The sequence below is a fragment of the Halosimplex rubrum genome, from assembly GCF_013415885.1.
GTDB lineage: Archaea > Halobacteriota > Halobacteria > Halobacteriales > Haloarculaceae > Halosimplex > Halosimplex rubrum.
The window spans coordinates 3231650-3288705 of the sequence record NZ_CP058910.1; the positions used below are offsets into that span (position 1 = coordinate 3231650).

Genomic DNA, 57056 nt, shown 5'->3' on the forward strand with positions numbered 1-57056 from the left:
TCGAGCGTGTGGCGCGGGTCCCCCGAGAGGTCGGTCTCGACGGCGTTGACGCTCGTGCCGACCTCGTATCGGCCGCCCGCGTCCTCGGCGCGGTCGCGGAGCCAGTCGTCGAATTTCGCGCGGTGGAAGGCGAACCCGAAGTGGTCGTAGGCGGCGTCGATCCCGGTGGATTCGAGCGTGACCGACTCCGAGGGGCCGATGAACTCGGCGCCGTCGAGGACGCTCAAGATCACGTCGTCGGGAAGTTCCTCGGCGGGGATGTCCATGATCTCCAGCCAGTAGTCGAGCATCCCGGCGGCGTCCGTCGAGTCGGGGCCGAGCCGCTCGCGGTCCGCCCGGGGCACGCCCTTCTCGACGACGACGGCGTCGGCCCCCTCGTCGGCGGCCGCCCACGCCGCCGCGGTGCCGGCCGGGCCGCCGCCCACGATCGCGACGTCTACGCGGTCCATACGCCTACCCCTGCCTCGCCGGAGTATAAATCCCCCTCCATTCGAGGCGGTTCGGACCGGCGAACCGGCCGCGGTTCGCCCGGCCGGTCGCGGTCGGCGAGCGCGAACTGCCCGAACGGTCAGCCATATGGGCTCGCCCGTCCAACCGCCGTCGATGCCAGACCTGATGGACACGTTTCTGGAGAACCGCTGGATGGTCCAGCCCAACCACGCCAACTCCCTGGGGACCACCCACGGCGGGAACGTGCTCAAGTGGATGGACGAGGTCGGCGCGATGGCGGCCATGCGCTTCGCCGGTCGCGACTGCGTCACCGCCCGCATGGACCAGGTCGACTTCAAACAGCCCATCCCCGTCGGCGAGACGGCCCTTGTCGAGGCCTACGTCTACGAGACCGGTCGCTCCAGCGTCCGCGTCCGCCTGCGCGTCTTCCGCGAGGACCCCCGCTCGGGCGAGCGCGAACTCACCACCGAATCGTACTCCGTCTACGTCGCCATCGACGACGACCGCGACCCCGTCGAAGTGCCCGCCCTCACTGTCGAGACCGAGGAGGGCGAGCGGCTCCGCGCGGAGGCGCTCGACGGCGACAACAAGGAGAGCACGTCCTGAATCGGCGTCGTCGCGGGTCCGGATCCGCTCGCGCTCCCTCGTCCCGCCCCACCCTCGACCGCCGTGGACGGTGTGCGTGGACTTATCCGCCGACCGCTCTTAGCCCGGACCATGCCTCTCGACGCCGACCCGCCGGACCCGCCGGAACTGGAGACCATCGACCCCAACGAGTACGAGGACGCACAGGTCGTCGACGACACCGACTACCGCCGCGAGGAGATCGAAGGGTACCTCCGCGAGGGCGCCTGGGACCGCGCGTTCGAGGAGTGGGCGGCCGACTCCGCGATGGGCGCCGAGGACTACGCGATCGTCGTCGACCTCGACCTGATGGAGCGCTTCGACTTCTTCTGGGATTCGTACGCCGAGCGCGTCGGCTACCACGCGCCCGGCCTGCCGGAGGACTGGAAGCGGATGGACATCCACCCGGATCTCGACTCCTGGGGCACCGTCTCGGCCATCAACGCCGGGCTGACGGAACTCGGCCAGAAGGTCTGCGACGTGCTCAAAGGCGAGTACATCGAGTGGGAGACTGAGTACGAAGCGCCCGACGACCTCCCCGACTTCGGCGAATAGGCCGCGGTCCCACTGGTGTCACTCCCGCACCTCACTCCCGCGGCACTGCCACGTTCTTGACGCGACCGCCGCACTCCGGACAGGCACCGACGGTCCCGTCGGTCGTCACCCTGTGCAGACACTCCACGCACTCGTACCGCGACTTCGTCGCTGTGTACGGATCTTCACTGTGCATGAGATTATGTGAACGTTCATCACGAAAAGCGTTGCTTCAAGGATCTTCTAGGGATATAATCTCCGAACGGCCGGTCGTTCGTCAACGTCGTCGGCCGGTCGAAACGCCCGGTCGGGAGCGATGGTCCGAGCCCGCGAGATTAATTACCCCCCGCGATAGACGGTGGTGTATGACAACTATCGTCCCTCCGAAGGAGCGAGAGTGCGAGCGCTGCGGCCGAACCGACACCTGGAACGACGATTCGGGCACCTGGTCCGTCGTCGAGCGGGACGGCGACCGGCTCTCCGGCGACCCGTTCTGTCTCCACGAGTGGGACATCAACGGCGCGTACAACCCGCTCGAAGGGGGCGCCTGAGTCGTCGAAAGCCGGGGATACACCTTAGTTCCCGGATGCAAATGCGGTGGTATGGACCGTCGACAGTTTCTCGCGGCCGGCTTCGCGGTGAGTTCGCTCGCTATCGCCGGCTGTGGGAGCGACGACGACTCCGGCGGCACAGATGCCGGCGGTGACGGGACGGCGACGCCCACGTCAGGGGGGCAGTCCGACAGCGGGTCCGGCGGAACGGACACGGGGACCCCCACTTCGGCCCCGGTCGACACCTCCACGACGGGCCACACCGAAACCGCGGCCGACACTCCCACGGCCAGCCCCACCGAGACGCCGACCGACAGCCCGACCCCGACGAACAGTCCGACACCGACGGCGACTCCCTCCCCGACGCCGACGGCGACACCGGTCCCGGCCCAGTCGTTCAGCGGGTCGGGCCAGGAGGTACGGGACGGCGTCTCGATCATCGGCGGGTTGACCGTCGTCGAGGCCAGTTACTCCGGGTCTGGTAACTTCGTCGTCACGCTGGTCCCCGAGGAGGGCGAGTTCGACACGATCGCGGTGAATTCGATCGGCAGCTACGACGGGGCGACTGCGCAGTTGGTCAGCGCCGGCTCTTACCAGTTGGACGTGGACGCCGAGAGCGATTGGGACGTCTCGATTCGCCAGCCCCGTCCGAACTCGGGCGAGTCGGTGCCGGTGTCGCTCGATGGCGACGGACCCGGCGTCTACGGCCCCTTCGAGTTCCCCGACGGCCCCTACACTGCGGCGGGGAGCCACGACGGGCAGAGCAACTACATCGTCGAGGTCGTCCCGCTGGAGGGGATCGCACCGACGGTCGTGTTCAACGAGATCGGGCGTTTCGAGGGGGAGACGACGTTTCGGCCGCCGGCACTGGGGTACGTGAGTGTGACCGCCGACGGGTCGTGGACGTTGGAGATGGAATGAGAAAAGTGCCTGAAGCCAGGGCAGGGATTTGAACCCCGGGAATCTCGATTACAAGTCGAGTGCTTGAACCGCCCAAGCTCCCCTGGCGCAGATGGGGATTACTCGCCCTCCTTTGAGTGGGTATCGGTTTCCAGCGGTTTCTCCAGCTGGACGCGGTGGGTGTCGTAGCCGTGGCGACGGTAGAACCGCCGGGCGGCGAGGTTGTCCGCCATCGCCTCCAGCGTGACCGTGTCGGCGCCCAGCTCGTCGAGTCGCGCCTCGGCGGTTTCCAGCAGCTCCGTGCCGACCCCCCCGTCGCGCCGCCCGGGGACGACGTAGAGGTTCTCGACGACGCCCTGGGTCACGTCCATCTCGTAGCTGCCGCGGTCGAGCGTGAACATGACGAACCCGACGATCTCGCCGTCGTCGGTGGCGACGACGAGGCGGTCGGTGACGGCGTGGCGGGCCAGCTCGTCGGCGACCGAACTCCTGTTGCGCTCGGCGAGGACGTGCGAGTCGTGCTGGGTCTGCTCGTCGGCCAGATCGACCCACAGGTCGGTGACGCGCTCGGCGTGGGCGACCGTGGCGAGTTCGATCTCCATTCGGTGGCCGGGTTGTGGAGGGCGACCGACTAAGCTTTTCGGCCGGCAGGCGTCGAAGCGGCTTCCCTCCTCGGCGTCTCCACTCCCTGAGATGTGTGTTCACCGAGCACGCGATTCGGTGCCGGGGGTCGGGTCGGAGCCGGGGAGTCGCGGGGTCGGGCTCGCCCCACGAGTGCGTCGGGGTCAGATGTCCCGGCAGTCCGGGCAGAGCAGCTGTCCGTTGAACGGCGAGAGCTCCCGCGAGAGCGACCCGCAGGCCTCGCACAGCGACTGGTCGTCGAACCGGGATCCGTCGCTCCGGCGCGTCTCCGGCGTCTCGGCGGCCGGTTCGCCCCGCCCTTCGGTGACGCCGGCGACCGCCCGGTCGGGCTCGGCCATCGCGGCCCCGTTCGCCGTCCGGGCGAACGGCGAGGCGGTCAACAGGTCCTGCTCGGTCAGCACGCCGAGGGGTTCGCTCCCGTCGGAGACGAGGACCCGCTCGGTCGACCCCGCCGAGAGCTCGTCGGCCGCCTCGCCGATCGTCGCCTCGGGCGAGATCGTGGGCAGCGCGTCGGTCATCGCCTCCGACACGCTGGTCGATGCGCCCCCGGCGTCGACGAACGCCGCGAGGGCGTCCCGTTCCGTGACGACCCCGACCGGGTCCGCTCCCCGCAGGACGACGGCGCTGTCGACCCCCTCCTCCAGCATCAACTCGGCCGTCTCACCGAGGTCGTCGCCCTCGCTGACGCCGACGAACTCGCGGTCCATCACCTCCCGAACGCTCGCGTCTCGTTCCATGTGCGGACGTTTACCACACTGCGTCTAAAAGCTACCTGCACCACGCTTAAGACGGCGCGCGGTGTACTTTTCGGGTCGCAACTATCCGCCGGGAGGGGCCGGACGGACCGGTCACGCCGAGCGATCGGCCTCGCCGGTCGCCCAGTCGACGCGCACGTCGTCGCCGGTCGCGCGGCACTCTTCGAGGGCGTGCTTGGCGGCCATGCCCGCGTCCTGAGCGACGCGGCCGCGGCCGACGCCGACCTTGAGTTCCACGTCGACCGCGTCGCGGACGTGGTCGACCGCGTCCTGATACTCGGCGGGACCCATGTCGGAGCAGACGGCGATGACGTTGTCGCCGCCGACGAAAAAGGAGAGCGAGTCGTAGGTGCGGCGCATGTAGCGCATCAGCTCGGCGTAGCCCTGTTCGATCCGAATGAACGTGTCGAACTCGTTGAGCCGGTCGGTGTACTTGCCGGTCGCGTCGTTCACGTCGAAGTGGGCGATCTGGAGGTCCTCCTCGGTCCGGAACTCCTCGTCGATGGTACGCCCGCGCAGGATCTCCCTGCGGGACTTGTCCTGTGCGCTCCCGGCCTCCTGCAGCGCCTCCGTGGCGGTGCCGAGCGCTTCCGCCGGGGTCGTCCCGGTGGCGACGCTGAGGCTCATCGTGACGGGGTAGCGGTTGCCGACCGATTCCTGGACGAGGGCGTGGTCGTCCTCGTCGAGCCCGTTGGTGACGGCGATCATGTTGTCGAACCGCGAGAAGAAGACGTAGCCGCCGCGGTTGCCGACCAGCTGCGAGAGGTCGGCGTACAGCCGCGACTGCAGCGTCTGGAGGTCGACCTCCCGCCGGGGTTCGGGCGTGACGGTCCAGGGACCGTAGTTGTCGATCTGGACGTGCGTTACCTGCGTGTTCGTCACAGTACCCGGCGGTTAGGAAGCTGCCTGTATTGTTCTTTCCGTTCGGTCACCCGCGTGCGGCGGTCGTCGACCAGTGGACTCCCCAGCCGGTCCGGCCCCCGGCCCGGTCCCGGTGGTCCACCACCGCCGCGGTGCGGTCACCGCGGCGCCGAGGGGTCGTCGACGCGGTCGCTCGCCTCGCCGGCGTCGTCGCCGAGCAGTCGCGGGTCGTCGGTCGCCAGCTCGACGGTCCCCACCAGCGAGTCGTACCGGACGACGCCGGTCGCGGTCAGCTTCGGGAGGTGGCGCTGGAACAGGTCCGACCGGGCCGCCTCGACGGCGTCGTCCGGTACCGCGTCGGCCGGCTCGTCGCGCTCCACGGCGACCACGCGCCGCGCCAGGTCCGTGACGGGCATCGCGTCGCCTCGCTCGGCGAGACGGTCCAGCGCCCGTCGGCACCGCCCGCTCGCGCGCAGGTCCGTGACCGCCGACGCGGGGAGGCGTACGTTCCCCGAATCCCTCCGCTCTCCCCCGTCCGTCGCCGGTGTTCGCCCCTCGGTGCCCCCGTCGGCGCCGTCGGATCGTGTCATGATCGCTCGGTCGTCAACGTACGCGCCGCCCGCTTTAGTATGTGTCGCGGTATCACACCACACTGTCGTGCGTCGATGGGGCGGGAACGGCGGGGCGGCGGGTGAGACGGTCCGGACACGTCGTTATGCGGCGCCTGAACCGGTGTGTCACCGCTGTACGTTGCGGTACCACTATGGGCCGTCCGGGCGAGCGATGGGGTACATGCAAGTCGTCCTGCTGACGGCCGGGGAGGGAACCCGGATGCGTCCCCTGACGGAGTCGCTGCCCAAGCCGATGCTGCCGGTCGCCGACCGGCCGCTGGTCGCCCACGCGGCCGACGCAGCCGTCGACGCCGGGGCCTCGGAGCTGATCCTCGTCGTCGGCTACGAGGCTCAGGCGGTCAGGGAGTACTTCGGCGACGAGTACCGCGGCGTCCCCGTCGAGTACGCCGTCCAGGCGGAGCAGCTCGGGACCGCCCACGCCGTCGACTGCGCGAGCGACCACCTCGACGGGCCGTTCGTCGTCCTCAACGGCGACGACCTCTACGACCGCGCGAGCGTCGACGCCCTGTTCTCGGCCGACGGCCCGGCGGTCGGTACCTACCGCGTCGACGACCCGACGAGCTACGGCGTCTTCGAGGTGGACGGCGGCGTCGTCACCGGCATCATCGAGAAGCCGAGCGACCCGCCGACCGACCTCGTGAACGTCGGCGCCTACCGCTTCCCCGCCGAGGCTCGTGAGTGGCTCGACGTCCCGATGAGCGAGCGCGGCGAGCACGAGATCACGGACGTGCTCTCGAGAGTGATCGACGAGCGCTCGGTCAGAACCGTCGAGGTCGACCGCTGGCTGGGCTGCGGTCGCCCCTGGGAACTGCTGGAGGCCAACGAGTGGAAACTCTCCGAGCTCGACCGCGACCTGCGGGGGGAGGTCCACGAGTCGGCCGACCTCCGCGGGGACGTGGTCGTCGAGGCGGGCGCGACCGTCGACGCCGGCGTCGTCGTCGAGGGGCCGGCGCTGATCGCCGAGGGAGCCGAACTCGGGCCCAACGCCTACGTCCGCGGCGCGACGCTGCTGGCGGCGGACACCCACGTCGGCAACGCGGTCGAGATCAAAAACAGCGTGATAATGGCGGGGACGCACGTCCCGCACCACTCCTACGTCGGCGACAGCGTGCTGGGCCGGGACGTGAACTTCGGGGCGGGGACGAAGGTGGCGAACCTTCGCCACGACGGCGGCGACGTATATTTCACCGTCAAGGGCGACCGCATCTCGACCGGCCGGCGGAAGTTCGGCGTCGTCGCCGGAGACGGCGCCAAGACCGGCATCAACACGAGCCTCAATCCCGGCGTGAAACTCTCCGCGGGCGCGACCACCGCGCCCGGCGAGTCGGTCACCCGCGACCGCTGAGCGGGGTAGTCGGGTCGGCGTCGATGTATGCGGTTAAGTGGGTCCGTACATACGACTCGGACACGATGGTGGATACCACGTCCGATCTCAACGAAGACGTATCCGAGGAGGAGGCGCCGACGTGCGCCGTCTGCGGCGCGGCGCTGGTACAGGACCCCGACCACAGGGTCGTCACGCGCGTCGACGACGGTCAGGTGGAGACGACACACTTCTGTAGCGACGCCCACCGCGAGGAGTGGACCGGCTGACGGCGGAAAGTGTCAGGTTCTATTATAAAACCCTAAATCGGGTACCCGCCAACTGCGATACATGGTCAGAGGGGGGGTAGCGACCGTGCTGGTCGTCGACGACGACGAGGCGGTCGCGGACGTGTACGCGAGTCAACTCAGCGAGTCCTACGACGTGTTGACCGCGTACGACGGGGAGTCGGCGCTCGAACAGGTGACCGAGGACGTGGACGTGGTCCTCCTGGACCGACGGATGCACGGCCTCTCGGGCCGGGAGGTCCTCGAACGCATCAGGGGGAGAGACATCGACTGCGGCGTCGTGATGGTCACCGCCGTCGACCCCGGCTTCGACATCGTCGACATGGGCTTCGACGACTACCTGCTCAAACCGGTCGAGGGCGCGGAGCTGCAGTCGGTGGTCGCGGAGACCGTCAACCGACTCGACAAACGCGCCGTCGTCCGGGAGTACCACGCCCTCTCGGCGAAGGTCGCCACGCTGCGCGTCGAGAAGAACCCCGCCGAACTCGAGGACAGCGACGAGTACCAGCGACTGCTCGACCGACTCGACGACCTCGAAGCCCGGATCGAGGCGGGCGGCGACGGCGCCCGGTCGGACGACTGACACGGGGACCGGTCGGTTTCTCGGAGGCGTGTCGGCGAAAAGACGTTCCGCAGGGGCGACTCGGCGCCCCAGCCGTTCCGGAGAGCCGAACACCTCGCCGGCGTTTCCTCCACACTTTAGTAGAGGCCGCAAGTAGCCGCCGATATGGGACGAGACTACAGAGACCTCCACGACCCGAACGCGGAGTACACGATGCGGGAACTGTCGGCGGAGACGATGGGCGCCAACGCGAAGCGCGGTGGCGGCCGGGACGTGGAGATAACGGACGTACAGACGACGATGGTCGACGGGAACTTCCCGTGGACGCTCGTCCGTATCTACACCGACGCGGGGCTCGTCGGTACCGGTGAGGCCTACTGGGGCGCGGGGATCCCCGAGCTGATCGAGCGGATGACGCCGTTCCTCATCGGCGAAAACCCGCTGGACATCGACCGCCTGTACGAACACCTGATCCAGAAGATGTCCGGCGAGGGCTCCGTCGAGGGCGTCACCGTCTCGGCCATCTCCGGCATCGAGGTCGCGCTGCACGACCTGGCCGGCAAGATCATCGAGGTGCCGGCCTACCAGTTGCTCGGCGGCAAGTACCGCGACCATATGCGGGTCTACTGCGACTGCCACACCGAGGAAGAGGCCGACCCCGACGCCTGCGCCGACGAGGCCGAACGCGTCGTCGAGGAACTGGGCTACGACGCCCTGAAGTTCGACCTCGACGTGCCCTCCGGCCACGAGAAGGACCGCGCCAACCGCCACCTCCGCCCGGGCGAGGTCCGGCACAAGGCCGAGATCGTCGAGAAGGTCACCGAGCGCGTCAAGGACCGCGCGGACGTGGCCTTCGACTGCCACTGGACGTTCTCGGGCAACTCCGCCGAGCGGCTGGCCGAGGCCATCGACGACTACGACGTGTGGTGGCTCGAGGACCCCGTCCCGCCGGAGAACCTCGAAGTCCAGGAGAAGGTGACCGACTCGACGACGACGCCGATCACCGTCGGCGAGAACCGCTATCGGGTCACCGAGCACCGCCGGCTCATCGAAGAGCAGGCCGTCGACATCGTCGCGCCGGACATGCCGAAGATCGGCGGCATGCGCGAGACCCGAAAGATCGCCGACGTGGCCAACCAGTACTACGTTCCCGTCGCGATGCACAACGTCTCCTCGCCCGTCGGGACGATCGCCAGCGCCCACGTCGGCGCGAGCGTGCCGAACTCCCTGGCCGTCGAGTACCACTCCTACGAACTCGACTGGTGGGAAGACCTCGTCGAAGAGGAGGGCCTCATCGAGGACGGCTACATGAAGGTCCCCGAAGAGAACGGGCTGGGCGTCACGCTCGATCTGGACACCGTCTCCGAGCACATGGTCGAGGGCGAGACGCTGTTTGACGAAGCGTAGCTGAAGTCAAACTCGAAAATCTCCGATTTTCGGTGTTCGATCCGGCTCCCTGAGCCGGATCGAACCGGCGGACCTTCGGTCCGACACGTTCGACGAGACGTAAGCCGAGTCTGGGTCGAGTGGCCGCTTCTCAGTCGAGGAAGTACTGGACGAGCGCGTGGTGGCCGGGGGCCACCTCGTCCGGGACCGCGCCGAACCAGTCCAGGTTCGGGTTCGACGCGATTGGTCCGGCGCCGGGGCCACCGGGTCCGGCACCGCCGGACGGCGGGCCGCCCGCGGGCGGTCCTTCTCCCTCCGATGAACCCTCGTCGTCGGGGCCGACGCCCGGCGGCGGCCCGCCACCGGGACCCATCCCCCCCGAACCGCCCATGGCGGGGATCAGCGAGGCGGCGAACGCGACCGTGTAGCCGACGACGCTCTCGTCGCCGTCTTCGGTCCGGGTCTCCGTGCGGATCACCAGCTTCGGCTCCTCGATCTGGACGGGGAAGTGCAGCTCGTCCTCGGCCCAGCGGTCGGCGGCGACCGCCCAGTCCTCGTCGGCGCCGACCGGGCCGTTCGGGAGCGTCCACCCGTCGACCCACTCGGAGTCGACCAGCAGGAGCCGGTCCTGCTCGTCGGTCACCGCGACGACGACGAGCCCGCTCTGGTTCTCGGCGCCCTCGACCGCCTGCTCGAACGCCTCGTCGTCGACGACCTGCTCCTGCTCGCGGAAGTCGACGCCCGGCTCCTCGCGGAGCGACTCGGGGTCCCTGAGGTTGACCATGCCGTTACTCCGGTGGCTCCGGTTGTAAAGACTGGCGCCATCCTCACACCTCGACGATCTCGAAGTCGTACCCCACCCGCTCGCGGACGGTTTCGAGCGCCCCGACGACCCGCCGGACGGTCGCCTCGTCGGCGAACGAAACCCGGCGCGGCGGCCCCTCGGACGACCCGAAACGGTCGACGGCCCACGTAAACGTCCGCAACGCCGCGCGGAGCGCGCGGCTCGGTTCGCGGCCGACGCGCTCGCCGAGGGGTTCCCAGTCGACGACGACCTCGCGTCGCTCGCGGTCGACCGCGACACGGCGGACGTGTGCCAGCGACGCGCCCGACCCGGTCTCGAAGCGGATCGCCCGATGGTTTACCTCGCCGGCGTCGGCCCAGGTGGCGACCGGTCCGGTCGGGACGACCGCGCACGGGCAGTCGGCGAGGCGCTCGCGCGCGCTGTCGACCAGTTCGGGGGCCGCGGTCGCGTCGAGTTCGAACCGTTCGTGGTGAGGGACCGACCGGTAGATCGAACGGCCGCCGCGGCGGATCTCGACCGAGGACACGTCCCAGACCCGCCACCGCGCCTCGCCGAGCGGGCCCTCGGCCTCGGGGTCCGCGACCGTCAGCGCGCGCACCAGCGCGTCGGTGCCCCCGGGAAGCGTCGCCCGCCAGGTAGGGTCCGCGCCGTCGGTCGCGTCGTCGGGGAGCCGGTCGAACTCGCCGTCGAGGATTCGCTGCGTGCGGGGACTCCGGTCGCTCACGTCGCCGGTCGACATCGTCAGGCGCGCCTCGTCGCCGAACTCGCAGGCGACGGCGGCGAGACGCGTGTCCGCCGCGACCGCGTCGGCGGCGTCGCCCCGACAGACCACCTCGTGGGTCGGCGACCAGTCGGCCTCCGCTTGCGCCCCTCCATCGGTCGTCATCGGAGGGCGCTACCGCCGGCCGACCCAAGGGCTTTCGGACGGTGTGAGAGCGAGTGACGCGCCCGGCGGTCGGTCCGGCCACCGAAACGTTCTCGTCGGCAGCGGCCGCGCCCTCGGGCATGCGAACCATCGATGAAGTCCACATCGTGCCGCTGGGGTACGAGCACGACCGGATCCTCCGCCCCCTCCGCAAACACGACGCGGACGTGGTCTACCTGCTCGCCGCCGACGGCGAGCACACTCCGCTGACCCCCTATCAGGAGGCGCTCGTCGAGGAACTCGAAGCCGACGGCCGGACCATCCGCTTCCGCGAGACGACCCTCTCGGACCTGTACGACGTGCTCGCCGTCGTCACGACGGTCGCCGCCGACCACGACGGCGACGTGGTGCGGGTCAACGTCTCCAGCGGCGGCAAACTCGCCGCCATCGGCAGCGCCATCGCCTGTATGGCCACCGACGCCACCGCCTACTACGTCCGCGCCGAGGAACACGTGCCCGACCTCGAGGAGCAGCCGCGCACCCGCGGCATGCGCGACGACGAGGTCCTCCCTTCCTATCCCATCGAAGCGGTCTCCCGCGACCAGGTCTCCGTGCTCGCCCACCTCGAAGAACGCAACACCGACAGCTACACCGCCAAGAAGTCCGATCTCATCGAACACGCCGAGTCGGAGGCGCTCTCCTTTATCGCCGACGCCGACCCCGCCAACGACAAGGCGAAGTTCGCGCTGCTCAACGCCAACATCGTCGACCCGCTCGTCGACGACGGCTACATCGAAGTCGAGCGCGTCGGCCGACAGAAACAGATCCTGCTGACCGAGACCGGCCAGAACGTCCTCCACGCGTTCCGCCACAAGCTCTGATTCGGCCGTTCGGTCTGCTGGGAGGTTCGTATCGGTACCCGATAGAGTACTATCGATACAACGAGTAACGATAGTATGAATTGTATCGATACGATAGATGGTACCGAGATAGAAACTACATACCCGTTCCGCCTACCAGTAGATGCGCGCAGTTCGGTGGGTGCGACGGCCTCCGCGTCGCCCTGTCAGGTCCCCACCCGCTGACGCTTCGGCTCTCACGCCGCCCCCGACTGCGCCGCTGTCGCATCGCCCGCTGACCGATCCACCTGTGCCTCTGACACGGGGGCGACCACCTCCGGTCGCCCCACTCCTGCTTCGACCGTCTTCGTCCGAGTGTTCAGTTCAAGTTGCGAGTGTATGTGTTGGTTCTGGCCGATTCGGTGTGAAAGGAAGTCGAACGACAGCGACCGGGCCCGACAGCAAGCGCCGAAAGCCCTCGACCCGCTCGCGGTCGCTGTCTCTGAAAATCGGATATTTTCAGGATGACGAGAGAGCTTCGCTCTCTCGAACCAAGACGGGATATCCGCGCTCTCGGCACCGTCCGCGCGGATAGTCGCCCGCTCAGGCGACCACGCGAACGCGAGCGCGCCTCGCCCTTTCAGTCCACCAGGCCAGCAACCGCCCAGCCCCGCACAGCACCGCGACAGGCCACGAACCTCCCCAACCGATTCGCTCCTACCGTCGCTCATCCCTCGCACGGCTATTTCGAGCGGCCCGCCACGAGGCGGGCACGCTCACGGGTCGCTCCGCTCCCCGCTCGCATCGAGGTCTCCCTTCGGTCGACCTCGCACCGCTCGACAGCGCGCGCCGACTGCAACCGCATCGCAACCGCAACTGCACCGCAACCGCTCACTACATTACCTGTACTGAGTATCGATACGGGCGGTTCGAAGCACCGCGGAAAGTCGGTCGGCGAAAACGGCAGTTACAGTTCGACGCGCTCGCCGGACTCGGCGGCCTCGTAGACGGCGTCGATGGCGCGCTGGTCGACGATGCCGTGCTCGCCGTCGCCGTGGATGTCCGTGTCGGTCAGGAGGTGGTCGGCGAAGTACTCCAGGGAGCGACGGGTCTCCTCGATGCCGTCGAACTCGGTGGTGATGGTGGTCTCGCCGCGGGTGATCGTCAGCTCGCGGTCGCCGCTGAGGAAGGCGTCTTCGAGGAGGAGTTCCCCCTCGGTGCCGATGATCCGGAGGTTGCTGGTCTCCTGGGCGTTCTGACTGGCCGTGCAGGCGGCGACGACGCCGTCGGGGAACTCGACGGTGAAGGCGGCCCGCTCGTCGGGCACCTCGTCGAAGGCCTCGTGGCCCGACCAGTCCGTCGCGGTGACGGCGACGGGGTCCTCGTCGATGACGAACCGGGTCGTGTTGATGGAGTAGACGCCCAGATCGGTGACGGAGGCGCCCGGGCCGGCCATGTCGGGGTCGAGCCGCCACTGGTCGTAGTTGTCGTTGATGTCCAGCAGGGGCTGGGACATGTTGCCGTGGACCATCGCCACGTCGCCGATGAAGCCGGCGTCGACGAGCTTGCGCATCATGCGGACGGCGGGCTGGACGTGCATCCGGTACTCGACGCCCAGCGTCACGTCCTCGGCGGCCTCGACGAGCTTCTCGGCGCGCTCGGTGCTGGCCTCCAGGGGCTTCTCGCAGAGGACGTCCTTGTCGAACTCCGCGGCGGCCTCCACGTAGGGGAGGTGCAGGGCGTTGGGCGTCGCGACGTAGACGGCGTCGTAGGCGTCGGTCGCCTCGCCCGCCTGGAACTCGTCGTAGGTGAGCCCGTGCTCGATGCTCTCGTGGTCCTCGGCGACGCCCTCGGCCTTCTCGGTCGTCGAGGAGACGACGACGGTCGTCTCCAGGTGGTCCAGCACCTCGGTCGCGGGGATGGCGAACTCCATGGTCCACCAGCCGAGGCCGACCATCGCGAACCGCACCGTCCCGTCCTCGGCCTGGGGCCAGTCGCGCGCCGTGAAGTCGTCGAGGTACGCCTGTAGATCCATGGACGAGTGCGCGCACGCGACCGGCATAAGTGATACGAAGGCGCCCGAGACCGGCCGTGTGAGCGGTTCGAGTTCGGTAATTTCGGACAGGTGATGGGGTCGTTCGGTCCCCTCCGTCCCGCCACCCGGAGCGGTCGCCGGTCTCCTCGGTGTCGGTTCCGGCAGCTGGTCGCTTACAGGTAGTCGACCCGGTCGGGGGCCGACCGCTCACTCGCCGAACTCGGCGGCGACGGCCTCGCGGTCGATCTTGTCGGGACCGCTCGTGGGGAGTTCGTCGACGAACGCGAGGTGGCGGGGGTGTTTGAACCGGGCCAGGCGGTCGTCGAGGAACGCGCGGAGGTCGTCGAGCGTCGGTTTCTCGGCACCGTCCCGGAGTTCGACGACGGCCCTCCCGACCTGGCCCCACTGCTCGTCGGGGACGGGGATCACGACGGCGTCGGCCACCGCCGGGTGGTCGACGACCGCGTCCTCGACCGCCGCGGGGTAGACGTTCTCGCCGCCGCTGACGAACATGTTCTTCTTGCGTCCCTCGATGGAGACGTAGCCCTCGTCGTCGACGCGGGCCAGGTCGCCCGTCGAGACCCACTCGCCGAACGTCTCGGCGCTCTCCTCGGGGGCGCCCCAGTAGCCGTCGGCCGCGTGGGGCGACCGGAGTTCGAGTTCGCCGATTTCGCCCGCGGGGAGGGTCTGGCCGTCGTCGTCGACGACGCGCGCGTCGACGTGCGGATCCGCCACGCCGACGGTGTGGGCCTTCTCGCGCGGCCAGTCGTCGGGCATGGCGAAGTTGTTGGGGCCGCACTCGGTCAGCCCGTACCCCTGCGAGAGGTCGACGCCGCGGTCCCACCACGCCTCCATGACCGACTCGCGGCAGGGGCCGCCGCCGGACTTGACGAACCGGAGCGACGACAGGTCCGTCCCGCCCCAGCGGTCGTGTTCGGTCATCATCCGCAACACGGCGGGGACGGCGACGAGGACGCTCGCCGACCGCTCCTCGACGATCCCGAGGATCTGGCCGGGGTCGAACTCGCGGTCGATGACGACCGTGCCGCCCATGTGGAAGACCGGGAGCGTGAGGACGTTCCAGCCGCCGGTGTGGAACATCGGGAACACCATCGGCGTCACGTCGTCGTCGCGGAGCCCCCACGCGGTGATCGTGTTGAGGGAGTTCCAGACGAGCGCCTCGTGGGAGAGCACCGTCTCCTTCGGCGTCCCCGTCGACCCGCCGGTGTGGAGAAAGAGGTGCGGGTCGCCGGCGTCGACGGCGGGGCCGTCGAACGCCGAGCCGTCGTCGGCGAGCACCGCGTCGTAGGGTTCCCAGGTGGTCGATCCGCCCGCACGTCCGTCCTCGTCCCCGCGGCTCCCGTCGACCGGCAGCGACAGGATCGGCGCGTCGGCGTCCCAGGCGTCCCGGTCGGTCGCGCCCCCGACCAGGTCGGCGAACGGTTCCTCGACGACGACGAGCTCCGGGTCGACCGTCGCCAGCAGTTCGGCGAGTTCCGGCGGGGCCAGCCGGTGGGACAGCGGGGCGAGGACGGCCCCGGTCTTGCCCGTCGCGAAGAACAGATCGACGTACTCCGGACGGTTGCGCGAGACGACGGCGACGCGGGGGCCGGCGTCGGTCCCGGTATCGGCGGCCGTTCCGGGCTTCGCTCCCGCGTCGCCGTCGTCGCGGACGACGCCGTAGTCGTCCAGCAGTCGCGCCCAGCGGTTCGCCCGCCGGTCGAGGTCGGCGTAGGTGTACTCGACTCCCGTCGCGGCGTCGACGAGCCCGACCCGCTCGGGCGAGAGCGCCGCGCGCTTCTCGCTCCAGGCGCCGACCCACTCCGCCTCAGACATCCTCGACGAACTCCCGGAGTTCGTCGGTGACCCGCTCGTCGCGCTCGACGAAAAAGAGGTGCGAGCCGCCCTCGACCGCGACGAGTTCCGCGCCGGGGATCCCCTCGGCCAGGAGGCGAGCGTTCTCCGGAGGGAGCACGCGGTCGTCAGTGCCGTGGAGGACGAGCGTCGGCAGGTCGATCCCGTCCAGTTCGTCGCCGGCGTCGAAGCCGACGGCCGCCGCGCTCTGCCACTCGTAGGCGTCCGCCGACGGGTCGGTCTCCAGGCGCCAGTCGACGATCCGGTCGACGACCTCCTGATTCGCCGCCCAGAACTCGTCCGAAAAGGCGGGTTCCATCTTGTGTCGGATCGTCTCACTCGGCCCGTACTCGTCGGGGACGGCGAGCATCCGCGCCTGCGTCTCCTCGGGGATGGGAACGGCGTCGTCGCCGCCGGGCGTCGTACAGAGCAGGGCGAGCGACTCGGCGCGGTCGTAGTCGAGGGCGTACCGCTGGGCGATCATCCCGCCGAGGCTCGCGCCGACCAGATGCGTCCGCTCGATCCCCGCGTCGTCGAGGACGGCTTCGAGGTCTGCGGCCATCTCCGCGACGGTGTAGGGCCCCTCCGGCGCGTCGGAGTCGCCGGTGCCGCGGTTGTCCATGACGACCGTGCGGTACTCCGAAAGCGCCTCGCGCTGCCAGTTCCACATCCAGGTCCCGTAGGCCAGCCCTTCGAGGAACGTCACCGTCTCGGCCTCGGCGGGCCCCGCCACGTCGTAGGCGATCCGGACCTCGTCGTTCGTCGCGTGCGCCATGGCGGAGGTATCGAACGCCCCACCCTTCAACCCGGACGTTCACGTGTGAACCCGGACCCGAAGCGACCGAACGCTCGATAGCCCGATCGACCCCGTCGAAATCGACTTTCGAACCGTCTCCACGGACACAATTGCCCAGGGAGGCCGATTCATCATTACAGAATAGGATCGAGACCGGTTCCGTCCGCGGGCCCGGTCGTCACTTCCCGAATGCGGGGTACTGATCGATTCCACATACACGTTCCTGAGAAATTTCGAATTCCGCTAGAGTTTTACGAATGGCCCTGAGACGGACTGTTATGGGATTACATGCCAGAGAGGTCAACCAGGACGTGCGGGAGCTGGGCGAGCTGCTCGGGGAGATAATCCGGACCCAGCGGTCCGACTCTGCGTTCGAGATAGTCGAACAGATCCGGACGGCCGCGATCGACTACCGGCGCGGCGACGCCGAGGACCGGGCGGCGATCGGCGAGGCGCTCGACGGGCTCGACCCCGAGGAGCAGGACGTCGTCGCGCGGGCGTTCACGACGTACTTCGAGCTGATCAACCTCGCCGAGGAGCGCCAGCGCGTCCGGGAGATCCGCGAGGGGAGCCACGAGGGAACGCTCGAGGACGGCGTGCGCGCGGCCGTGGAGGAACTCGCCGAGCGCGACCTCGACGCGGCGACCGTCGAGCGGGTGCTCGACGACGTGCTGATCCAGCCGACCTTTACCGCTCACCCGACAGAGGCGCGCCGGAAGACCGTCAAGGCGAAGCTCCGGTCGGTCTCGAACCACCTCGAACGGCTCGACGAGGTGCGGCTGACCCGCGACGAGCAGGCCGACGTGGAGCGCGACCTCGAAGCCGAGGTGACGAGCCTCTGGCAGACCGCGCAGGTCCGCGAGCGTCGGCCCGACGTGACCGACGAGGCGCTCAACGTCCAGTGGTATCTGGAGAACGTCCTCTTCGAGGTCATCAGCGAGGTGTACGACGCGCTCGAACGCGCCGTCGACGACGAGTTCGACGGCGAGGTCGACGTGCCGAAGCTCTACGAGTTCCGCTCGTGGGCCGGGAGCGACCGCGACGGCAACCCCTTCGTCACGCCCGAGGTCACGGAGGAGACGCTCGACCGCCAGCAGTCGGCCGCGGTGCCGCTGTACCGCGACCGCCTCAAGACGCTCTCGGGCGTCCTCAGCCAGGACGCGAGCGGGATCGACACCGGCGAGCGCTTCGACGAGCGACTGGCCGACCACCGCGACCGCCTCCCCGCGGTGGCCCAAGCGGCCCGCGAACGCTACCCGGACGAGCCCTACCGGCAGAAGCTCAAGCTGATGCGCGAGAGCGTCCTCCGGGTCGACGACGTCCGCCCTGGCGGCTACGCCGACGAGCGCGCGTTCCTCGACGACATCGAGGCCATCGCCGAGAGCCTGCGCGCCAACGGCGCGGACGTGATCGCCGAGTCCCACGTCGACCCCCTCTATCGCACCGTCGACACCTTCGGGTTCTCGCTGGCGAGCCTCGACCTGCGCGACCACCGCGCGAAACACACGAACGCCATCGCCGAGGCCGTCGACCGCGAGGGCGTCGACTACGAGTCCATGGACGAGGACGAGCGCGTCGAGTTCCTCACGGAGGCCGTCCTGCAGGACCCGACCGTGATCGACCTCGCCGACCGCGAGGACCTCTCCGACGAGGCCGCCCGCGTGCTCCGGCGGTTCGAGAAGACCGCCGAGTGGCAGGACGACTACGGCGTCGACGCCATCGACACCTACGCCATCAGCTGGTGCGAGGAACCCAGTCACGTCCTCGAAGTCCTGTTCCTCGCCGACCAGGCCGGCATCGTCGACCTGCCGGGCTACTGCGGGCTGGACGTGGTCCCGCTGCTCGAATCGAAGTACGCGCTGGACGGCGCGCGCCGCATCATGGGCACGCTGTTCGAGAACGAGGCCTACCAGCAGGCGCTGGACGCCCGCAACGGCGTCCAGGAGATCATGCTCGGCTACTCCGACTCCAACAAGGAGAACGGGTTCCTGGCGGCGAACTGGAGCCTCTTCCGCAACCAGCGCCGCCTGGCCGCCATCACCGACGACTACGACGTGGAGATGCGGCTGTTCCACGGCCGCGGCGGCTCCATCTCGCGGGGCGGCGGGCCGATGAACGACGCGATGCTCGCGCTGCCCAACGAGACGGTCTCGGGGCAGATCAAGTTCACCGAGCAGGGCGAGACCATCTCCGAGAAGTACGCCAACCGGCGGATCGCCGAGCGCAACCTCGAACAGATGCTCGACGCGCAGATCCGCGCCCGGCACAACGCGATGGAAGAGCCCGTCGAGGAGGTGCCCGACGAGTGGGCCGATGCGATGGAGACGGCCGCCGAGGCCGCCCGCGAGGAGTACGTCGACCTGCTCGAATCCGAGGGGTTCGTCGACTTCTTCGAGACCGCCACGCCGATCACCGTCATCGAGAACCTGAACCTCGGGTCCCGTCCCGCGTCGCGCTCCGAGGACCGGAGCGTCGACGACCTGCGCGCGATCCCCTGGGTGTTCTCGTGGACGCAGGCCCGCTGTATCCTCCCCGGCTGGTACTCGCTGGCGACCGGCCTTCAGGCGTATCTCGACGACGGTGGCGACGTCGAGACGCTGCGGGAGATGTACGACGAGTGGCTGTTCTTCCAGACGACGCTGGACAACGCTGCGCTGGCGCTGGCCCGCTCGGAGATGGAGATCGCCGAGCGCTACGCCGACCTCGCGCCCGACGACCTCCGCGAGACCTTCTTCCCGCGCATCCGCGAGGAGTACGAGGGCGCCGTCGAACTGGTGAAGACGATCACCGACCGCGACAGCCTGCTGCGCCGCGAGTGGCTCGCGGAGAACCTCGCCCGGCGCAACCCCTACGTCGACCCGCTCAACCTCCTGCAGGTGCGCCTGCTCGACCAGTCCCACCTCACCGAGGCCGAGGAGCGCACGCTGCGGCTGACGGTCCAGGGCGTCGCCGCCGGGATGAAGAACACCGGATAGGGTCGCCTTACTCCCCGTTCGGCGGGGTCGCCGGCGATGAACCGACGAAAGGTGCTTGCCGGACCCCCCAGTCCGATCCCGTATGGCACTCGACACAGTTCTCGTCGCCGTCGGCCCGGGTGACGAGGCGCGCACCGAACCCGTCGTGACCGCCGTGAGCAACGTGGCCGGCCCGGCCGGCGCGTCGGTGATCCTGGCCCACGTCTTCTCGCGCGAGCGCTTCGCCGAGGCGGGCGACCGCCTGGGATTCGGCGACGACGCCGTTCCCGACGCCGTGGCCGCCCGGCAGACCACCGTTCAGGCGTTCCGCGACCGTCTCGGCGAGGCCGGACTGGACGTGACCGTCCGTGGGAGCGTCGGCGAGACCGGCGAGGAGATCACCGGCCTCGCCGAGACGACCGACGCGGACCTCGTCTTCGTCGGCGGCCGGAAGCGCCGCCCCTCGGGGAAAGCCGTCTTCGGCTCGACCGCTCAGACCGTGCTGCTCGAGGCGCCCTGTCCGGTGACGTTCGTCAGGAGCGGGTGAGCGTCGCCCTGGCAGTCAGTCGCCGCGTTCGCCGAGGTGCGTCACCCAGGCGACCGCGGCCAGCGCCGGCAGACCGTAGAGGACCGCGTGGACGACCGGCTCGGCGCCGGCGAACCCGGCCGCGACGGTGACGGTGAGCAGGGCGATCAGCAGGTTCGTTCCGGCGGTGCTGGCGTAGAGGGGGACCGACCGGTCGGCGGCGCGTTCGGGCACGGCCCCGACTGGGACCCCGGCGGGCAAGAAAGTACCTCGACTCACTCCACCAGCGCCGCTTCGAGCACTTCCAGCGGGTGCCGTATCTCGTAGCCGGTGCCGTGTTCCATCTGCATGGCGCAGGTGGGACACTCGGTCATCCCGGTCTCGCCCTCGGCGCCCTCCATGTGGTCGAACATCTCCTCGCCGATCTCCATGGAGTAGTCGTACTTCTCCTCCTTCCAGCCGTAGGTGCCCGAGATACCCGAACAGGAGTCGCCCACGTCCTCGACGTCGACGCCGTCCAGCTCCCGAAAGAGTTCGACGGCCTGACGGTCCAGACCCTGATTGCGGGCGTGACACGGCGCGTGGTAGGCGAACTCCTCGGCCAGCTCGCCGGCCACGTCGGCCTCGGCGACGGCGCCCGACAGGTCCTCGTGGATGCGGAGGTACTCGACGGCCTCGTAGGTGTGGGCGGCCACGTCGGCGGTGCCCTCAAAGTCGAACAGTTCGGGGTACTCCTGGCGGAGGCTCATCGAGCAGGAGGTGCAGGAACAGACGGCGTCGTACCCCTCCTCGACCAGCGCCGACAGCGACGCGACGTTGGTCTCGGCATCGCGGCGGGCGTCGTCGAGCATGCCGTTGGCGAACATCGGCGTGCCCGAACAGCCCTGCTCGGGGACGGCGACCTGGTAGCCGAAGTGCTCGAACAGGCGGACGAGCGCCTTGGCCACCTCGGGGGTGTTGTACTCGGCGTAACAGCCGTGGAAGTACGCGACGCGCTTGTCCGTCGACTGGACCTGCGCGCCGCCCCGGGCCTGCCACCAGTCGGTGAACGTCTCGGTGGCGAACTCCGGGAAGTCCCGTTCGCTCGTGACGCCGAGGGTCTTCTCCATGACCCAGCGGGCCGGTCCGAAGTTCATCGCGGCGGTCGCGAGTCTGGGGACCTTGCTGGCGAAGAACGCCGAGGTCCGGTAGTTGGCGAGGATGCGGTTGCGCCAGTACTCGACGGAGAGCTTGCTCATCTGTTCGTCGACGTAGCGGCCCCGAGTCGTGTTGTGCATCTGGCTGAGCGGGACGCCGGAGGGACAGGCGTCGTCGCAGCGCATGCAGTTCGAGCAGGAGGTGACCGACTCGTCGACCTCGTAGTCCTCGTCGGTCTGGGTGAGCCGCCACTGCTCGGGCCCCTGGAACTTCGGCCCGGGGAAGTCGTCGTCGACCTCCGCGACCGGACAGCTGGTGTCGCAGGACGAGCACTTGTAACAGGAGTCGGCGCCCGAGCGCAGGTCGAACGCCTCTGCCTCGCCGAAGACCTGAGTCGGCTCGTGGTTCTCGTCGGGATTCGGTGCCGCCGGTTCGAACTCGCTGGTGTGGTCGGTATCGCTCATGGGATCGGTCGTGTCGCCGGCCGCGTCGCTCGTCGTGCCGCCGTCCGGGACGCGCGGCCGTCCCGGCTCCGTCTCGTCGTCCGCGCCGTCCGCCGCCCGCTCGTCGCTCATCGCACCGCCTCCGCGGCGGCCGCGCCGGCCGCGTGGCCCGTCGCGATCGAGACACCGCTGCCCGATTTCTCGGCCGCGAAGTCGTAGCCGCCCAACACCGACCCCGCCGCTCTGAGGTTCTCGAACTCGGGGTCGCCCTCGGCGTCGAGCGGCCGCAGGTCGCCGTCGGTCGGGAGGCCGAACCGGGCGAACTCGTGGTCGCCGAAGGCGCCGGTGTCGAACCACTCGTAGCGGTCGGTCGCGTGCGGGACGTGGCAGTCGAAGATCGGTTCCTCGACGCGCTCCCGGTCCGAGCCGATCCCCTTCCCGACCAGCCCGCCCGTCGCGAGGACGAACTGGTCGGCCGAGAAGGGGATCCTCGCGCCGTTGCGGTCGATCGAGACCGACTCGATGCGTCTCGGGCCGTCGCCCCCGCCGTCCGACTCGTAGTCGACGACGGGGTTACCCGTCTCCATGCTGACTCCCGCGGCGTCCAGCGCCGCGTAGAGGTCGTCCTCCAGTCTGAGCCCGGGCAGCGAGGGGGGACCCATCGGCACCTCGAAGACGGGGACGCCCAGCGCGGCCGCCAGCGACTCGCGGACAGCGGCGGGGTCGTCGTCACCCAGCACCGCGGGGAAGCCGACGCGCTCTGCGCCGTCGAGATGCGGTTCGACCGCGTTCGCGAGCGCGTCGCGGGCGCCGCGGGTGGTTCCGGTGGCGGTCTCGACCGGACTGTCCTCGTCCAGCAACTTCGCGTAGCGCGTCACCTTCGCGTCGGCGTTCGGATCGCCGGGGAAGGCGATGGTCGCGCCGTCGACCTCGAAGGGGACGTCGGCGTTCTCCAGATGCGCGGCCGCGTGGGGGGCGTCGAAGTCGACCAGCGTCTCGAACCCCACGAGCAGGGCGTCGCGGTCGTCGCTGGCGACGCCCGCCGCGGCGCTCGCGGGATACCGGGCGGTCGGTTTGACCGTCCCGCCGTGGGTCGGGACGAGCGCGTTGCGGTCGGTGTGGCCGCCGCGGTAGCGGTCGGCCACCTCGTCGAAGACCCCCATCGCCTCGCGGACGCCGTCGACGCCGACGGTCCGGTAGGGGTGTTCGTCGGGGAGACCCGGGATCGCCTCGTAGGGGTCGACGAGCGGGCCACCGTCGGTCGCGGCGGTGTCGGCGGCGGTTCCATCGGGGGCGTACCCGAGCACGTCGACGAGCCCCGAGGCCTGGGCGAGGGTGCTCTGTTTGTACGAGAGCAGTCGCACGTCCGCGCCCTCGCGGGCGGCCCCGAGCGCGGCGAACCCGCCCGCCAGGCCGCCACCGACCACGACGACCGCCGACTCAATCGCCATCGCGGCCTCCGTCGGTCGCGACGCCGGTGTCCCCGGGTCCGTCGATTCCCTCCCGGTCCGTCGCCTCCGTCGGGCCGTCGTCGAAGGCCGCGAAGTCGACGGACTCGGCGGCGTCGGCGGGGTCGCGGTCGCGGTTCTGGGTGGTCGCGTGCAGCGCGTAGTTGAGCATCGCCTGGGAGAGCTGCTGGCCCCACAGCGCGTGCCGTTGGCCCTTCCAGCGCTCCTGGAGGAGTTCGTCCCAGGCCTCGCGGACGGTGGGCTCGTCGTAGCTGTCCTCCAGCTCGCCGGCGAGCCGGTGGGCACAGAACCCGCCCTGGCAGTTGCCCATCGTGGCGCGCGTCCGGATGCGGACGGCGTTGAGGTCCGAACCCGAGCCCTCGATCGCGTCCTGAACCTCCGCGCGCGTGACGGCCTCGCAGTTGCAGACGACCGGGTTCGGCCCGTCGGTGTCGAGCACCTCGTCGGCCCGCGATCCCAGGCGTTCGACGCTGCGGCGGCCGATCGGCGACTGTAGGCCGAACTCGTCCATGTAGTCCCGGAGGACGCTGAAGTCCTCGCTGCCCGGGAGCGACACGTCGGCGGTCCGGCAGGCGGCGTCGACGCCGAAGCGGTCGCAGACGTGGTCGACGATCTTCTCGGCCATCATCCGGTAGGTGGTGAACTTCCCGCCGACGATGCTGGTCATGCCCGGCAGGTCGTCGCGGTCGTCGTGGTCGAGCAGGAAGAAATCGCGCGTGATGTCGGTGGGGTCGGTGCTGCCCACGTCCGGCGGCTCGTACAGCGGGCGGACGCCCCAAAAGGAGCGGATCGTCCGGGCGCCTTCGAGCATGGGGATCAGCTCCGAGAGCGTCTCGATCATCATGTCGACCTCCCACCGCTCCTCGGGGTAGTCCTCGGGGTCGTCGACCTCCTCGTCGGTCGTCCCGAGGATCGCCGTCGTCTCGTGGGGGACGACGATGTCGGCGTCGCCCTTGGGTCGACAGCGGTTGATCACGGTGTCGACCTGCCGGACGTTCATGATCGTCATCACGCCCTTGGAGGGGCGGACCTCGATGTCGACGCCGGCCATGTCGCCGATCTGGCCGGCCCACGCGCCGGTGGCGTTGACGACGTGGTCGGCGCGGATCGCCTCGCGGCCGCCTTCGGTGCCGTGGACGCGCAGGCCCGGTCCCGAGGCGTGTTCGACCTCGACGCCGACGACCTGGCCGCCCTCGACGAGCAGGTCGGTGACCTCGGAGTGGGTCTCGACGCGTGCGCCGTGTTCGACGGCGCTGGCGGCGTTGGCGACGACGAGCCGGAAGGGGTCGACCGCGCCGTCCGGGACGTGGATCGCCTTCTCGATGTCCTCGGCGAGGTGGGGTTCCATCGCGCGGGCCTCCGCGCCCGAGAGCACCTCGGCGGGGATCCCGCAGGCCTCGCAGCCCTCGAGCTTCTCCTGAAAGTACTCCTCGGAGTCCTCGGGGCGCTTGACGAAGAGACCGCCGGTCTCCTCGACGCAGTGGGCGGCGATGTCCCGGAGGACGCGGTTCTCCTCGATACACTCGCGGGCGCTGGACTGGTCGGAGACCGCGTAGCGGCCGCCGCTGTGGAGCAACCCGTGCATCCGCCCGGTCGTCCCGTGCGTGAGGTTGCCCTGCTCGACGAGCGTCACGTCGAACCCGCGCATCGCCAGGTCGCGCGCGACGCCGCTCCCCGTCGAACCGCCCCCGAGCACCGCGATGTGGGGTGTGGATGCCATCTGTTCGCAGGTTCGGCGCCCATCCACTTTACTTCACCGGCGAACTCCGCCTCTCGATAAATAAAATGGTTCTACCCCGCGAACGGAACGGTAACCCGGCGATCCGGTGGCGATTACTCGATGGAACGGACACCGTACTCCGTGAGACGAGCCGGCCCAACCACCGGTAAACGGTCGTGAACTGCCGTAGGTCCGGTACCGGATCACGTCGACGAGCTTTCCGCACCGTCCGCGAGCGTCCCGACGGGCGGTACCGGACACCTACTTTACCCGACGTACCCCAACCATCAGTAACATTTATAACGATTCCGTATGTTGTTTATCGATAGGGCGGCACTCGGAGTAAATATTCCGCCACACACGGTGACAGACAATGGCAGACACATACATCGGCGCGATCGACCAGGGGACGACCGGCACTCGCTTCATGGTGTTCGACCACGAGGGGCAGGTCGTCGCGAACGCATACGAACAACACGAGCAGATCTACCCCCAGCCGGGGTGGGTCGAACACGACCCCATCGAGATCTGGGAGAACACCCAGGAGGTCGTGACGCGAGGGCTCCGCGACGGCGGCCTGGACGCGACCCAGCTGGAGGCGCTGGGGATCACCAACCAGCGGGAGACGACGGTCGTCTGGGACGCCGAGACGGGGAAGCCGGTCCACAACGCCATCGTCTGGCAGGACCGCCGCACCACCGACCGCGTCGAACAGCTCGAGGCGGAGGACAAGGTCGAGTGGATCCGCGAGAAGACGGGGCTGGAAGCCGACGCCTACTTCGCCGCCACGAAGACCGAGTGGATCCTCGACAACGCCGAGCCCCTGAAGCTCCAGAGCTCTCGCGGCGAGAGCGTCCGCGACCGCGCCGAGGCCGGCGAGCTCCGGATGGGCACCATCGACACGTGGCTCATCTACAACCTCACCGGCGAGCACATCACCGACGTGACCAACGCCTCCCGGACGATGCTCTACGACATCGAGGGGCTCAGCTGGGACCCGGAACTCCTAGAGGAGTTCGGCGTCCCCGAGTCGATGCTCCCCGAGGTCCGACCGTCCTCCGACGAGGCCACCTACGGCTCGACCGACCCCGACGGCTTCCTCGGCGCGGAAGTTCCCGTCGCCGGAGCCCTGGGCGACCAGCAGGCCGCGCTGTTCGGCCAGACCTGCTTCGACGCCGGCGACGCCAAGAACACCTACGGCACCGGTTCCTTTTACCTCATGAACACCGGCGACGAGGCCGTCGCCTCCGAACACGGCCTGCTGACGACGATCGGCTTCCAGCTCTCGGGCGAACCCGTCCAGTACGCTCTGGAGGGGTCGATCTTCATCACCGGCGCCGCCATCGAGTGGCTCGAAGACGTCGACCTGATCAACAACGCCGCCCAGACGGCCGAGCTGGCCCGGTCCGTGGAGTCGACCGACGGCGTGTACATGGTCCCCGCGTTCACCGGTCTCGGCGCGCCCCACTGGGACGGCCGCGCCCGCGGCACCATCGTCGGGATGACCCGCGGCACCCGCAAGGAGCACATCGTCCGGGCGACGCTGGAATCGATCGCCTACCAGACCCGCGACATCGCCGAGGCCATGGAGGCCGATTCGGGCGTCGAGACGACGAGCCTCCGCGTCGACGGCGGCGCGGTCAAGAACAACTTCCTCTGTCAGCTCCAGTCGGACATCATCCAGACGGAGATCGTCCGCCCGGAGGTCGACGAGACGACCGCGCTCGGGTCGGCCTACGCCGCCGGTCTCGCGGTCGGCTACTGGGACTCCGTCGACGAACTGCGCGACAACTGGCAGGTCGACCGCGAGTTCTCGCCGGAGATGTCTGGCGAGGAGGCCGACCGGATGTACGGGCGCTGGGACGACGCCGTCGAGCGCTCGCTCGACTGGGCCCGGGAGGAGTGAGCGATGTTCGACACGCTCCTCCAGGTACCGCTCGTCGGCATGGAGTGGGAGCAGTTCGCGCTCCTCCTCATCACCGCGCTCGCCGGCGGCGCCTTCGGCGCGGCGCTCGGCGCGCTGCCGGCGTTCATCTTCACCGGCTTCGTCGTCTTCCTCGGCGAGGGGCTCGCGATCCTCGAACGGTCGATCGGCGGTGCGGTCCCGGCGGTCGGACCGGGCGAACTCGCGACCGGCGTGACCGGCGTCATCGGCTTCGGTGCCGTCACCGGCCCGCACATCGCCTTCGCGGGCGGCGTCGCCGCCTCCGCCTACGCGGGCAAGAAGTACCCCGAGATGGAGCCGGAGGGGTGGGACTACCACTTCGGGAAGAACATCCTCTATGCGTTCGGGACCAAGCCGGACATCCTCGCGGTCGGCGCCGTCTTCGGGCTCGTCGGCGCGGTCATCAACCAGTTCGCGGCGGCGCTGCTGGCCGTCGGGAACACGCCCGTGACCGACACCATCGCGCTGACCGTCGTCGCCAGCGCCTTCCTCGCCCGTATCGTCTTCGGCTACCCGATCGTCGGCCGCTCGGCCGGCGGGAGCCTGCTCGACATGTCCCCCTTCGAGCGCGAGGAACCCCGCGTCGCCACCGACGGCGGGGTCGCGAGCCAGGGGAGCGACCCCTCGCCGGACCCCCGGTCCGACGGCGGCGAGGTCCCCGAGGAACACGCCGGTCGGCTGGCCACCGAGCCGTGGCTGCCCCACCAGTACAAGTGGTCGGGCGTCACCGCCATCGGTCTCGTCGGCGGCATCCTCGGCGGCTACATCTGGATCCAGACGGGCAGCATCTTCATGGGCTACGCCATCTCGGCGATGAGCCTGCTGTTCCTGAACCTCGGCGTCGAGAAGATCCCGGTGACCCACCACATCACGCTCGTCGGCGCCGTCGGCGCGGTCGTCGTCGCCCCCGTCGCCGGCGGCGTCGTCGCCTTGCTCGCGGCCGGCGTCTTCGGCGCCGTCAGCGGCCTCCTGGGCGAGGTCACCCAGCGGATCTTCTACGCGCACTCGGGCACCCACGTCGACCCGCCCGCGATGGCGATCGCCCTCGCGATGCTCGCCGTCGGGGTCCTCGCGATCCTCGGCGTGTTACCGAACGCGGGGTACCTCTGAACCCGCCGCGCGACACGGCGGCGCCCGGCGCGGCGCCGCGCCGGTCCGACCCATCACGATTCATTTATATAGCGAGACGGAACTGATTCACAACCGACCCGCCCGGAGCTCACATGGACATCGACGCGCGCATCAAACGACGACAGCGCCGGACCGACGGCCGCCGCCTCGTCGAGGACTACGAGTCGCTCTCGCCGGTCGCCCACGTCGACGAGCCCTCGGACCGCGGGCCGACGCTCGAACGCCTGCTCGACCACCTCGACCCCGTCTTCGACGGGCAACTTCCGGGCAACGCCTACGTCTCCGGCCCGGCCGGCGCCGGGAAGTCGGCCGTCGTGACCGCCCTGTTCTCCCACCTCGACCGACTGTCGACCGAGACCCGCTCTATCATCCACACGAGCACGCGCGCGGCGACGCCGACCTCCCCCGCGTTCGCCTACCTCGACCTGCGCGAGACCACCAGCGAGTTCGCCTTCTACCACGCGGTCCTCGACGCGCTTGTCGAGGAGTCGGTCCCCGACCACGGCATCTCGACCGCAGAGCTACGCGAGCGGCTCCACGACCTGCTCGGCGGGTCGCGCACCGGCGTCGTCGTCGTCGTCGACCACGTCGGCGAGCCCGAGGGAACCGGCGACGAGGAGCTGGTGGAACTGTTCGCCGGCCTCCCGAGCAACGTGAGTTGGCTCGCCGTCGGCCGTCGCGACCCCGAGGACGTGCCGCTGACCGAGTACACCGCGACCGAGATCGCCGTCGACCGCTACCGCCGGGAGACGCTCGTCGACCTGCTGATGACCCGCGCCTCGCTCGGGCTGGCCCGCCAGGGCCTCGACCACGAACTCGCCCGCCGGATCGCCGAGTGGGCCGACGGCAACGCTCACGACGCGATGGCCGCGCTGTTCGTCGCCGCCGTTCGCGCCACCGAAGACGAGCGGGCCCGGCTCACCGAGGCGGACGTGACCGCCGCGGTCGAGGAGGTCCCCCGCGGGTCCGTCTCGCTCGGCCGCGTGCTCGCGCTCCCGGCGAACAAACAGCTCGTCCTCCGGGAACTGGTCGATCTGGATCCCGAGGACCGGGCCTCCGTCACCGCGACGACCGAGGCCATCGGCGCCACCCCTTCGGTCGACCTCTCGCCGGGGACCGTCAAGCGCTACCTCTACGAGATGGCCGAGGTCGGCGTCGTCGAGCGCGTCCAGTCGGAGGTCACCAACGAACAGGGCCGGCCGCCGAGCCGCGTCGAACTCCGCTTCCCGCCGACGGCGTTCCGCCGGCTGTACGACCTGCGGGAGTGACCGGCTCGAACGAGGAGCGCTACGCAACCGCTCGGACGCTCCTCGGCTATCGAATTACGCCCGGTACAGACCCAGGTACGAGTGTCAGGGGCGATGACTGTGTGCGCCCCCCGGCCGACGGGCCGCACGTATATGAACTACTTTTTATTCGCCGTTCTGAGTCCGAAGTATGGAACGGCGTGAATTCGTGACATCGGCCACTGCGGTCGGGGTCGGCGCCCTCTCTGGGTGTGGAGCGATAGGAATCGGGGGAGAGGACGAAGACCAAGCGGAGATCAAGCGCGTGAAAACCGAAGCGGAATCCCCGACCTGGGACGAATTGATGCGGCGTATCGACGAATGGGAGGGGAGATCGGTCCACTATCCGAACGTTCACGTTCAATCGATGAGAGAGGAGAACAACGGGTCGTACATACTTACCGTAGACCATCCCGACTACGGCACTCCCGGTACCGACTCACTGCATTGCGACTGGTTCGGAGACCGTGTCGACAGCGACTACATCGACATCTGGGGGACCGTGGAGGGGACACACACCTATTCCGTTGGAGACGAGAACACGGTCCCAGATGTCTCTCTGGTCGAGATACAACCGAGCTAGTGATATCTCCGAGCGCTGGCAGCTCTACGGTCCCGTTTCTCGTCGCCGACACCGGCCGAGAGAACCACTCGGCAGGCGACACGAACTGAACCGAGAGTTCCGCAGGACACGACTACGTCGAGCGGTCGCTGACGCGCTCGCCCGACGGAGATCAGTTCGAGCGAACGCGCGAGCGGTCGCCGGTGCCGCCGGTCATCGCGCTGGCGAGGGCGCCCTTGACGACCACGTCGTCGCCGAGCGTGGTGAGTTGCACGTCCGGGACGTTGCCGAAGACCACGTCGTCGAGTCGCTCGCGGAGCGGGTCGAGGACGCGGTCGGGGTTGTTGAGCGTGACGGCGCCGCCGACGTAGATGACCAGCGGCGCGTAGGCGTCGGTCATGTTCGCGACGGCGATGACGTTCCACTGGGTCACCTGGTCGAGGACGTACTCGGCGAACTCGTCGCCCTCCGCGGCGTGAGCGAACACGTCCGCGGAAGAGAAGTCGGCGCTCTCCATCGGCATCGACGTGTCGACGGGGTCCTCGTCGTGGAGCCGCTGGGCGTAGCGGAAGATGTTGTTGCCCGAGCAGTAGGCCTCCCAGTGACCGTCGACGCCGCAGCCGCAGGTCATGAAGCCGTTGGGGTCGACCGTCATGTGCCCGACCTCGCCGGCGTTGCCGTCCCAGCCGCCGATGACGCTGCCGTCGACGCAGACGCCGGCGCCGATGCCGCTGGAGATCGTGAGATAGATCATGTCGTCGGGGTTGCGGTCGGAGTAGAAGCGCTCGCCGATGACGCCGGCGGTGGTGTCGTTGTGCAGGTAGATGTCGTCGCTGTCGACGAGTTCGCCGACGGGGCCGGTGAGCGGGATCCGGTCGATCGTGTCGGGGAGGTTCGCGGGGTTGTCGATCGCCCCCTCCGCGAGGTCGAGCGGGCCGATAGAGCCGATGCCGACCGCGGCGATACGCGTCGGGTCGACGGCCGCCTCGTCGGCGGCGCCGCGGAGCGCGTCGAGGACCGCCTCCGTGACCGCGATGCCGTTCGGTCCCTGCGGCGTCCCCGTGCGTCGCGACGCGACGACCCGCCCCGTCTCGTCCCCCACGACGGCGCGGATGTTCGTCGCGCCGAGGTCGACCCCTGCGTAGGTGGCCATGGTACTCGATCGGTGTACCCTCCGCTACTTAACTGCACATATTCACCCGCCAGCGAGTACCTTCTTGGTCGGCGGACCGAAGCTCCCGCTACAGTGTTCCCCCGCTACAGGTCCCGTTCGGACGCGCGCTCGCGCGCGCGACTCTGGATCGCTTCGTCGTAGACGATGCCGCGCTCGGCGTCCAGCGTCACGACGGTCCCCGATTCGACCTCGCGGGGCAGCGACGCGTTGGAGATCATCGGCACTTCGAGCTCCCGGGCGACGATCGCCGCGTAACTGGTCATGCCGCCGTGGCGGTCGATCACCCCGCCGAGCTTCTCGACGTCGCCGGCGAACTCCCCGTCGAAGTCCTCCGGGACCGCGAGGATCGCGCCCTCCGGAACCCCGGTGAGGTCGCCGTCCGCCGTCCAGTGCAACTCGCCGGAGACCAGCCCCTCCACGACCGATCGACCGGACGCGATGGTCTCCGAGGCGACGTGGACCTTCAGCATGTTCGCCGTGTTCACGCCCTCCAACTCGGTCATCATCCCCGAGACGACGACCACGGTGTCGCCGCTGTCGGCCGCGCCGGTGTCCAGCGCCGACTGGACGGCGTCGTTGATGACCGCGTCGGCGCCGTCGGCGGTGTAGGGCGAACTCTGCGGGATGATCCCCCAGGATAGCGCGAGTCGGCGTCGGACCTCCTCGCTCGGCGTCGAGGCGACGATCGGGATCGACGGCCGGAACTTCGCGGCCTTCAGCGCCGTGTAGCCGGACTCGCTGGCCGCGACGATCGCCGCCGCGTCGATGTCCCGGGCGAGAAAGCGGGCCGAGCGGGCGAGCGCGTCGGTCTGGGTCTCGTCGGCGTTCGGCACGCGCTGCTCGCGGTTCTCCGCGTACTCCGGGGACTCCTCCACGTCGCGGACGATCCGGTTCATCGTCTCGACCACCCGGACGGGGTGGTCGCCGATGGCCGTCTCGCCCGAGAGCATCACCGCGTCGGTGCCGTCGAGAACCGCGTTGGCCACGTCCGACGCCTCCGCGCGGGTGGGCCTGCGCGCCGTTACCATCGAGTCGAGCATCTCCGTCGCGGTGATGACGGGCACGCCCTCCTCGTGGCACGTCCGGATGATCCGCTTTTGGATCATCGGCACGTCCTCCAGCGGGCACTCCACGCCGAGGTCGCCCCTGGCGACCATCACGCCGTAGGCCGCGTCGATGATCCCCTCCAGGTTCTCGACGGCGACCTCCCGTTCTATCTTCGCGATGATCGGGATGTCCGCGCCGAGTTCGTCCAGCGCGGCGCTGATCTCGTAGACGTCGTCGCCGTCGCGGACGAAACTCGCCGCGACGAAGTCGACATCCTTCTCCGCGGCCACCCGCAGTTCCTCCCGGTCCTGGTCGGTGATGACCGGCAACCCGAGTTCCACGCCGGGGACGTTGACCCCCTTGCGCGCCCCCAGGTCGCCGCCGTTCTCGACGGTCGCGGTCACGACCCCGTCGTCGACCGACTCGACGGTCGTCTCGATGCGCCCGTCGTCCAGCAGGACCACGTCGCCCGGGTCGACGGCGGAGATGTCGTGGGAGACGCCGATCTCCTCCGGCGTCGCCTCGTCGCCCTCGACGAACCTGACCGTCGACCCGCCTTCGAGCGTGATCTCCTCGCGGATCGGCGCCGTCCGGACCTCCGGGCCCGGCAGATCGAGCATCGCCGCGACCGGACGGTCGGTCCGGCGGTCGACCGTTCGGATACGGTCGACGAGTTCCCGCCTGTGTTCGGGCGTGCCGTGGCTCGCGTTCATCCGCGCGACCGACATGCCGGTCTCGGCGAGCGCCTCGATCGTCTCCTCGGACTCGCTGGCCGGCCCCAGCGTACACACTATCTTCGCGCTGCGCATCTCAGATCGATACCCCCGCGAGCGTGAGCGTTCGGTTCATGTGAACGGATTCCCGCGGCAGGGATAAAGGGTTTGTCTACCGTTCTTTACCGCTGGTCGTCGCCGCGGTCTTCCCCGGAGCCCACCGCGCTCGGCCGCTATCGTGGTAGTGGGTGCCACCCCAACCGAACGCTCGAACCCGCGGCGTCGGTCCCGCGCAGGCTCTCGGTCTGGGGCGTCGCGACGTGACCGCTCCGGCGGCGCGTCACGACCGCCAGTAGGCCCGCGTGAGCAGGACGAGCACGGGGAAGACCTCCAGACGGCCGATCCACATCAGGAACACCATCAGCAGTTTCGAGACGGCGGGGAATCCCCCGAAGTTCGCCATTGGGCCGACGGCGCCGACGCCCGGGCCGACGTTCCCGAGGGTAGCGGCGACTGCGCTGGTCGCTTCGAACGCCGACAGCGGCTCCGCCGTGTGGCCGATGACGACGACGAGGACGGCCGCGACGCCGAAGATGACGAGATACAGCAGCGTGAAGGCGTAGACGCCGCGGATGGTCCCCTCGTCGATGGCCTGGTCGCCGAGCCGAACGGGCTGGACGGCCTCGGGGTGGATCGTGGTGAACAGCTCTCGGAACAGCGACTTGACGATCACCACCCAGCGGATGACCTTGACCGACCCGCCGGTGCTGCCCGCCGAACCGCCGACGAACATGGCGAACAGGAGGACGTACTTGGCGTTCTCCCCCCAGAGATTGAAGTCCATGCTGGCGTAGCCCGTCGTGGTGACGATCGAGACGACCTGAAAGACCGCGTGGCGAACCGACGGTTCGAGGGCGCCCACGAGCGCGTCGTGGCCCGGACCGGTGAAGAGGAGCCCGGCGACCAGCGCCGAGAGCACGCCGATGATGCCCAGATAGGAGCCGAACTCCACGTCCCCGGCCACGGTCCGCAGGTCGCGGTTCCAGCAGTGCCAAAAGAGCGCGAAGTTCGTCCCCGCGGCGACCATGAACGGGACGACGAACCACTGGACGACGGCCGAGAAAGCCTCGATCGAGTGTGCCTCCGGGGAGAATCCGCCCGTCGGCATCGTCGTGAACCCGTGGGCGACGGCGTTGTACGGCGTCATCTCCGGGGCCATCCCCAGCCGGTGAAAGAGGTACAGCCCGAGGATCTCCAGGGCGGTCAGACCGATGTACAGTCCCCAGAGCGTGCGGGCGGTCTCGGCGATCCGCGGGGTGAGCTTCTCGATACCCGGGCCGGGCGCCTCGGCGTCCATCAGCTGGGCGCCGCCGACCGAGAGTTCGGGGAGGATGGCGATCGCGAGGACGACGATGCCCATGCCACCGAGCCACTGGGAGAGCTGGCGCCACATCATCAGTGCCCGGGAGTGACCCTCGAAGGAGATGGTGCCCATCACGGTCGACCCCGTGGTTGTGAACCCGCTCATCGACTCGAAGAAGGCGTTGACCGGCCACCGCAGCGTCGAGGCCGACCCGTAGGCGGTCAGCCACCCCTCGGCGAGATAGGGGACGGCGCCGACGAGGCTGACGAGCAGCCACGTGAGCGCGACCATCAGGAACCCTTCCCGGGCGCCCAGCGCTTCTCCGGGGTCGTCGTGGAGCCGTTCCAGCGAGTACCCGACCGCCAGCGCCAGGGGGACGGTCACGAGGAACGCCTCGATCCCCCGGCCGTAGTACAGCGCCAGCGCGACCGGGAACAGCATCGGTACCGTGAGCCACTTGACGACGCTGCCGGTGAGGCTGACGCTCGCCCGCCAGTCGACGCGGATTCCGGTACTCATCGCTGCCCGACAGGTCCCCCACGGGCGGTTCGACGGAGACCGATGCGGGGGCACGCCACCGGCTCACGGCGTGTGGCGCGCCGTATTCGCCCGGACACCCTCGAACCGACGCTTCGTTCCTGCATGGTTGGCTTCGTTCTCCGATCGCTCCCGTGCGACCGCCTAATTCAGTTTCGAACCGCGCCGGCCGGGCGCGGCCCTCCTGGTCAGTCGCGCCGGACCGTGAGCGTGTGCTCGCCGACCGCACCGCACTCCGGACACTCGTGCGTGTATTCGACCACGTTACCGTCCGTCTCGCTCCGCCAGTGGCCCTCCTCGTCCTCGAAGCCACACTCCGGACAGACCAGCTCCGTGTCGTCGTAGTACTCCGTGAGCTGTTCGAGCGCCGATCTGGTCGTGTGATGCCTCATACGATCTCGATACCACACCGGCACTGAAAAATATTTGGGACCATATTTTACCGACTTAGTCAATATATTCGCCTCTATTTTTCGCATCAAAAACTCGAGTCCGTATACGGGTGTACCAGCGTCAGGTCGAGCGCGTGACGACGAAACCCCTATTGACGATCCGCAAATACACTCCGGCATGAGTTATCGGATCGACGAAATCGACGAGCGGATCTTGTACTATCTCGGGAGGGATGCTCGAAACACCTCGGCACCCCAGATCGCGAAAGAGGTGGACGTGACGCCGGCGACGGTCCGCAACCGGATCCGACAGCTCGAAGAGGAGGGGATCGTCCGCGGCTATCACGCAGACATCGACTACGAGGCGACCGACGGGAGGGTGACGACCCAGTTCACCTGTACGGCGCCGGTGAGCGACCGCTCCAATATCGCGAACGAGGCCCTCGGGACTCACGGGGTCGTGAGCGTCCGCGAACTTCTGGCGGGACAGGAGAATCTGGTCGTCACCGCGGTCGGCGCGGACACCGACGACATCAACCGCATCGCTCAGCGGCTCTCCGGGCTCGGGGTCACGATCGAGCGCGAGGACATCGTCCGTGACGACGTCGTCCAGCCCTACCAGTCGTTCGCGCCCGACGCGGACCAGCCGCGGTCGGCGATCCGGGACTTCCAGAGCGTCGTCGGTGGCGCCGAAGTGGTCGAGTTCACCGTCTCCGAGAGCGCCGAGATCACCGACCGGACGCTCGAAGCCGCGAACAGCGACGGCCTCCTCCCCGACGAAGCCCTCGTCGTCAGCATCGAACGCGGCGAGGACCGCATCACGCCCGACGGGGACACGCGGATCGAGGCCGGCGACGTCGTGTCGATCTTCTCCCCCGAGCAGTTCCCCGAACGGCTCGTTCGAACATTCGAGGCAGCCGAGTGACGGTGACCTGCCGCTCGGCTACCGCGAGATACCGCTCTGTTCGCCCGACTCGACGACCCGGTCGACCTCCTCGGGGGTGACCAGGGCGATGTCGCCGGGGATCGTCCGCTTGAGCGACGCCGTGGCGGCGCCGTACTCCAGGGCGTCGGGGACCGACTCGCCGTCGAGCCACGAGGCGAGGAAGCCGCCGACGAAGGCGTCGCCGGTGCCGACGGTGTCGTACTCGTCGGCCTCGAAGACGCCCTGGGCGAACGCCTCGCCCTCGTGCAGCGCCAGCGACCCCTCGCCGCCGCGGGTGACGAGCGTCAGCTCGAAGCCGAACTCGTCGGCGAGTTCGCGGGCGATGGCCTCGGCGTCGCCCTCGCGGTCGAGGACGGTCCGGGCGTCGCGGACGGCGACGGCGAGCACGTCGATGTCGGGGAACAGCCCTTCGAGGGTGTCGCGGGCCTCGGCGGGCGACCAGAGCTTCGACCGGTAGTTCACGTCGAAGACGGTCGTCGTGTCGTGTTCGGTCGCGAGTTCGAGGAGGTCGGTCGTCGTCTCCAGCAGGGTCTCGGAGAGCGCGGGCGTGATGCCCGTGGTGTGGAAGGCGTCCGCCTCGGCGATCCGGTCGGTCGCCAGTTCGTCGGCCGTCGCCGTGGTGACCGCGGAGTCGGCGCGGTCGTAGATGACGTTCGTCCCGCGGGGTTTACCGGCCATCTCGACGTAGTAGGTCCCCATCCGGGCGTCGTCGTCCCAGACCACGTCGGCGTCGACGCCGTGGTTGCCCAGGGCGCTGGTCACCCGGCGACCGAGCGGGGAGTCGGGGAGTTTCGACACCCAGGCGGCGTCGAGGCCGAGCCGCTGGGCCGCGACGGCGACGTTGCTCTCCGCGCCGGCGACGTGTACGTCGAGTTCGTCCATCGCTTCGAGCCGCTGGTGGTCCGGCGGCGAGAGCCTGAGCATCGACTCGCCGACGGTCACGAGATCGGTCATGCCCGTCGCTGGGTCGGGGCTCGGCTTAAATCCGCGGGGATCCGCGGCGCGCGGACGCGGTCGGCCGGCCGCGACACGGCGGCGATCCGGCCGGATACGTGTGTGATAGTCCGGAGCTGTCACGTAGTACTCCAAAACTATATATGATATAGTCGGACATGGAATTCCATGGGCAACTGGGGCACAGCCGACAGGTCGAGTCAGGGCTCCGGGGTCGTCCCCCGGACGACAGTGACTCGAACGCGGGGTATCGACCGACGACCGAACGGAGAGGAGACACATGAGTAGCGAAGACGGGGACAGCGGCGGTGGCGGTATCATGGGCGTCGTCCGGACGGTGGTGCCGGACTTCCTCAGGAAGCGGTTCGCGCTGAAGTTCCTCATCGTCCTGCTGGTGATGGGGCTGGCCATCGGTGCGGTCGGCCTCGTGGGCACCCAGCAGTTCGTCGACCACACTCGCGACCAGGTCGAAAGCGAGTACCGCGGGCTCGCGACCCAGGAGTCGAACCTCGTCAACCAGTGGCTGGAGAGCAACCGGCTGTCGACGCGACTGGCGTCGAGCGAACCCGTGTATCGGGGCACGGACGGAAGCCAGATGGCCGGGACGCTCCGGAACCGTCAGGACTCACAGATGCCGAACGACGTGACGAACATGCACCTCATCGACACCGGTCCCGGAGGCGGGAACATCGTGGCGAGCACGAACGTCGGAGCGAACACCGACACCGCTGGAACGCCACAGGATTGGGTCACGGAGCGTAGCTTCTCCTCGACGGCCGACGTGCAGGTTTCGAGCGTCTACCAGAGCTCCAGCGGCGTCCCGGTCGTCGGCTTCGCCAGCAACGTCAACGGCACGAACACGCGGTATCTCCTCGTGGAAGTGGCGATCACAGACATCAACAGCCGCCTTCAGGGGGAGGACCGCGCCGAGGGCGGATTCACGACCGTCGTCAACGCCAGCGGCACCATCCTGATGGACGAGCGACGGTCCCTGCCCGACACGAACACCGACCTGACCCTCGAACAGTACGGCGACCAACAGGTGGTGGATGACGCGCTGGCGCTCACCGACGAGCCGAGCGGCGTCGTCTCCAGCCGGACCGACCAGAACGTGATGAGCGAGGAGTACGCGGTCGGCTACGCGCCCGTCCTCGTCTCCGGCGGCTCAGAGGACTGGGCGGTGCTCGTCCACGCGCCGACGGACGTGCTCTTCGGTGACGTCCAGCAGGTCCAGCAGTTCGGGATGTTCGCGACCGCCGGCGCCGTGCTGGTGATGCTGCTGATCGGTGCCGCACTCGGGTACAACACCTCTTCGTCCATCGACCGCCTGAAAGGCAAGGCTCAGGAGATGGAGGAGGGGAATCTCGACGTGGACATCGATTCGGGGCGCATCGACAGCATCGGCCAGCTCTACGGCGCGTTCGCGTCGATGCGCGACTCGCTTCGCGAACAGATCGACGAGGCCGAACGCGCCCGGAAGGAGGCGGAAGTCTCCCGGGCCGAGGCCATGGAGCTCTCGAACTACCTCCAGAGCAAGGCCGAGGCGTACTCCGAGACGATGCAGGCGTGCGCCCGCGGCGACCTCACTCAGCGCATGGAGCCCGAGGGCGAGAACGAGGCGATGGACCAGATCGCCAAGGACTTCAACGAGATGCTGACCGAGCTGGAGATGACGACCGGCCAGCTCAAGACCTTCGCCGCAGAGGTCGAGGAGAGCGGTGAGTCGGTCCAGCAGAGCGCCGAGACCGTCCGCGACGCCAGCGAACAGGTCGCCGACTCCATCCAGAAGATCTCCGACGACGCCTACGACCAGAAGGAGCGACTCCAGAACATCTCCGAGGAGATGGACGGCGTCGCCGCACAGCTCGAGGACTTCGCCGCCGACAACCCCAACGTCGACTTCGGCGACTCGCTGGACAGCATCCGCGAGGTCGCGAGCATGATCGAGCAGGCCGCCGACCTCGCCGAGGACACGATGTCCGAGAGCGAGAACGTCGCCGGCGCCGCCGAGGAACAGGCCGCCGAACTCAACGAGGTCTCCTCGCGCGCCGAGGAGCTCACACGCTACGCCCAGTACCTGGGCGACGGCCTGGGCAACTTCGAGACCGAAGAGGAACACGAGTTCGTCTTCCAGACCGGCGCCGGCTCGCCCGGCCCCGGCGGTCCCGACGCCGACGAACCCGCCGAGGAGTAACGCCGTCGCGAGCCCGGACCGTCCGGGCCCACCGATTCTCTCCTCTCTCAGTCCACGACCACCGAGTACCGTACTCTCTGCCGGAGTCCCGCGTTTCGAGCGGTCGCGTTTCTCTCCCGATCACTGTTCCGACGACAGCGATTTCCACCGGGTCGAACGTGTCGCCGTCCGTCCGCTTCGAGGTCGCTTCACCAACAGCTTGACGAGTTCCTCGACGGGGTTCCGCGTGGCTGTTTCCGACGGGCTCGCTCGGTTTCCCGGGACGCCGTCGACCGGCACCGAGATCTCGGCCGCGCCATCGACGACCGGCCCGGGACGGTCCATCGCGACGGATGGCGGCGAGTCGACACCTTCGGCGAATACGACCCGTCGGCGTGTCGGTCACCGCCGCGAGATCGTCGAGTACCCGCGCCGACGCTTCGGCGGTCCGACAGCGCAGCGACGACCCGGCAGTCGTCTTCCACAGCGTCCGATGCGATCCCGACGGAAGGGGATCGGGAACCCACGCCCGGAACCGGCGAGGAACTCCGACCGCACCGCAGCCAGGCCGTCGCCTCGGTCCGTCCGTCGGTCGGTGTCCGTCGGACCTTCCATGCTCGTGTGGTCTCGAAACCCGACGAGAACGGCTGTGGGGCGGGATATCGTCCGTTCGAAGGGTCGCGATATCGGACCAACTCGACAACATTCCGTATAGCGGCATATAATTTATCTATGCGGTGTCGTGCAGTGCTCTCTTCTGGAACGGTTGTGTAAATTACACTATTTCGCCGGCCAGGGGGGGATCGTACTCGGCGTGGCTCGGTCGGCGAACCAGTTCGATCTCGGTGGTTCAGTCGAATTGTTCGAACAGTCGGGGTCGTGCGCCCCCGGGAGAGGCATCGGTGGAAGGTCGACCAGAGCGAAACAGTGCCACGAGGTTGGGGGCCGAGCATTCGAGGGCGGGCCGCTGTCGCGGACTCGACCCCACAGCTCGACGGCCGAGGGTGTCGTAACCCGGACTGGTCTCGTTCCCCGCCTGTCGTTCCTCCGGCGAGATAGCCGTCCGGACTGTGGAAGGGACCCGGCCAGAGCTGCTCCGCGGTCGGCGCGTCTCGTGTCGGCTCGAACCGCGCACCGACAGCTCGCGCGGGATGGGGGTCGGTCGGAGGGTCGGGTTCGACCGCTGGAACCTACTGTGTCTACTCGGGCCGCCCTGACTGGCACCTGCTGCTGACGTACTTCCCAGCGCCCTTGCGTTGCTCGACGGTCGCCGAACCGGGTGGCCGGTGTCGACGGCGAAGGGTGTAGGAACGATGGCACACTGCGACGGTCGCGCGTTTGCGACGGCGGTCCGGGCCGGCACCGACCCTCTCCAACGCCCTGCCCCTCACGGTCGTCGCGGAGCGTTGAACGGGTCGCCCTGAAAGTACCACAGGGGCCGACGGTCGCGACTGCCCCGAGTTCGTCCTCCGACTGGTGAGACGGGGGCAGTCGACAGCGTGAGGCGAGTCGAGTCCCTGGCCGTCGCCCGACCATCGTCGCCTACGGACGAGTTCGAGCCCCGACGATTTCGCCGGCCGTCCGGTGAGAGACGGACTCGGCGGGGACCGTTCCCGCTGGGCAGCACGATAGGGGCCCTACAGCGACCCCGTCGATCTGTCGACCTCGACGAGACCGGCGAGCCACGCGGACCGTCCCCGAACGCGGTTTCCAAGGGGCGGTTCGCCCCCCGAATCGAACCCGCTGCCAAGTGCCAGGACAGTTCCGTACCGGCCACAGTAGCGCCTCTGACGAGTTCGTTGTCGCAACCGGTCTTCGTCCGATACGGTGAACTGTCTACCCTCAGAGCGGCGATTGCGTTCGGATCGTGGTGAGGGCGGGTCCGACGAGTCGGCCCACCCTATCGTGGCGTCTCGAGGAAGCCACGCGGGACGTGCAACCAGGGCCAGACGCCGCTAGCGCCCCAGTCGTCCCGAACACGTCTGAATTTTTATACAGAGGGGTGCGTGCGCCGGAACTCGGGTATCGCCCACGACTACGGGTCCGATCGGGCCGGCCCCGATTCAGAATGAATTAGATGTGTATCTCGTTTCCTACGCCTATTTGGACCCATATCTACGCCTATTATCCATTCTATGGCCTCGTAATCAGCACCTCACTCACAAATAAGGGTCTTTATCCGGGAGTCTAGACTCCTGGGTTGGACTTCTCTAGTGATTCGGTGTCTGAGTCGAACGCGAGGATGATCGCCGCTAATTCGTCTTTTGTCAGTCTTGACTGATTATCATAATCTCGAACGTTCGAGTAGTTCGCGAGCGCCAGGAGCGTCCGAACCATGCCCTCGCGAGTGTGAATTAGCTTCGTGTGCGAGATACGCCGCCCTCGGTTCTAACGCGCGAAGTTTGGCGGGACTCACGAGGGAGGCCGTTCTCGCATGCGCTACCCCCAGGGGTTGCGTGATCGTGAGCCGTCGAACGGGGTTTCTCTGAGAGAGGTCTGAAGCGGCGCCGTCGCGGCGAGGTGATCGCATCGGCTCGTGGTCGGTGATCCGAATCTTCGATCCCGATCTCGTGCGACGACGATCTGGGTGGGGCAACCTGTCTTCGACCGCTGGTCGAGACGAACCGAGCCACCTCTCGGCGAACCTGTCACTGAGGTAGCCACCGAGAGTGTGTGACCGATTCCCGAAGCGTGGTTTCGTCGAGTGGGTATCGACTCGGAGTTCGAGCGGCGAGCGAGTGCCGGTTTCGGAGCAGAGCGTAGTTCTTCGGGGAACACCTGCCACAGAACTCGATCACCGATCGGGACACGTCATACGCTGTACACCGTATGTCGGTATAGGCAAGGCGAACAATCTGAGGCAGAAGAGAGGTGGAACTGGGAGTGAATCCGCAAATATCGACTTCAACGGATAAAAGCGTCGCTGATAGCAGTCCCCACATCCCGCCTCGCTCCGTCCCCAATGTTTTCGATATCTGTCGATTTGTTCTCGGAGAGGGGCTGAATTTTGAATCGGGATCCCGGCAGTACGAGGTCATAACCCCCATTGAGTGCCCCATCGGTCTCGCACTCCCGTTCGGGTTTCCTCCTGGCCCGGCTCACCAGAGAGTGAGCGAGTGGGTGCTCAAGGAGGTCGGCGCCGGGCCGCTGCGGGAACCGCAGCTGCGGAAGAGTGCCCGGGGACCAATCCGGCTTATGGGCAGAATATAACAGAATTGTTTAGAAATTCGAGAGAATAGTTATAACCATGAATATCGCACAATTTGAGTGGAATAATGTATTTATACTATCTGGATTATTCTTAGATATTATCGGTGCTTTCGTTATTGCAATACCAGACATCAGCTATCTGAGAAGATTCCACAAGCCGGGAAGACTGTGGTTAGCATTAAGAAATATAGAGATTGATGGAATAGACTCCCAGTCAACAGGCTATGAGGATTTTATGTCGGAATTGGATAATATAATTGATGAACCCGTTGATGAAGATATAATCGGAGTAGGAATAAAATACACTGCATTAGACATGTCTGGACCAAATGGTCAGATACATGGAATTAATGAGGTAGGGGATGAACCAGACCCAATTCATGAAGGAAATTTTGAACAAATACGACGGAGGTTGCGAGAAGATATTAGAAAAGGCGAATCCAAAATTAGGGGAATTGGATTTCTACTGTTATGTAGTGGATTTATCCTTCAAATGGTTGGGACCGCATTATGATACGTCAAATATTGAAGGGTGCTGGGAGAATTACCCTGATTCTGGCCGATGATTTTTTAATATTTCGAGAAGCTCCGACCAGCCGAGATCACGAGCGAACAGTTCGGGTTCGAGATCCCACGCCCAGGGAGCAGAATCATCCAGCGAATACTCCACATTGGCGGGTTCCAGTTCCTCCAGCGGACCACCGAACAGCCGATCCTCTAACTTCCAGAAGCAGGGCGTCGCGAGCCGCTTCGCCTCGGGTGCATGACCTTCCCGGTGTGACCGACGGCGCCAGCAGCGTCGACGGTGAGTTTCGCAAAGTGCTTCGCGAGTGCCGTCCACTGCGTAACGACCTCGTTGGAGTTCGTTCTCGGCGCTGAACCGGGCGTGAAGCGATAGGCCGTCAGCCCGTAGCTCGCCCTCCGTTACACCGACGAGGTGCGCCAGCACCGTGCTGTTGCCCTCGCGAAGCGCCTGCACAGCGGCGTCGACGAGGGGCTTCGACACGGTCTGCTCGCCCGCGCCCGTCCAGCGGTAGTACTTCGCAACCCCTCGGACGGATCGCTTTCCCTCGTTGATCCGTGAAGGTGGGGGTAGATTGATTGTGAACGGGTGCAAGTAGGCAGATAATGAGCGAGAGCGACGTGGACACCTCGCGGACGGCCGTCAGGACGTACGTCCCGGCCTACCAGCGCGAAGAGTGGGACGACCACGCCGACGAACTCGGGATGAGCCGCAGCGAGTTCGTCCGGACGATGGTTCAGGCGGGTCGCCGCGGTTTCGGTAGTGACGACGCGGGGGACTCCGACCTCGACGGGGCAGATACACCGTCGGAGACGGATTCAGAGGAGGCGTCTTCGACGCCCGACTCCGGGGGTTCGGGCCTCGAAGACAGGGTCGTCGAGGCGTTGCGGTCGAGCGACTACCTGTCGTGGGACGAACTGCTCGAAGCGGTGACCGACGACATCGAGGCGGGGCTGGAAGACGCCCTCCAGCGACTCCAGTCGGAGGGGCAGGTCACCTACAGCGGCCGCAACGGCGGGTACACCATCGATGAGTAGGGCCGAACGCGGGACGGGGGACGCCGACGACCCCGTCGCGTACTTCCTCGACGACATCACGTTCCAGGGGAAGAGCCAGCGGACGCGCGACGCCTACGAGCGCGTCCTTCGGGAGTTCGAGGCGTACCTGACCGAACGGGGGCTCGACCTCGACGAGGCGAACCACCGGGACTGCATGGCGTGGATCCACCAGCTCCGCGGGTCGGTCGGCGAGAGCACGGTCGCCACGTACGCCTCCTACCTCCACCGGTTTTACGGCTACATGACCGAGGTGGGCACCTTCGAGGAGAACCCGATGGCGCTCGTCCTGGAGGAGATCGACGAATCGATCAACGTCGACCCGGAGCGACGCGACATCGCGATCCCCGCGATGCGGTCGTTCGTGGGCGAGGTGACCCATCCGCTGGACAGAGCGGTCGTGGTGACGCTGCTCAAAACGGGGATGCGAGCCGGTGAACTGTGCAATCTCGACAGACGGGACCTGTCGCTGGCGGAGACGCCGTTCGAGTGGGCACATCGTCCGCAGTTGGACGGGAAACCCGACTCGGTCTACGTCGACGAGGAACCGAGCGCGGGCCACGAGTACAACGGCCAGCGGCGCACGGCGTCAAACAAGCGCAAACGGGCGACAACGATCCCCGTCGACGACGAACTCGCAGCCGTCCTCGTGGAGTGGCTGGCCGTCCGTCCGGACCCCCGATCGGACGCCGACCCGTTGTTCGTCAGTACGACCGACGAGTGGGGGAAGCGACTCACCCCGGACATGGTCCATCACATCGTCGAAACGCACGCCCGCGACCAGGGATGGTACCGAGACGGTGGCGGCGCCGAAGCGAACGTCACCCCCCACTACTTTCGTCACTTCTTCACGACGCATCTCCGCGACCGCACCGGCGACCGCGGCATCGTGAAGTACCTCCGCGGTGACGTCGCTCAGGACATCATCGACACCTACACCCACGACTGGGGCGACCGCGTCCGCGAAGTGTACTCCGAACACATCTACCGGCTTCTCTGAACGACCGGTAGTTCTGGGTCGATCCCGTGCCGAAACCATACTTCTACGCTCACATCTCGCGTCTGGTGCCACACGAATAAATCATATGGAGCTATATCGAATATCCGGCTCGGCCGTATCGCGTCTCGTCTCCTGTCCGGCCGTGTTTCGGGGTGGTCGGGGTATCACGTCCACTACTGGAGGATCCGGTCTGTCTCCCCCTTCGTGCAGGTCGATTTTGCGATTCGAGAGCGAGTTCTCCGGACCGATCCGGATTACACACGTAGTACTGTCATGCCTGCTAGTCCGATCCACGCGGCCCGAATTCATTCGAACTAGCGTTCTACTGAGCCGAACGTTAGTTGCACCTATGGAGACGGTCGTCTCCACGCCAATTGGGTCGTTCCCGGCGACGATACACGAAATGCGTACGTCCTGACGAACGCTTCAGGTCATATAAGTTACCAGTATGCGTTCACCGGAACAGAACGATATTGAAGGTGGTGGGTCGTCGAGTCGAAGATACGGCGGCTACGGGCGTGTTACGTCTCGTCGTCGATGGCTGAAAGAGAGAATGTCCGGCGATACCGGACGGAGATGCCCGCTCTCGGCTACGGAGCGAGCGGTTGGATGGCGGGTCTACGTGTTGAGGTAGACCGTCTTGATCTCGGTGAAGAAGTCGAGACCGGCGTCGCCCTGCTCGCGGTAGGTGTTGGTCGAAGAGTCTTTCACGCCGCCGAAGGGCACGTGAAGTTCGAGCCCGGTGGTCTTCTCGTTGACCTTCGCGACACCGGCTTCGGTGCGCTCGACGAACTCGTAGGCCTCGTTCAGGTCGTCGGTGACGACCGAGGAAGAGAGACCGTAGTCGCTGTCGTTGGCAGCCTCGATGGCGTCGTCGAAGTCGTCGACCTCGGTGACGGCGAGGACCGGACCGAAGACCTCCTCCTGGAAGATGCGCATGTCGCGCTCGACGTCGCTGAAGACCGCGGGGGTGACGTAGTAGCCGTCGTCGTACTCGTCGCCCTCGAGACGCTCGCCGCCGGTCTCGTGGGTCGCGCCCTCGTTAGCCGCCACGTCGACGTATTCGAGCGTGGATTCGAGCTCGCTCTGGGTCACGTGGGGGCCCATGCCGGGGTCCTCAGTGCCGGGGCCGATGTCGATGGACTCGGCGTACTCGACGATGCCCTCGACGAACTCGTCGTAGACGTCCGTGTGGACGATGGCGCGGGAGCAGGCGGTACAGGCCTGACCGGTCACGCCGAACGCGCCGGCACCGACGATGTCGACGGCCTCGTCGACGTCCGCGCTGTCCGTGATGATGGCGGGATTCTTGCCGCCCATCTCGGCCTGCGCGCGGGCCATGTTGTCGGTGGCCGCGTCGTAGACATGGTGGCCGACTTCGGAGCTACCGGTGAAGGAGACGGCGTCGATGCCGTCGTTCGAGGTCAGCTCGGCGCCGACGTCGCTACCGGAGCCGGGGACGAAGTTGATGACGCCGTCCGGAAGGCCGGCGTCCTCGAGCGCCTGGACGATGCTGCCGGCCGGGCCGGGCGCGGCCGAGGCGGGCTTGAGGACGATCGCGTTGCCCGTCGCGAGGGCGGGGGCGATCTTCCAGGCCGGGATGGCGATGGGGTAGTTCCACGGCGTGACGAGGCCGGCGACGCCGAGCGGTTCGCGCTTCGTGTAGACCGACGTGCGGCCGCCGCTCGGGCCCTTGCGCTTGCCCGCGTTGTCCGCGGCCTTCGAGGCGTAGTAGTAGAAGATATCGATGGCTCGCTGGACCTCACCGCCGGCTTCCGAGAGCGTCTTCCCCTCCTCGCGGGAGAGCTGCTCGGTCAGCGCTTCCTTGCGCTCCTCCAGAACTGCGCCGGTCTCGCGGAGGATCGCGCCGCGGTCGGGCGCCGGCATCGCTTCCCAGTCGCCCTGGGCCTCGTTGGCGGCGTCGATAGCCTTCTGGGCGTCCTCGGTGGACCCCTTCGCGTACTCGGCGACCGTCTCGCTCGTGTCGGCCGGGTTCTCGACCGCGAACGTGGACCCGTCCTCGGCCGGGACCCACTCGCCGTCGATGTACAGGTTCGTTGTCTCTGTCATGCACCTAAACGGTCGTCTGGCGGCCACTTACGAGTTTCCATACAGGACACGACCTGCCTCGATCTCGATCGCTCTCACGGGCCCGCACAGAGGGGCGATTGGCCGAGCGGATGTGGGAAACTTTAAGCGAGTTACGTCTGGACCTATACTCGTCATGGTCGACTTCGACAAGATCAGCGATCCGAACGCTGAGTACACGATGCGGGACCTCTCCGCGGAGACGATGGGCGTCGAGAACGAGCGCGGCGGCACACGCGACGCGGAGATCACCGACGTACAGACGACGATGGTCGACGGGAACTACCCGTGGATCCTCGTGCGCGTCTACACCGACGCCGGCCCGGTCGGCAACGGCGAATGTTACTGGGGCGGCGGCGACACGGCCATCATCGAGCGGATGAAGCCGTTCCTCGTCGGCGAGAATCCCCTGGACATCGACCGGCTCTACGAGCACATGATCCAGAAGATGTCCGGCGAGGGCTCGATCTCCGGGAAGGTCATCTCGGCCATCTCCGGCATCGAGATCGCGCTGCACGACGTCGCGGGCAAGCTCACGGACCTGCCGGCCTACCAGCTGCTCGGCGGCAAGTACCGCGACTCCGCTCGCGTCTACTGCGACCTCCACACCGAGGACGAGGCCGACCCGCAGGCCTGCGCCGAGGAGGCCGACCGCGTCGTCTCCGACCTGGGCTACGACGCCATCAAGTTCGACCTCGACGTGCCTTCGGGTCACGAGAAGGACCGCGCCAACCGCCACCTCCGCCCGGGCGAGATCGAGCACAAGGCCGAGATCGTCGAGGCGACGACCGAGGCCGTCGGCGACCGCGCCGACGTGGCCTTCGACTGCCACTGGTCGTACGCCACCGGCAGCGCCAAGCGCCTCGCCAAGCGCCTCGAGGAGTACGACGTCTGGTGGCTCGAGGACGTCGTGCCGCCGGAGAACCACGACGCCCAGCGCGAGGTCACCCAGTCGACCGCCACGCCGACCGCGACCGGCGAGAACGTCTACCGCACCCACGGCAACCGCGACCTCATCGAGAACGAGGCCATCGACATCATCGCCCCCGACATCCCGCGCGTCGGCGGCATGCGCGAGGGCCGCAAGATCGCAGCCATGGCCGACATGTACTACATCCCCGTCGCCATGCACAACGTCTCCTCGCCCATCGGCACGATGGCCTCCGCGCAGCTCGCGGCCGCCATCCCGAACTCCCTGGCCGTCGAGTACCACTCCTACGAGCTCGGCTGGTGGGAGGACCTGGTCGAAGAGGACAACCTCATCGAGGAAGGCCGCATGGAGATCCCCGAGGAGCCGGGTCTCGGCCTGACCTTCGACTTCGACACCATCGAAGAGAACATGGTCGAAGGCGAGACGCTGTTTGACGAGGCGTAAGCCTCGGCAAACCGGCGAATCTTCGATTCGACTCGTTCGACGAAGCGTACGCTTCGGCGAGCACGCTGACCGGATCGGACCAGCGGATCGTCGGTCCGCCCCGTGCGGATCAGACGCCGGCCGAGTCGTTTTTCACCGTTTCGACGCGTCACAGCGACGGACGGCGGCACACGAGAGGCCGTTTCACACTGTCGAACGCCGCTCTCACGGGACCGCCGTATTTTCCGATCGGAAACGAACCAATCGGAACGATACAGAACGGAGTTCGTTCGAAGGGAACAGGTAAGTGCGGCGGCGCGGATCATCCGGTATGGACGAGCCGAAACACCCGGTCACGACCGTCGACCGGACCCTACAGATCGTCGAGATCATCCAGGAACTCGACGGCGCCGGCGTCTCGGAGGTCGCCGACCGGGTCGACGTGGGCAAGAGCGCGGTACACAACCACCTCAACACGCTCGCCAACCGCGAGTACGTCGTCAAGGAGGGCGAGGAGTACCACATCGGGCTCGCCTTCCTCGGCCTGGGCGCCTACGCGCGCAAGCGCAACGACATCTTCGACGCCGCCTACGCCGAGGTCGACAAACTCGCCGACGAGACGGGCGAGCTCGTCAACCTCCTCGTCGAGAAGAGCGGGCAGGGCATCTACCTCTACCAGGCCCAGGGCGACAGCGCCGTCGAACTCGACACCTACGAGGGCAAGCGCGTCAACCTCCACTGCACCGGCCTCGGCAAGGCCATCCTCGGGTTCCGCCCCGAGGAGGAGGTCGAAGGGATCCTCGACGACCACGGTATGCCCGCCGAGACCGAACACACGATCACCGACCCCGACGCCTTCTTCGAGGAACTCGCCGAGATCCGCGAGCAGGGCTACGCCGTCGACGAGGAGGAGCGACTCAACGGCCTCCGCTGCGTCGCCGCCCCGATCACCGACGACGACGACCGCGCCATCGCCGCCATCAGCGTCTCCTGCCCCGTCCACCGCGTCGACGACGACCGCTTCTACGACGACCTCCGACAGGCCGTACTGGGCGCCGCCAACGTCGTGGAACTGGAGCACAACTACTCCTAGCCATCTTTTTTTCCGACGGGTGTCCTCGGCGCGCTTCGCGCGCCTGCGGGCACCCGTCGAACAAAAACATGGGTGAAAAAGGCCGCATCTCGGCCTCCGGCCTCGATGCGGAGAACCGCTCGCTTCGCTCGCGGATGCTAAAGGGCCTTTCAATAGTGCAGAAGTGACGCTACCACAACAGTAGCAATTGAACGTCCGCGCGAACGAAGTGAGCGCGGTTCACCGGTCGCAAGGGAGCGGAGCGACCGCAGCGACCGGCCTTTTTCCCCAAGTTTTTCGGGCGGAGGATCCCCACAGCGGCGCGAAGCGCCGCGAGGAGCTCTCCGCCCGAAAAAGTGGGCTTACATCATGCCGCCCATACCGCCGCCCATGCCGCCGGCACCGCCGGGCGGCCCGCCGCCGTCCTCCTCGTCCTCGCCGCCGACCGAGAGGTCGCCGGCGGAGATCACGTCGTCGATGCGGAGGATCATCGTCGACGCGTCGACCGCGGAGTTGACGGCCGTGGTCTTGACGCGCAGGGGCTCGACGACGCCGTCCTCGAACATCTCGACGAGTTCGCCCGTGTCGGCGTCGATGCCGACGTTCACGTCGCCCGCGTCGTGGCGCGCGGTCATGTCGACCAGCGCGTCGATGGCGTCGTGGCCGGAGTTCTCGGCGAGCGTGCGCGGTCCGTCTTCGAAGGCCTCGGCGAACGCCTCGACGGCCAGCTGCTCGCGACCCTCGACGGAGTCGGCTTCCTCGCGGAGCGCGAGCGACGCCTCGATCTCCGGGGCGCCGCCGCCCGGCAGAACGTGACCGTCCTCGATGGCGGCGGAGACGACGCCGATACTGTCGACGACGGCCCGCTCGACCTCGTCGAGGACGTGCTCGGTGCCGCCGCGCAGGAGGATCGTGCCGACGCCCTCCTCGGGGAGGTCACCGAAGACGACCGTCGACTCGTGGTCGGCCTGCCGGCGGACGGTCACGTCGCGGATGACCCGCTCGGAGACGCTGCCGGCGTGGCCGAGGTGGTCGGCGGTCAGCAGCTTCAGGTCGCCGACGCGCTCGGCGCCGGTCGCGGCGGCGACGCGCTGGCGCTTGTCGTCGTCGACGCGGCGGAAAGCGGTGATGTCGTTCTCGACGAGCAGCTCGGCGGCGTACTCGTCGATGCCGCCGTCGGCGAGCACCACGTCGGCGCCCGCCTCGACGATCGCGTCGACCTTGTCGGCCAGCTCGGACTGCTCGCGCTCGACGAAGCCCTGCAGGTCGCCCATGTCGCCGACCGACGCCTCGGCGCCGACCTCGGTCTCGGAGACCTCGATGTCGCCCTCGTAGACGAGGACGTTCGCGTCGTCGAGGTCGCGGCTCATGTTCTGGTGGACCGGTTCGATGTCGAAGAGGATGCCGTCGACGAACTCCGAGTCGTCGATGGAGGCGCCGTAGAACTGGCGCACGTCGACGGCGTCCTGGTCGACGGTGCCGTCCTCGCGGACCGCGGCGCGGACGGCGCTGACGACCATCGACGAGAGCAGGTCCTTTGCGGTCTCGGCGCCCTTGCCGGTCATCGCGGTGCCGGCGACCTGTTCGAGCACCTCGGTGTCGTCGGGGTCGACCTCGGTCGCGATGTCCTCGAACACCTCGGTGACCGTCTCGGCCGCGTGGCGGTAGCCGGAGACGATCGACGTGGGGTGGATGTCCTGTTCGAGCAGCTCCTCGGCGTTCGAGAGGAGCGCACCGGCGAGGATGACTGCGGAGGTGGTGCCGTCGCCGACCTCCTCCTCCTGGGTCGTCGCCACGTCGACGACCATGTCCGCGGCGGGATGGTCGACGTCCATCTCTTCCAGGAGTGTCACGCCGTCGTTCGTGACGACGACGTTACCGCCCTGGTCGACGAGCATCTTGTCCATCCCTCGCGGGCCGAGGGTCGTTCGGATCGTCTCCGCGACTGCACGCCCTGCCTCGAGGTTCATCGACCGGGCGTCCTCGCCCGACGTGCGCTGGCTTTCGTCGGAGAGGACCACCATCGGTCCGTCGGCCATCTGTCGTGCCATGTGTGCTCACAACCGCGTCTGGCGGAAATAAGATTTGCTTTCCGAACGAGCGCGGCGACCGGTCGAGGGCCGACCGGGCGAAACAGGAACCGAGGGCGTCAGTCGCCGAAGGTCGAGGAGTCCTGGGCGTCGTACTCGTCTTCCTCGGCGTCGGCCAGCTCCGCGCTGTTCCAGTACTCGTGGGTCTCCAGCGCGCGGAAGCAGGCGGCGTTGCTCTCGCCGGCGGTGTCGAACCGGTCGGGCTCCTCCTGCGTGCAGACCTCGCGGGCCTCCGGACAGCGCGTGTGGAACTTACAGCCCGAGGGCGGGTCCTCGGGGTCGGGCACGTCCACCTCGCGGACCGGCGGGTCCTCCTGGATCCGCTGTTTCGCCAGGTCCGGGTCGACCGTCGGCGTCGACCACTTCAGGACCTTCGTGTAGGGGTGGGTCGGGTTCCGGAGGATCTCCTCGGGCGGCCCGATCTCGACGATCTCGCCGAGGTACATGATGGCGATGCGCCCGCCCGCGCGCTTGGCGAGGTAGCGGGCGTTGGCCAGGTCGTGGCTGATGAAGATGTAGGAGGTGTCGAAGGTGTCCTGCAGGTCGAGGATGAGGTCCATCATCCCGACGCGGAGGCTCACGTCCAGCGCCGAGATGGCCTCGTCGGCGAGGATCACGTCCGGGTTCATCAACAGGGCGCGCCCGAGCGCGATGCGCTGTTTCTCCCCGCCCGACAGCTGGTGGGGATAGCGCTCGGCGTAGTCCTCCGGCGGCATCATGTCCACGAACTCCAGGAAGCGGTAGATGGTGTCCTCGCGCTCCTTGGGACCCAGCTCCGTCCGGTACTTCTTGAGCGGGTCCGAGAGGATCGCCTTGACGCGTCGCGAGGAGTTCAGCGCGTTGGCGGGGTCCTGGTGGATGATCTGCATCGCGCGGCGGATCTCGGTGAACTCGATGTCGGCGTCGCGGGGGTTGGCCTTGGCGTCCCAGATGTCCTGGCCGCGGTAGGAGATCGACCCGCTGGTCGGCTGTTCGAGGCCGATCGCCGTCTTGCCGAGCGTGGTCTTGCCACAGCCCGACTCCCCGACCAGCACGACGATGTCGTTGTCGTAGAGGTCGAAGCTGACGCCGTCGACCGCGCGGACCTTCTTGTCGGTCAGCGCTCGCTTGACGATTCCGCCCGGCGTGTAGTGGACGTTCACGTCGTCGAGCGACAGGATCGGTTCGTCGTCCGGTACGTCGGTCGCCGCCTGGTCGGCGGCGTCGTCGGCTACGTCGTCCGCCGTGGGTTCGTCTGTACTCATCTGTCGTCCTCCGTGGTCCCGTGGTCGAGGCTGTAGCTCAGCTCGTTGCGGGCCTGGTCGGAGTAGAAACACGCCGCCTGGTGGTCGTCGTCGACCGTCACGAGGTCGGGATCCTCGATCTCACAGCGGTCGTCGGCGATCGGACACCGCGGGTGGAACGAACACCCCGTCGGGATGTTCACCGGGTCCGGCCGCGCGCCCTCGATGGGCTCCATCTCGTCGATGTCCGAGTCGATGCTCGGCACCGAACGCAACAGCGCCCGGGTGTAGGGGTGGCCCGCGTTCTTCAGTAGCGACCGCGTGTCGCCCACCTCGATGAACTCGAAGGAGTACATCACGCCGATGCGGTCCGACAGCCCGGCGACCAGCGGCAGGTCGTGCGTGATGAAGACGATCGTCAGTTCGAACTCGTCGCGCAGCTCGCGCAGCATCGAGATGATCGACCGCTGCATCAGCAGGTCCAGCGCCGCCGTCGGCTCGTCCATCACGAGCACTTCCGGTTCGAGCACCAGCGCGAGCGCGATGAGCGCGCGCTGTTTCATCCCGCCGGAGAGCTCGTGGGGGTAGGAGTTCATCACGCGGTCGGGGTCGAGGTGCAGCGCCTCGAACAGGTCCCGGACGTGCTCCATCCGCTCCTCGAGGACCGCGTTGTGGGCCTGGATGGTCTCGTGGAAGTGGCCCTTGATCTTCATCGTGGGGTTGAACGAGTTCATCGCCCCCTGGAACACCATCGACACCTCCTCCCAGCGGAAGTTGCTGAGTTCGCCCTCGGACATCCCGAGCACGTCGATGGAGTCGTCCCCGACGGCGTCGTAGGAGCCGATCTGGTCGGCGCTCGGGGTGTCGTCGGTCTCGTCTTCTCTCGGGTAGTAGGTCACGTCTCCCGAGAGGTGCCCGGGGTCCTCGACGGCGTCCATCAGCGCGGCGGCGAACATCGACTTGCCCGAGCCGCTTTCCCCGACGACGGCGAGAATCTCCTCGCGGCGGACGTCCAGGCTCACGTCGTTGAGCACCCACGCCTGTCCGCGGGACATCCCGAACTGCACGCGGGCGTCCTCGACGCTCATGACGATGTCGTCGTCCGGGTCCTCGGTCTCCGTAGTCTCCTCGTCGGTCGATTGGTTCGGTTGTCCGATTGCCATGTCAGCGCACCTCCGGTCGTCGAGTCGGTTCGCGAGCGGTCATCACAGGTCACCCGCTCCGTCCTGTTCGTCCTCCGGGATCGTCTCCGAGTGGCGCGCCAGCAGCCGCGGGTTGAACACCCGGTCGAGCCCCTGCGAGAAGAGGATCAGCGAGAAGCTCACGCCCGAGATGGCCAGCAGCGGGAACAGCATCCAGTGACCCGCGCGGCCGGGCGCCGAGATCGCGTTGCCCTGTTCGTAGGCCAGCTGCATCATCACGCCCCAGTTGAACGAGTTGAACGGGAGCACGCCGATGAAGTACAGCGCGACCGACTGGAAGATGACCGCGACCGCGGCGCCCGCCGCCGAGACGAGCACGAACGGCGCGACCTTCGGGACGAGCTCCTGGCCGACGATCGTCGGCGTCGAGAGCCCTATCGACCGGGCCGCCTCGACGAAGTCCTCATCGCGCAGGGATAGCACCTGCGAGCGCAACATCCTGGCTAATCCCGGCCACTGGTCGATCGCGATGATGGTCCCGACGATAAAGGGGTCCTTCGGCGAGAAGATCGCCGCGAGGACGATGATCAGCGGCAGGCCCGGGAGGGTGATGAACACGTCGGCGATCGTCATCAGGACCGTGTCGACGACGCCGCCCTTGTAGCCCGCGATCATCCCGACGAGCACCGCGACGCCGACCGAGAAGACGATCCCGGCCAGCGCCATCTTCATCATCGCCGGCGTCGAGTGGACGAGCGTCTTGAAGACGCCGCGCCCGAGGTTGTCGGTCCCCAGCGGCATCGACCAGTCGACGAACGGCTGGAGGTAGTACGGCCCCTCGTTGATCTGGGGCGGCGGGACCAGCCAGACGCCGAGGGTCCCCATCAGGAGGTAAAAGAGGACGCCCACGCCCCCGATGCGCGTCCGCCAGTCCGACCACGCGACGCGGAACGGCGTCGCGATGTAGAAGTCGAAGGCGCGACGGGCGCGCTCGGCCGGCGGCGTCCGTCGGCGCTCGGTGTCGTCGTCGGTCCCGAAGATGCTTTCCTGCGTGACGCCTCCGTCGCTCCGCGGTTCTTTCTCGGACATCGTTAGAAGCTCTCCCTGGACGCGCCGGTTCCGGCTCGCGGGTCGATGAGTCCGTAGGTGAAGTCGGCGATCATGATCGCCGTCACCGTGATGCCCGAGAAGAAGACGAACGCGGCCATCACGAGCGGGTAGTCCTGACTGACCGCCGCCTCGAGCATGAACCAGCCGACCCCGTGGTACTGGAAGATGACCTCGGTGATGACGTTCGAACTGAACATCCCCGCGATGCCGAGCATGAACCCGGTGTAGATCGGGAGGATGGAGTTGCGGGTCAGGTACCGCGTCAGGATGCGGTTCGTGCCGAGCCCGCGCAGTCGCGCCGACCGCAGGTAGTCCTCACCGATGACCCGCACGGACAGCGCCCGCATCCCGATCGCCCCGCCGGCGAAGCCGACGATGAAGTTCGAGAGGATCGGCAACGTCGCGTGTCTGGCGATCCCGACCATGTACTCGATGTTGAAACCGGGCGTCGCCGCCGGCGGCGCGCGGCCGCCGGTCGGGAACAGCCCCCACTGGAACGCCAGGACCGACAGCATCACGATCGCGGCCACGTAGTACGGGATCGACCGCATGACCAGCACGAACACGGTCAGCCCGGAGTCGATCTTGGTCCCCTCGTGCCAGGCCATGAACACGCCCACCGCGATGGTGGCCGTAAAGCCCAGCAGGAGGCCGTAGACGCTCAGGAAGATCGACCACGGCATCCCGCGAAAGAGGATGTCGAAGACGGGGTCCTGAAACAGGATCGACTCGCCGAAGTCCTGATAGAGGATGATGTCCCGAAGCCACTCGTAGAAGGCGATCGGGATCGGCGTGTCGGGGTTGATCCCAGTCAGCTGTTCGGCCATCTGGGCGACCTCCTGTGTGTCGACGGGCTGGCCCCGCTGTTGCATCTGCTGGACCCGGTCGGCGATGATCGCCTCGACCGGCCCACCCGGGACGAGTCTGTACAGTGCGAACGTGATGAACATCCCCACGACGAACGTCACGATCGCTTGCGCGAATCGGCGTATGTAATAGTTCATACTGTGTGTTGGAGTCTCACAACTTCTTAATTCTTCTGTCAGAGCGCGGTGAAGACGCTGTAGGCGATGTAGAGGACGTAGCCGGCGGTCGGGACCGCAGCGACCTTGTACGCCTCGCTCATGGTCAGGTCCCGGACGTCCTTGATCGCGTAGGCGCCGATGTAGCCGGTCCACAGCGCGAAGACGATGGCGACGGCGGTCGCGGCGATGACGACCGTCTCACCGCTGGCCTGGGACCAGACGAACGACGACACCTCGCTGGAGAGGCTCGTCGAGAGCGTGATGTCCTCCTCGGTGACATCCAGCGTCGTCGACGCGTAGGCCATCGCCGCGGTGTGGATGACGTTCGCGATCAGGATCGGGAACAGGGCCCACGCGGTCCGCTTCATCGTCACGTAGGTCGTGCCGATCGTCGTGTAGAGCCAGCCGACGTAGTACATCCCGATCCCGAACCAGACCCACAGCAGGAACGCGCCCAGCACGGGCTCGATGACCCGCTGCTGGAGCTGGAATCGGACCTGCTGGTTGATGACGATCGAGTCGAAGGCCTCGAACTCGAAGATCAGCTCCTGGAGCATGAGGTAGTTGCCCACGAGACCGATCAGCCCGGCGACCAGCACCAGCGCGAACTCTGATTTGACCCGTCGCGTCCCGATGAACTCCTCGTAGAAGCGCTCCGGGTCGGTCAGCAGCGCACGGTACAGACCCAGCGTCCTGCTGAGGTACGAGCCCGGATTCCGAACCGCGTTTGAAACACCCATAATGTATCCTCCTGTCGGTCGTTACGCGGGGGCCTCGATGGTCGGGACGGGGATCTCTTCGAGCACCTCGTCGACGATCTCCGACTTGTCCACGTCGTTGACCTGCGACTCCGCCGTCAGACCGAGGCGGTGAGCGATGACCGGCTGGGAGACCGTCTTGACGTCGTCGGGCGTGACGTAGTTCCGCCCCTCGATGACCGCCTGAGCGCGTGCGGTCTCGTAGAGGCGCTGGGTCCCGCGCGGGCTCATC

At 67.7% G+C, this 57056-nt stretch carries 51 protein-coding genes and 1 tRNA gene (2 of these 52 running past the window's edge); 22 read left to right on the forward strand and 30 right to left on the reverse strand.

Annotated features, from left to right (window positions below):
* Positions 1-449, reverse strand: the 5' end (the start) of a protein-coding gene (locus HZS55_RS16290) for an NAD(P)/FAD-dependent oxidoreductase (RefSeq protein ID WP_179908633.1). The gene continues 913 nt to the left of window position 1, outside the view; 449 of the gene's 1362 nt are visible here — the first part of the coding sequence; its start codon is at positions 447-449; its stop codon lies off the left edge, out of view.
* Positions 450-603: 154 nt separating this feature from the next.
* Between HZS55_RS16290 and HZS55_RS16295 the strand changes: the two genes are divergently transcribed.
* Both HZS55_RS16295 and HZS55_RS16300 read left to right on the forward strand, forming a co-directional pair.
* A complete protein-coding gene (locus tag HZS55_RS16295; protein ID WP_179908634.1) occupies positions 604-1056 on the forward strand; it encodes an acyl-CoA thioesterase in 453 nt (150 codons plus the stop codon).
* 111 nt (positions 1057-1167) lie between these two features.
* Positions 1168-1629: a hypothetical protein gene (locus tag HZS55_RS16300; RefSeq protein ID WP_179908635.1), complete on the forward strand. Its 462-nt coding sequence runs from the start codon at positions 1168-1170 to the stop codon at positions 1627-1629.
* 31 nt (positions 1630-1660) lie between these two features.
* Here the strand turns inward: HZS55_RS16300 and HZS55_RS16305 are convergent, their stop codons facing one another.
* A complete protein-coding gene (locus HZS55_RS16305; RefSeq protein WP_179908636.1) occupies positions 1661-1804 on the reverse strand; it encodes a rubrerythrin-like domain-containing protein in 144 nt (47 codons plus the stop codon).
* Between the two features lie 169 nt (positions 1805-1973).
* On the opposite strand from HZS55_RS16305, the gene HZS55_RS16310 reads away from it, so the two are divergent.
* Together HZS55_RS16310 and HZS55_RS16315 are read left to right on the forward strand one after the other, a co-directional pair.
* Complete coding sequence (locus HZS55_RS16310) at positions 1974-2159, forward strand: HEWD family protein (protein WP_179908637.1); 186 nt, start codon at positions 1974-1976, stop codon at positions 2157-2159.
* 51 nt (positions 2160-2210) lie between these two features.
* Positions 2211-3080: a hypothetical protein gene (locus tag HZS55_RS16315; RefSeq protein WP_179908638.1), complete on the forward strand. Its 870-nt coding sequence runs from the start codon at positions 2211-2213 to the stop codon at positions 3078-3080.
* Positions 3081-3093: 13 nt separating this feature from the next.
* On the opposite strand, the gene HZS55_RS16320 is transcribed toward HZS55_RS16315, so the two are convergent.
* The 5 genes from HZS55_RS16320 to HZS55_RS16340 all read right to left on the reverse strand — a co-directional run bounded on the left by HZS55_RS16320 (position 3094) and on the right by HZS55_RS16340 (position 5907).
* Positions 3094-3167 (reverse strand) — tRNA-Thr (locus HZS55_RS16320).
* 11 nt (positions 3168-3178) lie between these two features.
* Complete coding sequence (locus HZS55_RS16325) at positions 3179-3661, reverse strand: GNAT family N-acetyltransferase (RefSeq protein ID WP_179908639.1); 483 nt, start codon at positions 3659-3661, stop codon at positions 3179-3181.
* Between the two features lie 183 nt (positions 3662-3844).
* Complete coding sequence (locus HZS55_RS16330) at positions 3845-4438, reverse strand: CBS domain-containing protein (RefSeq protein WP_179908640.1); 594 nt, start codon at positions 4436-4438, stop codon at positions 3845-3847.
* A gap of 111 nt (positions 4439-4549) precedes the next feature.
* The gene (locus HZS55_RS16335; RefSeq protein WP_179908641.1) at positions 4550-5338 is read right to left on the reverse strand and encodes a GTP cyclohydrolase III; all 789 of its coding nucleotides are present in this window, start codon (positions 5336-5338) and stop codon (positions 4550-4552) included.
* Positions 5339-5475: 137 nt separating this feature from the next.
* Positions 5476-5907 carry a DUF7344 domain-containing protein gene (locus tag HZS55_RS16340; RefSeq protein WP_246308282.1) on the reverse strand — a complete coding sequence of 144 codons (432 nt, stop codon included), beginning with the start codon at positions 5905-5907 and terminating at the stop codon, positions 5476-5478.
* Positions 5908-6109: 202 nt separating this feature from the next.
* Between HZS55_RS16340 and glmU the strand changes: the two genes are divergently transcribed.
* From glmU to HZS55_RS16360, 4 genes are all read left to right on the forward strand, one after another.
* The gene (gene glmU, locus HZS55_RS16345; RefSeq protein ID WP_179908642.1) at positions 6110-7294 is read left to right on the forward strand and encodes a bifunctional sugar-1-phosphate nucleotidylyltransferase/acetyltransferase; all 1185 of its coding nucleotides are present in this window, start codon (positions 6110-6112) and stop codon (positions 7292-7294) included.
* A 65-nt stretch (positions 7295-7359) separates the two neighbouring features.
* The gene (locus HZS55_RS16350) at positions 7360-7542 is read left to right on the forward strand and encodes a DUF7576 family protein (RefSeq protein WP_179908643.1); all 183 of its coding nucleotides are present in this window, start codon (positions 7360-7362) and stop codon (positions 7540-7542) included.
* A 61-nt stretch (positions 7543-7603) separates the two neighbouring features.
* A complete protein-coding gene (locus tag HZS55_RS16355) occupies positions 7604-8143 on the forward strand; it encodes a response regulator (protein ID WP_246308283.1) in 540 nt (179 codons plus the stop codon).
* Positions 8144-8287: 144 nt separating this feature from the next.
* Complete coding sequence (locus tag HZS55_RS16360; protein WP_179908644.1) at positions 8288-9529, forward strand: mandelate racemase/muconate lactonizing enzyme family protein; 1242 nt, start codon at positions 8288-8290, stop codon at positions 9527-9529.
* Between the two features lie 130 nt (positions 9530-9659).
* Here the strand turns inward: HZS55_RS16360 and HZS55_RS16365 are convergent, their stop codons facing one another.
* Positions 9660-10292: an NUDIX domain-containing protein gene (locus HZS55_RS16365; protein WP_179908645.1), complete on the reverse strand. Its 633-nt coding sequence runs from the start codon at positions 10290-10292 to the stop codon at positions 9660-9662.
* A gap of 43 nt (positions 10293-10335) precedes the next feature.
* Positions 10336-11199 (reverse strand): hypothetical protein, encoded by an 864-nt coding sequence (locus tag HZS55_RS16370; RefSeq protein ID WP_179908646.1) that lies wholly within the window; start codon positions 11197-11199, stop codon positions 10336-10338.
* 119 nt (positions 11200-11318) lie between these two features.
* Here HZS55_RS16370 and HZS55_RS16375 point away from each other — a divergent pair, with 119 nt between their 5' ends.
* Complete coding sequence (locus HZS55_RS16375) at positions 11319-12059, forward strand: HFX_2341 family transcriptional regulator domain-containing protein (protein ID WP_179908647.1); 741 nt, start codon at positions 11319-11321, stop codon at positions 12057-12059.
* A gap of 925 nt (positions 12060-12984) precedes the next feature.
* On the opposite strand, the gene gfo6 is transcribed toward HZS55_RS16375, so the two are convergent.
* The 3 genes from gfo6 to HZS55_RS16390 all read right to left on the reverse strand — a co-directional run bounded on the left by gfo6 (position 12985) and on the right by HZS55_RS16390 (position 16681).
* Positions 12985-14052, reverse strand: a complete 1068-nt coding sequence (gfo6, locus tag HZS55_RS16380; RefSeq protein ID WP_179908648.1) for a D-xylose 1-dehydrogenase Gfo6 — start codon at positions 14050-14052, stop codon at positions 12985-12987.
* 207 nt (positions 14053-14259) lie between these two features.
* Positions 14260-15888 carry an AMP-binding protein gene (locus HZS55_RS16385; RefSeq protein WP_179908649.1) on the reverse strand — a complete coding sequence of 543 codons (1629 nt, stop codon included), beginning with the start codon at positions 15886-15888 and terminating at the stop codon, positions 14260-14262.
* Positions 15881-16681 carry an alpha/beta fold hydrolase gene (locus tag HZS55_RS16390; RefSeq protein ID WP_179908650.1) on the reverse strand — a complete coding sequence of 267 codons (801 nt, stop codon included), beginning with the start codon at positions 16679-16681 and terminating at the stop codon, positions 15881-15883. Before HZS55_RS16390 ends, HZS55_RS16385 begins: the two co-directional genes overlap by 8 nt.
* A 299-nt stretch (positions 16682-16980) precedes the next feature.
* Between HZS55_RS16390 and ppc the strand changes: the two genes are divergently transcribed.
* Positions 16981-19677 carry a phosphoenolpyruvate carboxylase gene (gene ppc / locus HZS55_RS16395; protein WP_179908651.1) on the forward strand — a complete coding sequence of 899 codons (2697 nt, stop codon included), beginning with the start codon at positions 16981-16983 and terminating at the stop codon, positions 19675-19677.
* 82 nt (positions 19678-19759) lie between these two features.
* Complete coding sequence (locus tag HZS55_RS16400) at positions 19760-20203, forward strand: universal stress protein (protein ID WP_179908652.1); 444 nt, start codon at positions 19760-19762, stop codon at positions 20201-20203.
* 15 nt (positions 20204-20218) lie between these two features.
* On the opposite strand, the gene HZS55_RS16405 is transcribed toward HZS55_RS16400, so the two are convergent.
* From HZS55_RS16405 to glpA, 4 genes are all read right to left on the reverse strand, one after another.
* A complete protein-coding gene (locus HZS55_RS16405) occupies positions 20219-20416 on the reverse strand; it encodes a hypothetical protein (RefSeq protein ID WP_179908653.1) in 198 nt (65 codons plus the stop codon).
* A gap of 41 nt (positions 20417-20457) precedes the next feature.
* Complete coding sequence (locus HZS55_RS16410) at positions 20458-21783, reverse strand: anaerobic glycerol-3-phosphate dehydrogenase subunit C (protein WP_179911903.1); 1326 nt, start codon at positions 21781-21783, stop codon at positions 20458-20460.
* Positions 21784-21890: 107 nt separating this feature from the next.
* Positions 21891-23213 (reverse strand): glycerol-3-phosphate dehydrogenase subunit GlpB, encoded by a 1323-nt coding sequence (gene glpB / locus HZS55_RS16415; protein WP_179908654.1) that lies wholly within the window; start codon positions 23211-23213, stop codon positions 21891-21893.
* Positions 23203-24951 (reverse strand): anaerobic glycerol-3-phosphate dehydrogenase subunit GlpA, encoded by a 1749-nt coding sequence (glpA, locus tag HZS55_RS16420; RefSeq protein ID WP_179908655.1) that lies wholly within the window; start codon positions 24949-24951, stop codon positions 23203-23205. Before glpA ends, glpB begins: the two co-directional genes overlap by 11 nt.
* 373 nt (positions 24952-25324) lie before the next feature.
* Here glpA and glpK point away from each other — a divergent pair, with 373 nt between their 5' ends.
* The 4 genes from glpK to HZS55_RS16440 all read left to right on the forward strand — a co-directional run bounded on the left by glpK (position 25325) and on the right by HZS55_RS16440 (position 29896).
* Entirely contained in the window at positions 25325-26857 is a 1533-nt protein-coding gene (glpK, locus tag HZS55_RS16425) for a glycerol kinase GlpK (protein ID WP_179908656.1), read from the forward strand.
* Between the two features lie 3 nt (positions 26858-26860).
* Positions 26861-28006 (forward strand): hypothetical protein, encoded by a 1146-nt coding sequence (locus tag HZS55_RS16430; protein ID WP_179908657.1) that lies wholly within the window; start codon positions 26861-26863, stop codon positions 28004-28006.
* A 113-nt stretch (positions 28007-28119) separates the two neighbouring features.
* Positions 28120-29295: a Cdc6/Cdc18 family protein gene (locus HZS55_RS16435; protein ID WP_179908658.1), complete on the forward strand. Its 1176-nt coding sequence runs from the start codon at positions 28120-28122 to the stop codon at positions 29293-29295.
* Positions 29296-29464: 169 nt separating this feature from the next.
* Entirely contained in the window at positions 29465-29896 is a 432-nt protein-coding gene (locus HZS55_RS16440) for a hypothetical protein (protein WP_179908659.1), read from the forward strand.
* Between the two features lie 151 nt (positions 29897-30047).
* Here HZS55_RS16440 and HZS55_RS16445 read toward each other — a convergent pair whose 3' ends face one another.
* From HZS55_RS16445 to HZS55_RS16460, 4 genes are all read right to left on the reverse strand, one after another.
* Complete coding sequence (locus tag HZS55_RS16445) at positions 30048-31028, reverse strand: ROK family protein (protein ID WP_179908660.1); 981 nt, start codon at positions 31026-31028, stop codon at positions 30048-30050.
* 104 nt (positions 31029-31132) lie between these two features.
* On the reverse strand, positions 31133-32905 hold the full coding sequence (gene pyk, locus HZS55_RS16450) for a pyruvate kinase (protein WP_179908661.1): 1773 nt from the start codon (positions 32903-32905) through the stop codon (positions 31133-31135).
* Positions 32906-33149: 244 nt separating this feature from the next.
* Positions 33150-34691: a TrkH family potassium uptake protein gene (locus HZS55_RS16455; RefSeq protein WP_179908662.1), complete on the reverse strand. Its 1542-nt coding sequence runs from the start codon at positions 34689-34691 to the stop codon at positions 33150-33152.
* 206 nt (positions 34692-34897) lie between these two features.
* Positions 34898-35101, reverse strand: a complete 204-nt coding sequence (locus HZS55_RS16460) for an HVO_0649 family zinc finger protein (RefSeq protein WP_179908663.1) — start codon at positions 35099-35101, stop codon at positions 34898-34900.
* A gap of 178 nt (positions 35102-35279) precedes the next feature.
* On the opposite strand from HZS55_RS16460, the gene HZS55_RS16465 reads away from it, so the two are divergent.
* Positions 35280-36026, forward strand: a complete 747-nt coding sequence (locus tag HZS55_RS16465; RefSeq protein ID WP_179908664.1) for an Lrp/AsnC family transcriptional regulator — start codon at positions 35280-35282, stop codon at positions 36024-36026.
* 18 nt (positions 36027-36044) lie between these two features.
* Here HZS55_RS16465 and kdgK1 read toward each other — a convergent pair whose 3' ends face one another.
* Positions 36045-37001, reverse strand: a complete 957-nt coding sequence (gene kdgK1 / locus HZS55_RS16470) for a bifunctional 2-dehydro-3-deoxygluconokinase/2-dehydro-3-deoxygalactonokinase (RefSeq protein WP_179908665.1) — start codon at positions 36999-37001, stop codon at positions 36045-36047.
* 280 nt (positions 37002-37281) lie between these two features.
* Between kdgK1 and HZS55_RS16475 the strand changes: the two genes are divergently transcribed.
* Positions 37282-39195, forward strand: a complete 1914-nt coding sequence (locus tag HZS55_RS16475; protein WP_179908666.1) for a HAMP domain-containing protein — start codon at positions 37282-37284, stop codon at positions 39193-39195.
* 3226 nt (positions 39196-42421) lie between these two features.
* Positions 42422-42898: a hypothetical protein gene (locus HZS55_RS16480; protein WP_179908667.1), complete on the forward strand. Its 477-nt coding sequence runs from the start codon at positions 42422-42424 to the stop codon at positions 42896-42898.
* Between the two features lie 30 nt (positions 42899-42928).
* On the opposite strand, the gene HZS55_RS16485 is transcribed toward HZS55_RS16480, so the two are convergent.
* Positions 42929-43390 (reverse strand): hypothetical protein, encoded by a 462-nt coding sequence (locus HZS55_RS16485; RefSeq protein ID WP_179908668.1) that lies wholly within the window; start codon positions 43388-43390, stop codon positions 42929-42931.
* 122 nt (positions 43391-43512) lie between these two features.
* On the opposite strand from HZS55_RS16485, the gene HZS55_RS16490 reads away from it, so the two are divergent.
* Together HZS55_RS16490 and HZS55_RS16495 are read left to right on the forward strand one after the other, a co-directional pair.
* On the forward strand, positions 43513-43944 hold the full coding sequence (locus HZS55_RS16490; protein ID WP_179908669.1) for a DUF5805 domain-containing protein: 432 nt from the start codon (positions 43513-43515) through the stop codon (positions 43942-43944).
* Positions 43937-44962: a tyrosine-type recombinase/integrase gene (locus HZS55_RS16495; protein ID WP_179908670.1), complete on the forward strand. Its 1026-nt coding sequence runs from the start codon at positions 43937-43939 to the stop codon at positions 44960-44962. The genes HZS55_RS16490 and HZS55_RS16495 overlap by 8 nt, the downstream gene beginning before the upstream one ends.
* Before the next feature lie 618 nt (positions 44963-45580).
* Here the strand turns inward: HZS55_RS16495 and xacF are convergent.
* Positions 45581-47032, reverse strand: a complete 1452-nt coding sequence (gene xacF / locus HZS55_RS16500) for a 2,5-dioxovalerate dehydrogenase (RefSeq protein ID WP_179908671.1) — start codon at positions 47030-47032, stop codon at positions 45581-45583.
* A gap of 154 nt (positions 47033-47186) precedes the next feature.
* On the opposite strand from xacF, the gene HZS55_RS16505 reads away from it, so the two are divergent.
* Positions 47187-48425, forward strand: a complete 1239-nt coding sequence (locus HZS55_RS16505; RefSeq protein WP_179908672.1) for a mandelate racemase/muconate lactonizing enzyme family protein — start codon at positions 47187-47189, stop codon at positions 48423-48425.
* Between the two features lie 310 nt (positions 48426-48735).
* A complete protein-coding gene (locus HZS55_RS16510; protein ID WP_179908673.1) occupies positions 48736-49497 on the forward strand; it encodes an IclR family transcriptional regulator in 762 nt (253 codons plus the stop codon).
* 341 nt (positions 49498-49838) lie between these two features.
* Here the strand turns inward: HZS55_RS16510 and thsA are convergent, their stop codons facing one another.
* The 7 genes from thsA to HZS55_RS16545 form a co-directional block, all read right to left on the reverse strand.
* The gene (thsA, locus tag HZS55_RS16515; protein ID WP_179911904.1) at positions 49839-51515 is read right to left on the reverse strand and encodes a thermosome subunit alpha; all 1677 of its coding nucleotides are present in this window, start codon (positions 51513-51515) and stop codon (positions 49839-49841) included.
* A 110-nt stretch (positions 51516-51625) separates the two neighbouring features.
* Entirely contained in the window at positions 51626-52810 is a 1185-nt protein-coding gene (locus tag HZS55_RS16520) for an oligopeptide/dipeptide ABC transporter ATP-binding protein (RefSeq protein ID WP_179908674.1), read from the reverse strand.
* Positions 52807-53952: an ABC transporter ATP-binding protein gene (locus tag HZS55_RS16525; protein WP_179908675.1), complete on the reverse strand. Its 1146-nt coding sequence runs from the start codon at positions 53950-53952 to the stop codon at positions 52807-52809. The genes HZS55_RS16520 and HZS55_RS16525 overlap by 4 nt, the downstream gene beginning before the upstream one ends.
* 42 nt (positions 53953-53994) lie before the next feature.
* Positions 53995-55020, reverse strand: a complete 1026-nt coding sequence (locus HZS55_RS16530) for an ABC transporter permease (RefSeq protein WP_179908676.1) — start codon at positions 55018-55020, stop codon at positions 53995-53997.
* 2 nt (positions 55021-55022) lie between these two features.
* Positions 55023-56045, reverse strand: coding sequence for an ABC transporter permease (locus HZS55_RS16535; RefSeq protein ID WP_179908677.1), 1023 nt, complete (start codon positions 56043-56045; stop codon positions 55023-55025).
* Between the two features lie 38 nt (positions 56046-56083).
* Positions 56084-56806 carry a YIP1 family protein gene (locus HZS55_RS16540; protein WP_179908678.1) on the reverse strand — a complete coding sequence of 241 codons (723 nt, stop codon included), beginning with the start codon at positions 56804-56806 and terminating at the stop codon, positions 56084-56086.
* A 21-nt stretch (positions 56807-56827) separates the two neighbouring features.
* Positions 56828-57056, reverse strand: partial view of an AAA family ATPase gene (locus HZS55_RS16545; RefSeq protein WP_218927239.1) — the 3' end only. It continues 746 nt past the right edge of the window; 229 of the gene's 975 nt are visible here — the last part of the coding sequence; its start codon lies beyond the right edge, outside the window; it ends in the stop codon at positions 56828-56830.

Bases quoted from the DNA above. Each gene is read 5' to 3' on its own strand.
- HZS55_RS16295 (WP_179908634.1), top strand. From the start codon at position 604: ATGCCAGACCTGATGGACACGTTTCTGGAGAACCGCTGGATGGTCCAG.
- HZS55_RS16300 (WP_179908635.1), top strand. From the start codon at position 1,168: ATGCCTCTCGACGCCGACCCGCCGGACCCGCCGGAACTGGAGACCATC.
- HZS55_RS16305 (WP_179908636.1), bottom strand. From the start codon at position 1,804: ATGCACAGTGAAGATCCGTACACAGCGACGAAGTCGCGGTACGAGTGC.
- HZS55_RS16310 (WP_179908637.1), top strand. From the start codon at position 1,974: ATGACAACTATCGTCCCTCCGAAGGAGCGAGAGTGCGAGCGCTGCGGC.
- HZS55_RS16315 (WP_179908638.1), top strand. From the start codon at position 2,211: ATGGACCGTCGACAGTTTCTCGCGGCCGGCTTCGCGGTGAGTTCGCTC.
- HZS55_RS16325 (WP_179908639.1), bottom strand. From the start codon at position 3,661: ATGGAGATCGAACTCGCCACGGTCGCCCACGCCGAGCGCGTCACCGAC.
- HZS55_RS16330 (WP_179908640.1), bottom strand. From the start codon at position 4,438: ATGGAACGAGACGCGAGCGTTCGGGAGGTGATGGACCGCGAGTTCGTC.
- HZS55_RS16340 (WP_246308282.1), bottom strand. From the start codon at position 5,907: ATGACACGATCCGACGGCGCCGACGGGGGCACCGAGGGGCGAACACCG.
- glmU (WP_179908642.1), top strand. From the start codon at position 6,110: ATGCAAGTCGTCCTGCTGACGGCCGGGGAGGGAACCCGGATGCGTCCC.
- HZS55_RS16350 (WP_179908643.1), top strand. From the start codon at position 7,360: ATGGTGGATACCACGTCCGATCTCAACGAAGACGTATCCGAGGAGGAG.
- HZS55_RS16355 (WP_246308283.1), top strand. From the start codon at position 7,604: ATGGTCAGAGGGGGGGTAGCGACCGTGCTGGTCGTCGACGACGACGAG.
- HZS55_RS16360 (WP_179908644.1), top strand. From the start codon at position 8,288: ATGGGACGAGACTACAGAGACCTCCACGACCCGAACGCGGAGTACACG.
- HZS55_RS16365 (WP_179908645.1), bottom strand. From the start codon at position 10,292: ATGGTCAACCTCAGGGACCCCGAGTCGCTCCGCGAGGAGCCGGGCGTC.
- HZS55_RS16370 (WP_179908646.1), bottom strand. From the start codon at position 11,199: ATGACGACCGATGGAGGGGCGCAAGCGGAGGCCGACTGGTCGCCGACC.
- HZS55_RS16375 (WP_179908647.1), top strand. From the start codon at position 11,319: ATGCGAACCATCGATGAAGTCCACATCGTGCCGCTGGGGTACGAGCAC.
- gfo6 (WP_179908648.1), bottom strand. From the start codon at position 14,052: ATGGATCTACAGGCGTACCTCGACGACTTCACGGCGCGCGACTGGCCC.
- HZS55_RS16385 (WP_179908649.1), bottom strand. From the start codon at position 15,888: ATGTCTGAGGCGGAGTGGGTCGGCGCCTGGAGCGAGAAGCGCGCGGCG.
- HZS55_RS16390 (WP_179908650.1), bottom strand. From the start codon at position 16,681: ATGGCGCACGCGACGAACGACGAGGTCCGGATCGCCTACGACGTGGCG.
- ppc (WP_179908651.1), top strand. From the start codon at position 16,981: ATGGGATTACATGCCAGAGAGGTCAACCAGGACGTGCGGGAGCTGGGC.
- HZS55_RS16400 (WP_179908652.1), top strand. From the start codon at position 19,760: ATGGCACTCGACACAGTTCTCGTCGCCGTCGGCCCGGGTGACGAGGCG.
- HZS55_RS16410 (WP_179911903.1), bottom strand. From the start codon at position 21,783: ATGAGCGATACCGACCACACCAGCGAGTTCGAACCGGCGGCACCGAAT.
- glpB (WP_179908654.1), bottom strand. From the start codon at position 23,213: ATGGCGATTGAGTCGGCGGTCGTCGTGGTCGGTGGCGGCCTGGCGGGC.
- glpA (WP_179908655.1), bottom strand. From the start codon at position 24,951: ATGGCATCCACACCCCACATCGCGGTGCTCGGGGGCGGTTCGACGGGG.
- glpK (WP_179908656.1), top strand. From the start codon at position 25,325: ATGGCAGACACATACATCGGCGCGATCGACCAGGGGACGACCGGCACT.
- HZS55_RS16430 (WP_179908657.1), top strand. From the start codon at position 26,861: ATGTTCGACACGCTCCTCCAGGTACCGCTCGTCGGCATGGAGTGGGAG.
- HZS55_RS16435 (WP_179908658.1), top strand. From the start codon at position 28,120: ATGGACATCGACGCGCGCATCAAACGACGACAGCGCCGGACCGACGGC.
- HZS55_RS16440 (WP_179908659.1), top strand. From the start codon at position 29,465: ATGGAACGGCGTGAATTCGTGACATCGGCCACTGCGGTCGGGGTCGGC.
- HZS55_RS16445 (WP_179908660.1), bottom strand. From the start codon at position 31,028: ATGGCCACCTACGCAGGGGTCGACCTCGGCGCGACGAACATCCGCGCC.
- pyk (WP_179908661.1), bottom strand. From the start codon at position 32,905: ATGCGCAGCGCGAAGATAGTGTGTACGCTGGGGCCGGCCAGCGAGTCC.
- HZS55_RS16455 (WP_179908662.1), bottom strand. From the start codon at position 34,691: ATGAGTACCGGAATCCGCGTCGACTGGCGGGCGAGCGTCAGCCTCACC.
- HZS55_RS16460 (WP_179908663.1), bottom strand. From the start codon at position 35,101: ATGAGGCATCACACGACCAGATCGGCGCTCGAACAGCTCACGGAGTAC.
- HZS55_RS16465 (WP_179908664.1), top strand. From the start codon at position 35,280: ATGAGTTATCGGATCGACGAAATCGACGAGCGGATCTTGTACTATCTC.
- kdgK1 (WP_179908665.1), bottom strand. From the start codon at position 37,001: ATGACCGATCTCGTGACCGTCGGCGAGTCGATGCTCAGGCTCTCGCCG.
- HZS55_RS16475 (WP_179908666.1), top strand. From the start codon at position 37,282: ATGAGTAGCGAAGACGGGGACAGCGGCGGTGGCGGTATCATGGGCGTC.
- HZS55_RS16480 (WP_179908667.1), top strand. From the start codon at position 42,422: ATGAATATCGCACAATTTGAGTGGAATAATGTATTTATACTATCTGGA.
- HZS55_RS16490 (WP_179908669.1), top strand. From the start codon at position 43,513: ATGAGCGAGAGCGACGTGGACACCTCGCGGACGGCCGTCAGGACGTAC.
- HZS55_RS16495 (WP_179908670.1), top strand. From the start codon at position 43,937: ATGAGTAGGGCCGAACGCGGGACGGGGGACGCCGACGACCCCGTCGCG.
- xacF (WP_179908671.1), bottom strand. From the start codon at position 47,032: ATGACAGAGACAACGAACCTGTACATCGACGGCGAGTGGGTCCCGGCC.
- HZS55_RS16505 (WP_179908672.1), top strand. From the start codon at position 47,187: ATGGTCGACTTCGACAAGATCAGCGATCCGAACGCTGAGTACACGATG.
- HZS55_RS16510 (WP_179908673.1), top strand. From the start codon at position 48,736: ATGGACGAGCCGAAACACCCGGTCACGACCGTCGACCGGACCCTACAG.
- thsA (WP_179911904.1), bottom strand. From the start codon at position 51,515: ATGGCCGACGGACCGATGGTGGTCCTCTCCGACGAAAGCCAGCGCACG.
- HZS55_RS16520 (WP_179908674.1), bottom strand. From the start codon at position 52,810: ATGAGTACAGACGAACCCACGGCGGACGACGTAGCCGACGACGCCGCC.
- HZS55_RS16525 (WP_179908675.1), bottom strand. From the start codon at position 53,952: ATGGCAATCGGACAACCGAACCAATCGACCGACGAGGAGACTACGGAG.
- HZS55_RS16530 (WP_179908676.1), bottom strand. From the start codon at position 55,020: ATGTCCGAGAAAGAACCGCGGAGCGACGGAGGCGTCACGCAGGAAAGC.
- HZS55_RS16535 (WP_179908677.1), bottom strand. From the start codon at position 56,045: ATGAACTATTACATACGCCGATTCGCGCAAGCGATCGTGACGTTCGTC.
- HZS55_RS16540 (WP_179908678.1), bottom strand. From the start codon at position 56,806: ATGGGTGTTTCAAACGCGGTTCGGAATCCGGGCTCGTACCTCAGCAGG.